This window comes from Catalinimonas locisalis, assembly GCF_038039535.1.
Lineage (GTDB): Bacteria > Bacteroidota > Bacteroidia > Cytophagales > Cyclobacteriaceae > Catalinimonas.
The window spans coordinates 115343-173013 of record NZ_JBBPHP010000008.1 but is presented as its reverse complement, the minus strand read 5'-3'; the positions used below and the strand labels follow the sequence as shown (position 1 = coordinate 173013).

At 42.5% G+C, this 57671-nt stretch carries 58 protein-coding genes and 1 pseudogene (2 of these 59 running past the window's edge); 20 read left to right on the top strand and 39 right to left on the bottom strand.

The window, feature by feature from the left end:
• From WJR50_RS13110 to WJR50_RS13100, 3 genes are all read right to left on the bottom strand, one after another.
• Window positions 1–477, bottom strand: partial view of a hypothetical protein gene (locus tag WJR50_RS13110; RefSeq protein WP_341293738.1) — the 5' portion only. Its footprint begins 21 nt before the window's first position; the window shows 477 of its 498 coding nt (coding positions 1–477); its start codon is at window positions 475–477; its stop codon lies off the left edge, out of view.
• A 69-nt stretch (window positions 478–546) separates the two neighbouring features.
• On the bottom strand, window positions 547–1479 hold the full coding sequence (ctlX, locus tag WJR50_RS13105; protein ID WP_341293737.1) for a citrulline utilization hydrolase CtlX: 933 nt from the start codon (window positions 1477–1479) through the stop codon (window positions 547–549).
• Between the two features lie 160 nt (window positions 1480–1639).
• The gene (locus tag WJR50_RS13100) at window positions 1640–3130 is read right to left on the bottom strand and encodes an arginine deiminase family protein (RefSeq protein WP_341293736.1); all 1491 of its coding nucleotides are present in this window, start codon (window positions 3128–3130) and stop codon (window positions 1640–1642) included.
• Window positions 3131–3382: 252 nt separating this feature from the next.
• On the opposite strand from WJR50_RS13100, the gene trpC reads away from it, so the two are divergent.
• The 6 genes from trpC (at window position 3383) to WJR50_RS13070 (ending at window position 8558) form a co-directional block, all read left to right on the top strand.
• Complete coding sequence (trpC, locus tag WJR50_RS13095; protein WP_341293735.1) at window positions 3383–4177, top strand: indole-3-glycerol phosphate synthase TrpC; 795 nt, start codon at window positions 3383–3385, stop codon at window positions 4175–4177.
• Between the two features lie 78 nt (window positions 4178–4255).
• Window positions 4256–4915, top strand: a complete 660-nt coding sequence (locus tag WJR50_RS13090) for a phosphoribosylanthranilate isomerase (protein ID WP_341293734.1) — start codon at window positions 4256–4258, stop codon at window positions 4913–4915.
• Between the two features lie 96 nt (window positions 4916–5011).
• A complete protein-coding gene (trpB, locus tag WJR50_RS13085) occupies window positions 5012–6217 on the top strand; it encodes a tryptophan synthase subunit beta (protein WP_341293733.1) in 1206 nt (401 codons plus the stop codon).
• A gap of 90 nt (window positions 6218–6307) precedes the next feature.
• The gene (locus WJR50_RS13080) at window positions 6308–7174 is read left to right on the top strand and encodes an ATP-grasp domain-containing protein (RefSeq protein ID WP_341293732.1); all 867 of its coding nucleotides are present in this window, start codon (window positions 6308–6310) and stop codon (window positions 7172–7174) included.
• Window positions 7175–7221: 47 nt separating this feature from the next.
• On the top strand, window positions 7222–8013 hold the full coding sequence (gene trpA, locus WJR50_RS13075) for a tryptophan synthase subunit alpha (RefSeq protein ID WP_341293731.1): 792 nt from the start codon (window positions 7222–7224) through the stop codon (window positions 8011–8013).
• A 101-nt stretch (window positions 8014–8114) separates the two neighbouring features.
• Window positions 8115–8558, top strand: coding sequence for a hypothetical protein (locus WJR50_RS13070; protein WP_341293730.1), 444 nt, complete (start codon window positions 8115–8117; stop codon window positions 8556–8558).
• 86 nt (window positions 8559–8644) lie between these two features.
• On the opposite strand, the gene WJR50_RS13065 is transcribed toward WJR50_RS13070, so the two are convergent.
• Entirely contained in the window at window positions 8645–9496 is an 852-nt protein-coding gene (locus WJR50_RS13065) for a universal stress protein (protein ID WP_341293729.1), read from the bottom strand.
• A gap of 210 nt (window positions 9497–9706) precedes the next feature.
• Between WJR50_RS13065 and WJR50_RS13060 the strand changes: the two genes are divergently transcribed.
• The 4 genes from WJR50_RS13060 to WJR50_RS13045 all read left to right on the top strand — a co-directional run bounded on the left by WJR50_RS13060 (window position 9707) and on the right by WJR50_RS13045 (window position 12894).
• Window positions 9707–10633, top strand: a complete 927-nt coding sequence (locus WJR50_RS13060) for an ABC transporter ATP-binding protein (protein WP_341293728.1) — start codon at window positions 9707–9709, stop codon at window positions 10631–10633.
• Complete coding sequence (locus WJR50_RS13055; RefSeq protein ID WP_341293727.1) at window positions 10620–11390, top strand: ABC transporter permease; 771 nt, start codon at window positions 10620–10622, stop codon at window positions 11388–11390. Before WJR50_RS13060 ends, WJR50_RS13055 begins: the two co-directional genes overlap by 14 nt.
• A gap of 350 nt (window positions 11391–11740) precedes the next feature.
• Entirely contained in the window at window positions 11741–12364 is a 624-nt protein-coding gene (locus WJR50_RS13050; protein WP_341293726.1) for a hypothetical protein, read from the top strand.
• 95 nt (window positions 12365–12459) lie between these two features.
• Window positions 12460–12894, top strand: coding sequence for a septal ring lytic transglycosylase RlpA family protein (locus WJR50_RS13045; RefSeq protein ID WP_341293804.1), 435 nt, complete (start codon window positions 12460–12462; stop codon window positions 12892–12894).
• Window positions 12895–12897: 3 nt separating this feature from the next.
• On the opposite strand, the gene WJR50_RS13040 is transcribed toward WJR50_RS13045, so the two are convergent.
• From WJR50_RS13040 to WJR50_RS13025, 4 genes are all read right to left on the bottom strand, one after another.
• A complete protein-coding gene (locus tag WJR50_RS13040) occupies window positions 12898–13896 on the bottom strand; it encodes a 2-hydroxyacid dehydrogenase (protein ID WP_341293725.1) in 999 nt (332 codons plus the stop codon).
• Between the two features lie 2 nt (window positions 13897–13898).
• Window positions 13899–14483, bottom strand: coding sequence for an acyl carrier protein phosphodiesterase (locus tag WJR50_RS13035; RefSeq protein ID WP_341293724.1), 585 nt, complete (start codon window positions 14481–14483; stop codon window positions 13899–13901).
• 120 nt (window positions 14484–14603) lie between these two features.
• Window positions 14604–14906 carry a putative quinol monooxygenase gene (locus WJR50_RS13030; protein WP_341293723.1) on the bottom strand — a complete coding sequence of 101 codons (303 nt, stop codon included), beginning with the start codon at window positions 14904–14906 and terminating at the stop codon, window positions 14604–14606.
• A gap of 35 nt (window positions 14907–14941) precedes the next feature.
• Window positions 14942–15685 carry a class I SAM-dependent methyltransferase gene (locus tag WJR50_RS13025; protein ID WP_341293722.1) on the bottom strand — a complete coding sequence of 248 codons (744 nt, stop codon included), beginning with the start codon at window positions 15683–15685 and terminating at the stop codon, window positions 14942–14944.
• Between the two features lie 158 nt (window positions 15686–15843).
• On the opposite strand from WJR50_RS13025, the gene WJR50_RS13020 reads away from it, so the two are divergent.
• Entirely contained in the window at window positions 15844–16326 is a 483-nt protein-coding gene (locus WJR50_RS13020) for a DinB family protein (protein WP_341293721.1), read from the top strand.
• Window positions 16327–16382: 56 nt separating this feature from the next.
• Here the strand turns inward: WJR50_RS13020 and WJR50_RS13010 are convergent.
• From WJR50_RS13010 to WJR50_RS12995, 4 genes and pseudogenes are all read right to left on the bottom strand, one after another.
• Window positions 16383–16844: pseudogene (locus WJR50_RS13010) on the bottom strand (PIN domain-containing protein).
• Entirely contained in the window at window positions 16837–17064 is a 228-nt protein-coding gene (locus tag WJR50_RS13005) for a UPF0175 family protein (protein WP_341293719.1), read from the bottom strand. Before WJR50_RS13005 ends, WJR50_RS13010 begins: the two are co-directional and overlap by 8 nt.
• 114 nt (window positions 17065–17178) lie before the next feature.
• Entirely contained in the window at window positions 17179–17766 is a 588-nt protein-coding gene (locus tag WJR50_RS13000; RefSeq protein WP_341293718.1) for a YdeI/OmpD-associated family protein, read from the bottom strand.
• Between the two features lie 15 nt (window positions 17767–17781).
• The gene (locus WJR50_RS12995; RefSeq protein WP_341293717.1) at window positions 17782–18267 is read right to left on the bottom strand and encodes a tryptophan-rich sensory protein; all 486 of its coding nucleotides are present in this window, start codon (window positions 18265–18267) and stop codon (window positions 17782–17784) included.
• Window positions 18268–18477: 210 nt separating this feature from the next.
• Here WJR50_RS12995 and WJR50_RS12990 point away from each other — a divergent pair, with 210 nt between their 5' ends.
• Entirely contained in the window at window positions 18478–19455 is a 978-nt protein-coding gene (locus WJR50_RS12990; protein ID WP_341293716.1) for a hypothetical protein, read from the top strand.
• A gap of 500 nt (window positions 19456–19955) precedes the next feature.
• On the opposite strand, the gene WJR50_RS12985 is transcribed toward WJR50_RS12990, so the two are convergent.
• The 6 genes from WJR50_RS12985 to WJR50_RS12960 form a co-directional block, all read right to left on the bottom strand.
• Window positions 19956–20678: a DUF4386 domain-containing protein gene (locus tag WJR50_RS12985; protein ID WP_341293715.1), complete on the bottom strand. Its 723-nt coding sequence runs from the start codon at window positions 20676–20678 to the stop codon at window positions 19956–19958.
• Window positions 20679–21100: 422 nt separating this feature from the next.
• Window positions 21101–22006 (bottom strand): oxidoreductase, encoded by a 906-nt coding sequence (locus WJR50_RS12980; protein WP_341293714.1) that lies wholly within the window; start codon window positions 22004–22006, stop codon window positions 21101–21103.
• A gap of 734 nt (window positions 22007–22740) precedes the next feature.
• Window positions 22741–23631 carry an IS982 family transposase gene (locus tag WJR50_RS12975; RefSeq protein ID WP_341293713.1) on the bottom strand — a complete coding sequence of 297 codons (891 nt, stop codon included), beginning with the start codon at window positions 23629–23631 and terminating at the stop codon, window positions 22741–22743.
• Between the two features lie 87 nt (window positions 23632–23718).
• Entirely contained in the window at window positions 23719–23934 is a 216-nt protein-coding gene (locus WJR50_RS12970) for a hypothetical protein (protein WP_341293712.1), read from the bottom strand.
• 58 nt (window positions 23935–23992) lie between these two features.
• The gene (locus tag WJR50_RS12965) at window positions 23993–25636 is read right to left on the bottom strand and encodes an amidohydrolase family protein (RefSeq protein ID WP_341293711.1); all 1644 of its coding nucleotides are present in this window, start codon (window positions 25634–25636) and stop codon (window positions 23993–23995) included.
• A 224-nt stretch (window positions 25637–25860) separates the two neighbouring features.
• Complete coding sequence (locus WJR50_RS12960) at window positions 25861–26712, bottom strand: hypothetical protein (RefSeq protein ID WP_341293710.1); 852 nt, start codon at window positions 26710–26712, stop codon at window positions 25861–25863.
• 626 nt (window positions 26713–27338) lie between these two features.
• Here WJR50_RS12960 and WJR50_RS12955 point away from each other — a divergent pair.
• Window positions 27339–27989, top strand: coding sequence for a PQLLE family protein (locus WJR50_RS12955; protein ID WP_341293709.1), 651 nt, complete (start codon window positions 27339–27341; stop codon window positions 27987–27989).
• 95 nt (window positions 27990–28084) lie between these two features.
• Here WJR50_RS12955 and WJR50_RS12950 read toward each other — a convergent pair whose 3' ends face one another.
• The 12 genes from WJR50_RS12950 to WJR50_RS12895 all read right to left on the bottom strand — a co-directional run bounded on the left by WJR50_RS12950 (window position 28085) and on the right by WJR50_RS12895 (window position 35411).
• A complete protein-coding gene (locus WJR50_RS12950; RefSeq protein WP_341293708.1) occupies window positions 28085–29512 on the bottom strand; it encodes an amidohydrolase family protein in 1428 nt (475 codons plus the stop codon).
• Window positions 29513–29549: 37 nt separating this feature from the next.
• Window positions 29550–29888, bottom strand: a complete 339-nt coding sequence (locus WJR50_RS12945; RefSeq protein WP_341293707.1) for a low molecular weight protein tyrosine phosphatase family protein — start codon at window positions 29886–29888, stop codon at window positions 29550–29552.
• Window positions 29889–29900: 12 nt separating this feature from the next.
• The gene (locus WJR50_RS12940; RefSeq protein WP_341293706.1) at window positions 29901–30269 is read right to left on the bottom strand and encodes a nuclear transport factor 2 family protein; all 369 of its coding nucleotides are present in this window, start codon (window positions 30267–30269) and stop codon (window positions 29901–29903) included.
• A gap of 49 nt (window positions 30270–30318) precedes the next feature.
• Window positions 30319–30969 carry a Pr6Pr family membrane protein gene (locus tag WJR50_RS12935; RefSeq protein ID WP_341293705.1) on the bottom strand — a complete coding sequence of 217 codons (651 nt, stop codon included), beginning with the start codon at window positions 30967–30969 and terminating at the stop codon, window positions 30319–30321.
• A 71-nt stretch (window positions 30970–31040) separates the two neighbouring features.
• Window positions 31041–31553: a P-loop nucleotide/nucleoside kinase family protein gene (locus WJR50_RS12930; RefSeq protein WP_341293704.1), complete on the bottom strand. Its 513-nt coding sequence runs from the start codon at window positions 31551–31553 to the stop codon at window positions 31041–31043.
• A 55-nt stretch (window positions 31554–31608) separates the two neighbouring features.
• Entirely contained in the window at window positions 31609–31992 is a 384-nt protein-coding gene (locus tag WJR50_RS12925) for a DoxX family membrane protein (protein WP_341293703.1), read from the bottom strand.
• Window positions 31993–32044: 52 nt separating this feature from the next.
• Window positions 32045–32614, bottom strand: coding sequence for a dihydrofolate reductase family protein (locus WJR50_RS12920; RefSeq protein ID WP_341293702.1), 570 nt, complete (start codon window positions 32612–32614; stop codon window positions 32045–32047).
• Between the two features lie 93 nt (window positions 32615–32707).
• The gene (locus WJR50_RS12915) at window positions 32708–33139 is read right to left on the bottom strand and encodes a VOC family protein (RefSeq protein ID WP_341293701.1); all 432 of its coding nucleotides are present in this window, start codon (window positions 33137–33139) and stop codon (window positions 32708–32710) included.
• 66 nt (window positions 33140–33205) lie between these two features.
• A complete protein-coding gene (locus WJR50_RS12910) occupies window positions 33206–33574 on the bottom strand; it encodes a nuclear transport factor 2 family protein (RefSeq protein WP_341293700.1) in 369 nt (122 codons plus the stop codon).
• A 44-nt stretch (window positions 33575–33618) separates the two neighbouring features.
• Complete coding sequence (locus tag WJR50_RS12905) at window positions 33619–34554, bottom strand: VOC family protein (RefSeq protein ID WP_341293699.1); 936 nt, start codon at window positions 34552–34554, stop codon at window positions 33619–33621.
• 25 nt (window positions 34555–34579) lie between these two features.
• Window positions 34580–34969: a VOC family protein gene (locus WJR50_RS12900; protein ID WP_341293698.1), complete on the bottom strand. Its 390-nt coding sequence runs from the start codon at window positions 34967–34969 to the stop codon at window positions 34580–34582.
• Between the two features lie 37 nt (window positions 34970–35006).
• The gene (locus WJR50_RS12895) at window positions 35007–35411 is read right to left on the bottom strand and encodes a hypothetical protein (RefSeq protein ID WP_341293697.1); all 405 of its coding nucleotides are present in this window, start codon (window positions 35409–35411) and stop codon (window positions 35007–35009) included.
• A gap of 130 nt (window positions 35412–35541) precedes the next feature.
• Between WJR50_RS12895 and WJR50_RS12890 the strand changes: the two genes are divergently transcribed.
• Window positions 35542–36528, top strand: a complete 987-nt coding sequence (locus WJR50_RS12890) for a GlxA family transcriptional regulator (protein ID WP_341293696.1) — start codon at window positions 35542–35544, stop codon at window positions 36526–36528.
• A 61-nt stretch (window positions 36529–36589) separates the two neighbouring features.
• Here the strand turns inward: WJR50_RS12890 and WJR50_RS12885 are convergent, their stop codons facing one another.
• The 5 genes from WJR50_RS12885 to WJR50_RS12865 all read right to left on the bottom strand — a co-directional run bounded on the left by WJR50_RS12885 (window position 36590) and on the right by WJR50_RS12865 (window position 41571).
• Window positions 36590–37351, bottom strand: a complete 762-nt coding sequence (locus tag WJR50_RS12885) for a hypothetical protein (protein ID WP_341293695.1) — start codon at window positions 37349–37351, stop codon at window positions 36590–36592.
• A 111-nt stretch (window positions 37352–37462) separates the two neighbouring features.
• Window positions 37463–38263, bottom strand: a complete 801-nt coding sequence (locus tag WJR50_RS12880) for a M15 family metallopeptidase (protein ID WP_341293694.1) — start codon at window positions 38261–38263, stop codon at window positions 37463–37465.
• A 59-nt stretch (window positions 38264–38322) separates the two neighbouring features.
• Window positions 38323–39132, bottom strand: a complete 810-nt coding sequence (locus tag WJR50_RS12875) for a LytR/AlgR family response regulator transcription factor (protein ID WP_341293693.1) — start codon at window positions 39130–39132, stop codon at window positions 38323–38325.
• A gap of 66 nt (window positions 39133–39198) precedes the next feature.
• On the bottom strand, window positions 39199–40341 hold the full coding sequence (locus WJR50_RS12870; protein WP_341293692.1) for a sensor histidine kinase: 1143 nt from the start codon (window positions 40339–40341) through the stop codon (window positions 39199–39201).
• Between the two features lie 207 nt (window positions 40342–40548).
• Window positions 40549–41571 carry a GntR family transcriptional regulator gene (locus WJR50_RS12865; protein ID WP_341293691.1) on the bottom strand — a complete coding sequence of 341 codons (1023 nt, stop codon included), beginning with the start codon at window positions 41569–41571 and terminating at the stop codon, window positions 40549–40551.
• A gap of 301 nt (window positions 41572–41872) precedes the next feature.
• Here WJR50_RS12865 and WJR50_RS12860 point away from each other — a divergent pair, with 301 nt between their 5' ends.
• The gene (locus WJR50_RS12860; RefSeq protein WP_341293690.1) at window positions 41873–43033 is read left to right on the top strand and encodes an MFS transporter; all 1161 of its coding nucleotides are present in this window, start codon (window positions 41873–41875) and stop codon (window positions 43031–43033) included.
• Between the two features lie 30 nt (window positions 43034–43063).
• The gene (locus WJR50_RS12855; RefSeq protein WP_341293689.1) at window positions 43064–43321 is read left to right on the top strand and encodes a hypothetical protein; all 258 of its coding nucleotides are present in this window, start codon (window positions 43064–43066) and stop codon (window positions 43319–43321) included.
• Window positions 43322–43394: 73 nt separating this feature from the next.
• Here WJR50_RS12855 and WJR50_RS12850 read toward each other — a convergent pair whose 3' ends face one another.
• Window positions 43395–44225, bottom strand: a complete 831-nt coding sequence (locus WJR50_RS12850; RefSeq protein ID WP_341293688.1) for a hypothetical protein — start codon at window positions 44223–44225, stop codon at window positions 43395–43397.
• A 434-nt stretch (window positions 44226–44659) separates the two neighbouring features.
• Between WJR50_RS12850 and WJR50_RS12845 the strand changes: the two genes are divergently transcribed.
• The 4 genes from WJR50_RS12845 to WJR50_RS12830 all read left to right on the top strand — a co-directional run bounded on the left by WJR50_RS12845 (window position 44660) and on the right by WJR50_RS12830 (window position 51555).
• Complete coding sequence (locus tag WJR50_RS12845) at window positions 44660–45244, top strand: RNA polymerase sigma factor (RefSeq protein WP_341293687.1); 585 nt, start codon at window positions 44660–44662, stop codon at window positions 45242–45244.
• A gap of 89 nt (window positions 45245–45333) precedes the next feature.
• Window positions 45334–46353, top strand: coding sequence for a FecR family protein (locus tag WJR50_RS12840; protein ID WP_341293686.1), 1020 nt, complete (start codon window positions 45334–45336; stop codon window positions 46351–46353).
• A 154-nt stretch (window positions 46354–46507) separates the two neighbouring features.
• Window positions 46508–49975 carry a TonB-dependent receptor gene (locus tag WJR50_RS12835; protein WP_341293685.1) on the top strand — a complete coding sequence of 1156 codons (3468 nt, stop codon included), beginning with the start codon at window positions 46508–46510 and terminating at the stop codon, window positions 49973–49975.
• Between the two features lie 29 nt (window positions 49976–50004).
• Complete coding sequence (locus WJR50_RS12830; protein WP_341293684.1) at window positions 50005–51555, top strand: RagB/SusD family nutrient uptake outer membrane protein; 1551 nt, start codon at window positions 50005–50007, stop codon at window positions 51553–51555.
• Window positions 51556–51692: 137 nt separating this feature from the next.
• On the opposite strand, the gene gcvP is transcribed toward WJR50_RS12830, so the two are convergent.
• The 3 genes from gcvP to WJR50_RS12815 form a co-directional block, all read right to left on the bottom strand.
• On the bottom strand, window positions 51693–54605 hold the full coding sequence (gene gcvP, locus WJR50_RS12825; protein ID WP_341293683.1) for an aminomethyl-transferring glycine dehydrogenase: 2913 nt from the start codon (window positions 54603–54605) through the stop codon (window positions 51693–51695).
• Between the two features lie 341 nt (window positions 54606–54946).
• Window positions 54947–55444, bottom strand: coding sequence for a putative molybdenum carrier protein (locus WJR50_RS12820; RefSeq protein WP_341293682.1), 498 nt, complete (start codon window positions 55442–55444; stop codon window positions 54947–54949).
• A gap of 3 nt (window positions 55445–55447) precedes the next feature.
• On the bottom strand, window positions 55448–57671 hold the 3' portion of the coding sequence (locus tag WJR50_RS12815; protein ID WP_341293681.1) for an outer membrane protein assembly factor BamB family protein. Its footprint extends 50 nt past the window's final position; only the last 2224 of its 2274 coding nucleotides appear in the window; its start codon lies off the right edge, out of view; the stop codon is at window positions 55448–55450.

Below are 57671 nucleotides of genomic sequence, written 5' to 3'. Positions count from 1 at the left end.
CTGAAACTCAATATAAGAAGCAAAACCAGGACATGGACCACCGGGACAGTAGTCAAAAGTTAGTTGGTCTGCAGAATTGTTAAAAGAAAGTTCTACCTCCGGTATACCTACGTCCGAACTTTCTAATGTCAATGCTTCACGATTCAGATAATCGCTTTCATCGTCAAGACCGTACTGCTCTGTATTAAATCTTCTGAGGCGGTTGTCTGTCACTTCATATTCTCCAAGCAGGAGGCTACGATAACCCATGATTTGTTCGGGATTAGCAGTTTCCACTACCAGATAGACTTCTTCATCGGTTCCGTTGTTTCTGAAGATTATTTCATTTCTGAAAGACAGGTTTGAGTTCTCCATTTCACCTGCCTCCTGATACCATTCCCCCTGTACAGGTTTCGCAAAATTGATCTCATCCGACTCACAGGAAATAGTGAGAATAAGTACGAGCAGCAATAAAAGGTTTTCGTAGCGCTTTCTCATATACCTTTTGTTGGGTTGAGTATCAGAAAGACACCTAAACGAGCTACTCAGTTGGAAATCATTGCCTCTTTATTTAGGTAGAAAAATCTCGGCCATCATGCAGCGGGCACTACCTCCTCCGCAGGTTTCAATCGTATAGAGTGGACTGTACAGAATATTGGTATGCTTTTCAATCTGCTTAATCTGTTCTTCTGTCAATGAACGATAAGCCTGTTCTGACATCACCAAGATTTTTTGACCTGACTGGTTTCTCACCTGTAGCATATTGCCGGCGAACTGATTGCACTGCTCTTCAGTAATATGGATGATTTCCTTTCCTGTCTCTTTCAGCGTCTGAATCACCACCTCACGTTCTTTAGTATCTCTGATGGCTTCATCGCAGAGGATTGCGATATCCTCTCCCACACTCATCATCACATTGGTATGATAGATTTCAGATAAACTACCTCCCTCCGTAGTTTGAGAGGCATTGAAAATCACTGGCTTGTAACCAAATTTATTACAAAAAGCAGCAAACAGATCTTTGTGGGTCCGGGGCGATACGCAGGCATAAGCGATCTGATGCTTCCGGTCCAGAATCATACTGCCGGTGCCCTCCAGGTATTGCTCCTGGGCTTCAAAGCTGGAATAGTCAAGCCTGCGTGCCACCTGAAAGCCCTGACCCTGCAATGCATCAATGATATCTTCCCGCCTTTCGAGTCTCCGGCTGGCTGCCCACATAGGATAAGTAACCACTGTACCATCTGCATGGGTAGAAATCCAGTTGTTGGGGAAAATAGAGTCAGTTTTGGTAGGTTCTACCGTATCGTCTATGACAATGACGTTCACTCCGGCATTTTTCAGTTTGTCTACAAACTGATTGAATTCTGACAAAGCTTCCTGCTGTATCTCAGCAGGGCTTTGAGTTTCCAGTTTTTTCTGGTAAAGGTTATTCTCAGCCGTTTCGGCATTATAGCCAAATTTAACCGGCCTGATCATGAGAATTGTATCAGTGAGTTGCATATAATTACATATTGGAAGATTGCAGATTGAAAATTAATGCGGTGTTATGGTGTTATGGTGTTATGGTGTTATGGTAGATACTTTTCTATAGTGAGAGTGTTCCATTGAAAATATAATTTATGAACCATAACACTGCGAACTATAACACGATATAACACTCTTACACTATCACAAGTACATCATCTCTGAGCAGAGGCATACTCATGCAGTGCGTACCACCCCGTGCTCGGGAAAGCTCCGCGGAAGGCAAAAGGATCAGCGTATCTCCGGTTACAACCTCGTCTATATCTTTACCGTTTTCTACCTGCTCAATGATTTCTGAAGAGCGCATCACCGCAAAGCCCCGCTTCCTAAATTCTTCTTCGGTTTTCACATTGCGGTCATAACCAATGACAACTCCTTCTCGGATGGCGAGAAAATTACAGGCATCGGTCCATTGCTCACGCTCACTGTAGGGGAATTCGCCTCCGGCACTGGGAATGATTTCGCAGTGCTGTGCTCCGAAATCTTCTTTGCTAATTTGCTCCATCAGATCATCCAGATAATGCAGTTGGTTGATATTTACACTAAACTTCTCATTTCCCTCGTCCACACGAATAAACTGGGTGATTTTAACATTGTAAACCGGCTCACTGTGTTTCCCGCTCAAAGCTCCGCTGAAATCAAACTTACTCTGCTTGGCCAGCATTTCTTTCTTAGAAAAAGGGCTGAACAGTATCCAGGTATCTTTTTTGACCTGCGTAAACACCGTATCAATATGCATATAGGCACGACGACGAGGAATCTTGATCACCGATACTTTTTTAACCAGATTGTCTCGGAAAACTTCATTTACCAAACGGTCTGCCGCGGCTATGGAGGTGCGTTCGCTCAAACCTACCAATACGTGACCTGGACTGATCATCATCACATCGCCACCTTCTATCGTAACCATTTTGTCCTGTATTTCTTCTTCGCTAGACAGGAAAAAAGGATTAGGCTCCTGCAATTCTATCACCTGCTGGGCCAGTTCGTCAGGCTGCTGACTGGTAGTTTGTTTCAGTAATTCAAAGTGAGCGATGTACTTAAAGAGCAAAGCTTCCCGATCGCGGGCATCTTCATAAGGTTTGCTCAGCAGAATATGATCATGGATAGTAATGCCAATATCGCGGGTAAAGATCAGGTTAGGAATAGGCGCAAAGATAAAACCTTCTTTCCCATCTTCATCTTTCAAAATACCGGTGATCAAAGTATTGGCAAGCTCAGCAGGAGGCATTTCCAGCAATCTTTTCTGAGTGCGCAGACCACATTTTTCAATCGCACAAACTGAAGGGATGAGCAGATATTTTACATCCTCATTGTGCAGAATGCGGGTTAGCATTTCTTCTACCTTCAGCACATAATCCGAATCAAAGCTGTTGTTGCGCGACGCTTCCTGATAGGCCGGGTCATTGGCTTTACCTTTGATCTTGTCCTGATCCAGAAAACAGAGTAGTACTTTCAGGTATTCGCCATACTCCTGCTGCATTTTTTCCAGGTACACGATATCGTCGTAAAGCAACTGCTCTTTGATACGAGGCACTATCTTGCCAATACCGGCATCGGGGCTGTGTATCAAAAGACGCCTTAATCTTCCAATCTCAGAAGTAACTTTGATGTTATGGTTTGTCATACTCATGGGGCTTATGTTGTATTCAATTAGCAAGCCCAAAGTTAAAATAATTCCCTGCACTTTGGATGACTTCTGTTGATCTTTTCAGGAAAGCACTTTACTCAATTGTTATATGGTTAAATTATTAAAGCCATTTAGCCATTCAACAATTTAATCATTCATCCCTTTAAAAAATTCAATAAATACCAATATGTATAGCATAGAACAAGCCTGCTGCTTAACTTTGATGCTCTTACAAAAGAAGCAAACCCTATGAATATACTGGATAAGATTGTTGTCCGGAAAAAGGAAGAGATAGCCCAGCGTAAGGCTGAAAAAACTGAAGCAAGTCTGCAAAAAAGTCCGCTCTTTGAGCGACAAACTTTTTCTCTGTCACAGGAATTGCGAAAAAAGCAACCGGCTATCATCGCTGAGTTTAAGCGCAAATCGCCCTCAAAAGGTGTGATTAACGCAGAAGCCGATGTGATGCAAACTACTACTGGCTACGTACAGGCTGGCGCTGCTGCCCTCTCAGTACTCACTGATATTGATTTTTTCAACGGCAGCGACGAAAATCTCAAGATCGCTCGCCAGCATAATGATTGTCCAATCCTGCGCAAAGATTTCACCATTGATCCTTACCAGATCACCGAAGCCAAAGCCATAGGAGCAGATGCCATCCTGTTAATCGCTGCTATTCTCAGTCCTGAAGAGGTAAGACAACTGGCTTCTTTTGCCCGTGAATTAGGTCTGGAAGTGCTGCTGGAAGTGCATAATGCTGAGGAGTTACAGCAAACAGCGCTTAACGATACAATTGCTCCTTTCTTAAACATCGTAGGAGTTAACAATCGTAACCTCAAAACTTTTGAAGTAAGTATTCAGACTTCCATTGATTTAGCTGAGATGATGCCCAAAGAAACGGTCAAAATCTCAGAAAGTGGTATCAGTAATGTGGAGAACATTCGGATACTGACTGAACATGGCTATCAGGGATTTCTGATAGGTGAATATTTTATGAAGCAAAATGATCCGGCAGCGGCCTGTAAAGCTTTGATCCAACAAATCTGACGTGGGCTGAACTATCAAATGTATAAGTAAGGTTGAGAAGTGATGGCAAACCAACGAATAAAACTCAAAGTCTGCGGAATGAAATTTTCGCACAACATGCACAAAGTGGCGCAGATGAAACCTGATTATCTGGGATTTATCTTCTACGAAAAATCTCGCCGCTACATGGCGGACGACCTCAAGCCTGAAGATGTAAGACAGCTTCCCAAACAAATCAGAAAAGTAGGTGTATTCGTCAATGCTACTACGAAAGAAATGCTGAAGCAGGCTAAAAAATATCAGCTAGACTTTCTGCAATTGCATGGACAGGAAAGCCCTGAACAGTGCGAAGAAGTCAAAAAAGCAGGAATCAAAGTGATTAAGGTCTTCAGTATAGGCCAGCAGGATTTTGATTTTGCCCAGTTAGAAGCCTATAAACCTCATGTCAATTTTTTTCTTTTTGATACCGCCGGTAAACATCCGGGTGGCAATGGGGAAACATTTGACTGGGGACAATTACGGTCTTATGATCAGGAAATCCCTTTTTTCCTGAGTGGAGGCATCAGCCTGGATAATGTACCTCAGTTGAGAGAACTCTCTTTCTTTAATATTCACGCCATTGATGTCAACAGTCGCTTTGAAATAGAACCCGGCCTTAAAGATGTGAATCTGGTACAAAAACTTAAAGATAAGCTATACGGCAGAGATGAAAGGAAATCAGAGAAAGTACCGTTTCAATTCCGCCGGAAAAATCAGTAATTTTCAAGCTTAATATAGCAATTAGCTCAAATCGTTTACTGAACAATATTTAATTAAGACCCTGAAATAAATTCAGGGTAAAATTTTAAATTCATAATGGAAGTAAAAGATATTCAGCACAGCCCTTATAATGTTAACGAAAGAGGATATTACGGCCAGTTTGGCGGCGCTTTTATCCCGGAGATGCTGCATCCTAATATTGAAGAATTGCAGCAAAACTACCTGCAAATCATCAACGATGCAGACTTTCAGCAGCAGTTTCGTAAGCTGCTCAGAGATTATGTAGGTCGTCCTACGCCACTTTACTTCGCAGAGCGTTTCTCTGAAAAGTTTGGCGCCAAAATATTCTTCAAAAGAGAAGACCTCTGCCATACGGGAGCGCATAAGGTGAATAACACCATCGGGCAGATTCTTTTGGCCAAAAAGCTGAACAAAAAATTCATTATTGCGGAAACCGGTGCCGGGCAACATGGTGTAGCTACTGCTACCGTATGTGCACTGATGGGCATGCCTTGTAAAGTGTTTATGGGCTCGGTGGACATGCAAAGGCAAAAGCCCAATGTAGAGCGCATGCGCATTCTGGGTGCGGAAGTCATTCCTGCTGAATCAGGAAGTAAAACGTTGAAAGACGCTACTAACGAGGCCATGCGCCACTGGATCAACAATCCTAAAGATAGCCATTACATTATCGGTTCCGTCGTAGGTCCTCACCCCTACCCTGATATGGTGGCCCGCTTTCAGTCGGTGATCAGCGAAGAGATGAAGTGGCAGCTGAAAGAGCAAACCGGCTCGGAAAACCCCGATTATGTGGTTGCCTGTGTGGGTGGCGGAAGCAATGCCGCCGGTGCTTATTACCATTATTTTGACGATAAAGAAGTTAAACTCGTAGCCGTAGAAGCAGCCGGTGAAGGCGTGGCCTCCGGCCGTTCTGCTGCCACCACCGCATTGGGTAAGCCCGGAATACTGCATGGCAGTCGTACTTTGCTGATGCAAACGGATGACGGACAGGTGACTGAACCTCATTCCATCTCTGCCGGACTGGATTATCCGGGCATTGGCCCCATGCATGCCAACCTTTTTGATACAGGACGCGGTACTTTCTACAGTGTCACTGACGATGAATCTATGAAAGCCGGAATACTGCTGAGTCGTTTGGAAGGCATCATTCCTGCCATTGAATCTGCGCATGCCATCGGAGCGCTACACCAGATGAGCCTCAATGCTGAGGATGTAGTAGTCATCAGCCTATCCGGTCGTGGAGATAAAGACCTGGAAACTTATATCAAGTGGGGAAAATACTGAAAAGCTAAATTGTTAAATGATTAAGTGACTTGACTGGTGGATGTTTACTTCCAATCATTTAGCCATTTAACAATTTGATCATTTAAAAATATGAAGAAGTGTGCTTATCTGAGCATGGACAGCCTGGACGGTTTTTTTAGCTATGATCGTTTGACTTTTGAACCTTTGCTGGCATTGGGCTGGCTGGTAGAGGAAGTTTCGTGGAGAAAAGAATCTGCCGACTGGAATCAGTATGATGCTGTAGTCATCCGTACTACCTGGGACTATCAGGATGATCCCCCGGCATTTATGAAAGTACTGGAGGAGATTGAAGGCTCAAAGGCCCAGTTGCAAAACAGTCTTGATCTGGTACGCTGGAACCTTAGCAAAACTTATCTGAAAGCGTTGGAAGAAAAAGGAATCGCCATAGTGCCTACGCTTTGGGGTCAAAGTTTTAGCACCAAGAATTTTAGAAGATGGGCACAGAAATTGGAAACCCACGAACTGATTGTCAAGCCAGTGATCAGTGCCAATGCTGATTTTACGTACCGATTACCTTTTGATACTTCAGAGCTTGAACTGGAGAAGATTGCGCCGGACTTTCAGCAGCGTCCGTTTATGGTGCAGCCTTTTATGAAAAGCATTGTAGAGGAAGGTGAATACTCACTCTTTTTCTTTGGGGGCAACTACAGTCATACTGTACTCAAAAGGCCCAAGGCGCAGGATTTCAGGGTGCAGGAAGAACACGGAGGAAAAATTGTTGCGGTAGAAGCCAATGAAAAGCTACTGAAAACTGCCTACCAGGTGATGGAAGCCATTACCCCTCAGCCTTTATATGCGCGTGTTGACCTCATCAAAGATCAGCAGGATCAGTACGTGCTGATTGAAGTAGAATTGATAGAGCCTTCTTTATATTTTGAATATTGTAAAAAATCTCCGGCACTTTTTGCCCAGGCATTAGATGCCAGCATACATTAATCATTAATCATTAATCATTAATCATTCATCATCACCCATTATTCATCATGATTCAAACCACCAACCGTATAGATCAGGTTTTTCAGGAGAAACAGGGAAAGATACTTTCTGTCTATTATACCGCTGGCTTTCCAGCGTTGAAAGACACTGCCCGAATTGCGCAATATCTGGAAGAAGCGGGTGCCGACCTGATTGAAATAGGCATGCCTTTCTCTGACCCTCTTGCCGATGGCCCCACCATTCAAAACAGCGGTACTCAGGCGCTCAACAATGGCATGACCATTAAAAAGCTGTTTGAGCAAATCAGTGACATACGTTCAACAGTGAATATCCCGATAATCCTGATGGGTTACATGAACCCGGTAATGCAGTTTGGGGTGGAAAATTTTTGTAAGCACTGCCAGCAAGCCGGTATTGATGCTCTCATTCTGCCTGACCTGCCCATGCAGGAGTATCTGGAGGAATACAAAGAATTATTTGAGTCTTATGGGCTTTACAATATTTTTCTGATCTCTCCACAAACCTCAGAAGAGCGCATTCGCCTGATTGATGAAAACACTCACGGCTTCATCTACATGGTTTCTTCAGCCAGCATTACCGGAGCCAAAAGCGGTATTACAGATGAGCAGGTCACCTACTTCAAGCGGGTGCAGGCGATGCAACTTAAGCATCCCACATTGATCGGTTTTGGCATCTCCAATCATGAGACGTTTAGCAAAGCCTGTGAATATTCCAGCGGAGCTATTATTGGCAGCGCTTTTATCAAAGTGCTGGAAAAGAGCCAGAACCTTAAAGAGGATATCGCACAATTTGTAAAAGAAGTAAAAGGAACCGTATAAATATTAAGTGTTTTCCCTTTGAATATTCAGCGTATTTGGTTATTTCACACATGATTTAAATTAAAACATTAATCATAAGTGTAAACAACCAATTTATTTCTATGAAAGCACTCGCTCATACCTCTTTATTGGTAACAATCCTGTTTTTTTTACAACATACTGCTTTTGCTCAATTAGGGGTAAGTTACCATCAATCCGGTTTGTCATTTATAGGGGTACAGTATAACTTTTCGGAAGCACCTATTATGGCGGAGTTTCGCCTAAGCACTGATAATTTTCTGGAAAATGCTACCCCTGAACTCGTAGGCACCTACGGATTTATCAACAAAGAACAGCATCAGGTATATGCTGGTTTGGGCTTGAGAGTAAACAGACTAGAGGGAGTGGTCATACCATTGGGGCTTAAAGTGTATCCTCTAAAAGATTTTGCCGGTTTGGGATTACACATGGAGTTAGCACCGATTATTTATACAGAAGAAGACGGAGGAACAATTCTAAGAGGTTCCTGGGGATTCCATTACATTTTTGGAAGAAACAAAGAATAGCCCCCAATGCATAAATGATGGAGAGGCTATTCTGACCTTTCAACCAAGAAAGGTAAAAGGCATACTTTTATCTGCTTAAGCCTATTTTAAGCATGCGCCGCTTTCTTTTTCTTCACATCTGGTAATGCCAGTAATGGTAACTGGGTTTCCATAATCATTTTACGGGTAATGCTTCTTTTGAGTAAGCGATCCATAAAGGTACCTTTGTGAGGAATCATCACGAGCAAATTAGGTTGATAAGACTTTATTTCATCCACAATGCTGTCAGCTACCTTAGTAGCATTAGTCATTTTGTAAGTATGATGGGTACCATTCAAAACCTGTTCCAGTTCATCTTCCTGCATATCCTCCTTAAGCTCATCGGTACGTTTTACCGGCATTTTTTCTACATGAAATACCTCAACATCTGCTTTGAAGCCCTCAGCTATTTCTTTGAAAAGCTTGATACTTTTGTCTTCCTCATGAATTGCATTTTCATCTCTTGCAAAAAGTATCTTCTCAATATTGCTGAACTCTGCTCCAAAAGGCACTACCAACACAGGGAAATCAGCTTTTCTGATGACGGTAGTGGTGGTGTTACCCAATAATTTATTTTCAGGGAGGTCATTTTGCATACCCATTACTACAAGGTCCACACGATTTTCTTTGACCAGCTTTTTCAACTCTTCTTCTACAAGAGAGACATAAGTAATACCCTTGGCATCAATATTATACTTTTTTGCCAGTTCTTTAGCCAGTTCATCTAGCCTGGTCTCATTGTTGGCAATCATGTGATCAACCGCAGTAGGGGAAATAAATGCATTGGATGTATGTACGGAAAGTTGGAATGCATTGAAAAGCAATAAATTCGCATTAAAACAGGCGGCTAACTTAGCAGCATAATGTACAGCATTTGTGGCATCGCTGCTATAATCGGTAGTGACTAAAATAGTTTTCATGGCTCACTGTTTTTGGTTGATTGAGACCTCAACTTAGCCCTCATTGACAGAAATTACCATGACATTGATCACCCCAAAATATGATTAATATTAGTTTTCGTCTTTTAGCCTGTTGAGACCATATATTACTGCCAAAATTCATCTATTTTGAACATCAGCTTTAACTTTTGAAGTATTCTGTTGTTGATTCATATTTGATATACGTATTCTATGTCAGCAATTCTTAGTACAGAAAACCTAACTTTCAGCTACGGAAAGCAAACCAAAATTCATGGGCTTGCTCTAAACATTCCGGAAGGCAGTTGCTTCGGACTATTAGGGCAGAATGGCGCTGGTAAATCAACAGTAATAAAGCTACTGCTTGGTCTGCTGAAAGCCCAACAGGGTAATGTTTTACTGTTCGGAGAAACCTTAACTAAAGAAAACACAAACATCTTCAAGAAAGTCGGGGCTTTGATAGAAGATCCGCCCTTATACCCTTACTTGACCGCTGAAGTAAATCTTAGAATCAGTGCTCTTTACCACAATGTTTCGGCCAACTGTGTAATGCCAACGCTGGACAAGGTAGGACTTGCTTCAAATGCAAAGCAAAAAGTAAGTACCTTGTCCACTGGTATGAAGCAACGACTGGGTATTGCGCTGGCAATTCTACATGATCCACAACTTCTTATTCTGGATGAACCGGTCAACGGACTGGACCCTGAAGGAATCGTAATGGTGCGTAAGCTTATACAAAAGCTACATAGAGAAGAAGGGAAGACTATTATGCTTTCCAGTCACCTGCTAAATGAAGTAGAGCTAAGTTGCGATCATGTAGGTATACTTCACCAGGGTAAACTACTCTACCAAGGCTCTCTGGACGCACTGCATCAGGAAAAATACGTACGCCAGCAAATTTTAGTTGAAACAGATGAACCTGAAAAGGCTTACAATATCATACAGGCATCTTTTGAGACGGTGGTTAATAATGGAATGTTGAACGTCCACATTCAAAGCAAGGCAGATATTCCCAAGCTCATAGATACACTCAGACGCCAGGAGATCAATATTTTTCAGGTGAAAGTCAAAGAAATGAGACTGGAGGACCTTTACCTTCATTTTACCCAAGCCGAAAATACTATCCATGAAAAAGTTTAAACTTAGCCTTGAAGCAGAAATACTGAAGGCTAAAAACTCATTGGCCTTATGGTTATCCCTTCTGGGTACTACGGGCATTATCGTGGCTTTTTTCTTCATTATCCTCTTTGGCACTGAAAACTTTGTCCCATCAGGGGAAGCGCACCCCTGGCGACACTTCTTTTTGGCATATTATGAGGGCACTGCTTTTATGCTGCTTCCTCTCTTCGCTATAATCATCGCTACCCTTGTCTGCTATGTAGAGTATAGTAATAATATGTGGAAGCATTTACTGATCTCTACTGCCAACCGCTCAGAATTATACCTTTCAAAGCTGCTTCTGACCTACCTGATGATCATCACCGCACATTTTCTTTTCATTATTTTGATGCTTATCTCAGGCGTAATTCTAGGACTGATCAGGCCAGACTTAAAACTTTTCAACACTGCTCCGGATATGATTTTTTTGTTCAAGCTGGCGTTCAAAACGATAATTTCTATTGGTGCTATGCTTAGCATCCAATTCTGGGTAAGCATACGATTCCGAAGTTTTATCGTAGCCTTGGGAGTAGGAGTGATAGGCTTTGTGCTCTCCAGTTTACTGATTGACGGTTGGGACTATGTGATCTTTATTCCTTATACCTATCCCCTGTTATACCTGAGAGAAGTTTACTTAGAGCACTGGTTAAGTAGTGTAGAAATTTACAGCATCATTTATTTCTTACTATGTACTGTATTAGGACTTTTTGATTTTCAGAAAATGACCATGCGGGTTTGAGTATTTATACCTGAAATTACCGAAATGAGATTTTTTTTACTATAATGATAAAACTAAAAGGGTAAAATGCTGCATCTTAAAGAAAATTTTTACAAAATTTGCATTATCGTTGGCAGTATAATATTCTTGGTTTACAACTTGCACGTCAAGGACAAGCAATTTTTCATCAAAAAAGGAATTTTTCTAAGCTTTAGCTTTACATGATTTGACCTTTTTGATGCAATTATTTTAAGATATTGTCAGTTGTAACTAATATAGCCTTATTTTTGATGTTTAAGACAGAATAAATCTTCAGACACAAGGCAGAGAAATAATTAAGAATGCATATAGTAAAAAATTGTAGAGGTGTTATGAGAACTATCAACCGCATGTTATTCTTGGGATTGGCATTTAGCCTAATTTTGAATACGGGCTTTGCGCAGGAGGCATCTAGTACTTTGGATGAGCAGTTCAATGAATTGATTGAGTCATCTAATTCGGTCAAATCCAGTTCAGGCAGAGAGTACAAAGTTGTCAACCTTCAGGATCTCAATGCTATCTGGAGAAATGTGCAGAACAACATGGCTGCTTCTAAGGAAGAACTTTCTGCCACTCAGAATAAAGTGGAGAGTCTGAATCAGGAAGTTGCTAAACTCACCCAAAAAATTGATGAACAGCAGTCTATCGTGGAAGCGAGCGAACACGCGGCTACCCATATCTCAGTTTTAGGACTGGATATTCCTAAGGATAAATTTGTAGCAGCTTTCTGGATCACTACCGCTATCCTTCTGGTCCTGCTTGCCGGAGCTATTTTTCAGTTTAAGCGTAGCCGCAAAGTAACGCAGCGTACCCAGCTTAACTTTGTACAGTTGCAGGAAGAAATGGAAGAACTGCGTCGCACTTCTCTTGAAAAAGAGCGTCGCCTGAGAAGAGAACTGCAGACCGAAAGAAATGCAGTTGAGGAGATGGGCCGCAATACCGGCATTAAGCGTTAAATATTCAGCGCATATAGAATACGACTAAATCCTACAAACCGCCATAGTGCGGTTTTTTTTGTCTTTTTTGCGGATAGGCTTGTCTATATTTGAGAATGTACAAGCCTATTCGCATCTTTCAGCTCATATTACTCTTTGTCATTCTTGCCTGTCACGAGAAGTCAGAGTACAGTTATAATTTTGAACAGGAGGGCATAGCATCCTATTATGCATCATCATTGCGGGGTAACCCTACAGCTAGTGGAGAAGCATACCACCCGGATAGCCTCACAGCAGCTCATCGCTATTTACCTTTAGGAACTGAAATACTGGTGATCAATCCCAAAAACGGACGAGAGGTGATCCTTAAGGTAAATGACCGCGGTCCATTTCATGGAAAACGTATACTGGATGTATCCTTTCGGGCAGCAGATTCATTAGGTATTATTGACAGAGGAGTCGCTAAAGTAGTGATCAAGGCAGCACTCAACCCTGCATTGGCTGAAGAGCTTAGCCGTCAACTCAAATCAACCCAATCTTCTGCCCTTTAAAGGTTATTTGAGTTTAACTTCATTTTTAAGCGCCTTCCCTTCCTCAAAATCCTGGATATTCTGCAATGTAGTTTCTGCGATATTTGTCATGGCATTTTCAGTAAAAAATGCCTGATGTGAAGTAATCAGCACATTGGGAAAGGTCATTAATCGGGCAATGTCATCATCCTGAATGATATGGCCTGACAAATCCTGGAAAAACAGATTCTCTTCCTGCTCATATACATCCAGCCCAAGAGAGCCAATCTTGCCGTATTTCAAAGCTTTGATGATGGCCTTGGTATCAACCAAACCTCCCCGGCTGGTATTGATCAGCATTACCTCATCTTTCATGGTATTGATGGCCTCTTCATCTATCATATAGTAGGAGTCTTCCGTTAGCGGACAGTGAAGGGAAAGAACATCCGAGGCTTCAAACATTTCCGATAGAGATACATATTTCACTTTTCCTTCTTTCTCAAAATCTTCATCAGGATAAGGGTCATAGGCTAGTACCTTACAACCCAGACCGTGCATATTGGAGGCAAAAATCTGCCCTATTTTTCCGGTTCCGACTACGCCTACTGTTTTTCCGTAGAGGTCAAAGCCCATAAGGCGTTCAAGAGAAAAGTTACCATTGCGTACCCGTTCGTAGGCAAGATGAGTTTTGCGGTTAAGCGTCAGAATCATTGCCAGGGCATGCTCAGCTACCGCATAAGGCGAATAAGCAGGCACCCGTACTACTTTTATTCCCAGTTCCTGCGCCTTTTTTAAGTCCACATTATTGAAGCCCGCACAACGCAATGCGATAAGGCGAATACCCTGCTCATGAAGTTTTTCCAGCGTTTCTTCTTTCACTTTATCATTGACAAAAACACAGACAGCTTCATAGTCATTGGCCAGAATAGCGGTAGAAGATTCTAAGCTGGTATCGTAATAAGTAAGTTCATGTTGAAATTGCTGATTAGCCTGGTCCATAAACTCCTTATCGTAAGATTTGGTACTAAAAAAGGCTACTTTCATGTTTAGATAGAGTTTAAAATTTCATCTACATGCTTACATAGATCTGGAAAAAAGTAAGAGAAGTCATTTTTAAATAATGCAAAATTTTCCTCTAAGTCAAGCGCTGCATTTTCCAGATTAGACTGAAACTGTGTTCTTTGGCTAATGCCCGTTAAGGCTCTGCTAATACCCTCCATGTCCTGATAGCTTAAAAGCCAATCATGCTTCACCATATAGGTCAGTACTCGCTCAGCAGAAGGAGTAAGTATCTGGCGGTGTTTTTCCAGCACCTGATAGATAAACGTACTGAAGTCTGACAAAGGTATATCCGCATACTGCGCCCATTGAGTGGCCAGAAGATGATCGTAAAACATGTCAATCGCTACTCCTGCATAGTGTCCATATTTGTCACCCAGGCGGTGCTTGCTCTGTAAATGGCAGGGATGCTGATCAGTGAAAGAATCTATCTCGCGATGTAGTTGAATACCTCTGGCAATCTCAGGAGAGAAGTTTTCATACTTGTTACCTTTCACAAAATCGCCCAGGAAATTTCCCACAATCAGTGATTCGTCTTGATTAGAAAGGTAGAAATGGGCCAGGAAGTTCATGCTAAATTATAACCCCATAAAGCACGGAAGAGTTACAGAAAACACTGACAAATAAATTTCTCTTCCAGTAAATCACTGCAAATAAGCAAGTGCCATACAGCCTTGGCAAGACTTAAATCTTCATATTCCTCCCAGTACTTCTAATACCAAACCTTTCTCCGGCTGACCATCTAGCAAAGGCATGGCTTGGGAAATAAGCGCTCTCACTCCTTCCATTTTCAGAGATTGATCATGGTCTTCCTTGCTATCCCATACTTCTGTTACCCAAACGCTCTCATTTTCCTGAGAGTCTCTGCTTACCATATAAAGGTGACAGCCTTGAGCAGTAGATACGAGAGATGAAGCTCGTACCAGAATTTCTACCAGGGCATCGCCTTCTCCTTTTACAGCTTTTAGCTTGCCGTGTAATCCATATTTTGTCATAGTTGATTGTTAATCTATTTGTTTTAATGATTGAATTAAGCACTTTTCCACCCACCAAAGATAGCATGTCCGGCCATCATCCAGAAGACATCTACATTTTTAAATCCAGCTTTTTCCAGCCATTTGAGTTGATCAAAAATGGTTGAAGGCTGGTCAATAGTATCGGCCTCCGGATGCGCAAAATAATTCCATTTTTCGTCTATGAACTCATGGTAGGCTTTTTTATTTCTCGCTTCCTCAGTCGTACTTTTGACCCACTGTTCCCATAAGCTTGCTGCTATTTCATAGCCGATCTGGCTAGTGGGTTGTATGATATCGGCTATCAGTAATGCACCTCTCTGATTTAATTTCCGATACAAATCCTGAAACAACTGTTGTTTTTGCTGTGCATTCAGATGATGTATTGCCAGAGAAGAGACAAAAGCATCAACCGACGGTAATTTTTTTCGCCAGCTGGTATCTGCCAGGTTGAACTGATGGGTGGTAAAGCGCTGAGCAAAAGCCTGAAGATTTTCTTCTGCTTCCCCTAACATTTCATCAGATAAATCATAGCCCTGTGCTTTTACTTCAGGAAACTTTTCCAGAACATTTTTACACAAAAAACCTGCTCCGCAGCACAAATCTACTACCTGATGCAAAGCTGGCACTGCTTGCAGAAGCTGACAGATAATATCGGCCTGCTGCTGCCGGTAAGGCACAAAAAAGTCACCATAGTTTATAAACTTCTGAGAGTCCTGCTCTGACCATTTGTTTTGTTTGCTTTCTGTTGATTCCATCATTCAAATTATGCTTAATAAGGAAAATTGTGGTGAGTTCAGCGATTAGGCACTTTCAATGTACACATTTGAAAATACTTATGGCCCACAAAAGAAAAATCTTTCAAACTCTATAAAATTATGACTGTTTACAATATAAATACAGAGTAATAGTATCAACTATGAATACTGAAAAAGATCAACAGTTACGGGAGCAACTGATCCAGCATCTGCAAGGCGGACAGGCCTTTATGCCTATAAAAAATATAGTAAAAGAAATTAGTTTTGATCAGTTGGGCATTGTGCCCGAAGGCTTACCTTATTCTTTTTACCAGTTATTTTATCATATCAGGCTAGCCCAGTATGACATTCTGGAGTTTTCCCGTAATCCGGACTATAATTCGCCCGACTGGCCGGAGGGTTATTGGCCTGAAGAGAAAGCTCCCGCTGATGAGCAGACATGGCATCAGTTGGTAGACGCTTATTTTAAGGAAAGGCAGCAGCTTTATGATATCATTGCGAATCCTGATCATGATTTGTTTGCCCCTATTCCTCACGGTTCCGGACAAACTTTGCTAAGGGAAGCCATCCTGGTAGTAGAACACTCTGCTTACCATACCGGTCAACTCCTGCTTATCTTAAGGCTTTTGGGTTTGCATCAATAAGCGCTTATATGAAAAATACGATTTTGTAAACTTACATATTGGATATAACCATTCAACTATTTTTCTCCTACTCTTTTCAGCACCTCCTCAATAAGCTGATCAGAAATTCTAAATCCTACACCTTGCAAGTTTAGTAGTAAAGGTTTTATCTGTAGTATATGCCCCTTATTTTTTGCCTGAATTAATACACCTAGCGTTCCTTATTTTTTAATCCCTAGTCTTGTCGCTACCCTTCTACCTTTACCCTCATCAATAATAAGCAGGCTATTTTTATTTTCAAGGGCCAATGCTATAGCACTAGCTTCACCCTTATCTAACTCTAACTCAAGTATTGATAGTCTAACTGGATCTGTTGCATCTTCAACAGCAATCCATTCCGGCAATGGCTCTCCAAATTCGCTCTTTACTTCAGGAGTTATGATAACTTTATGATAAACTTTTTGAAGCAGCTCTATCTGTTCAATATTTTTTAAACCAATTAAACAACTTGCATCAGCGATAATTATTTGTTCAGACATTTTTCAGATCTTCATCTAGCTCCTCATAGGAATAAGCAAATACTGATACGCCATATTTGCCCAGCAATTCAATAAATGTTCTTTTTGACAAGCCCACAATCTCAGCTGCTTGACCTGAAGATAATTTTCCTTCTTCAAATAATTTTGAGGCTACTATCATTTTCACTTCAAAATCGTCAATCTGAAGGTGATCGGGTATATTTACACTGACTACACTCATAATTTCAATTCATTTCTTCGTACAATATACTGACAATTTTTTATCCGTGTTCAACCTCACCATTAACAAATAGGAGCGAAGTACTTGGTTTTCCTGATGGCTTCAACAAATATCTTACTGCCGATAGTGATTGGCTCTAATATTCTGCCCGGCAAGTCTTACTGTTTCTTCAATGCGTTTGTGTCGGGTTTCTGGTCTTTTGGCATTCTGTATCCACTCCAGTATAGCTCGCTTTGAGGAGGGAGGAAAATTTTCCCAGAAAGCAAAAGCAGCCTGATTCTGCTCAAATGCCTGCTTAAGATCATCAGGAACACTGAGCTTTTCTACCTCATCCAGGGCAGTCCACGAACCGTTTTGCTTAGCGATTTCTATCATTTCCAGTCCTGCCGCTGCCATTAGTCCTTCTGCCTGCAATCCTTCTACCTTGTCTTTGTTGACTTTGCTCCAATTGCTCCCGGGTTTCCTCTTGGCAAAGTACTGATAATAACTTTGTGCATCTCTTTTGTTGGCCTTGCTGTCTATCCAGCCAAAGCAAAGGGCCTCGTCTACCGCTTCAGGATAGTATACACTTGGCACACCACTTTCCTTCTTATAGATAATAAGCCAGACTGATTTCTCTGTCTGATGATGAGTTTCCAACCACTTTCGCCAGTCTTGTTTAGCAGGAGCATGAAAAGTTTTTACTCCGTCTTTGACTTCCATGTGCATGATTCAGTCTTAAATTAACTTTTCAAACCGCATCTCTCCCAAAACGATAGCTGTGGCAAAGAGCGTCCACACAGCCACAGGAAGTACCAGAAAAGCTGTAGTCTGAGATAGAGGAAATAGCTTAAAGGCAACAAAGAGAGCACACACTATCACCAGCAGATTTCCAAACAGTCCGTACCAAAGCGCAGACACACCCGTAAGCTGGGCCAGGCCGAGGGTGTAATAAGCGTAAGTGGCGCATAGTACCGCCAATGCAATAATGAGCAGGTCATATCCCTCTGCGCCATTTTGTAAGAGAATATACCGGCCAATGCCCAGTAAGGTAAAAAGCACAAACCATACGATGGGAATAACAAAGCCCGGAGGCTGATACCACAGTCTGCGTGTAGTATCGGAATCACTTCCAAACTCAAGTCCTAAAAAGGGTGCAGGTACGTTAACCAGCACAAGTATGCCATACATCAGTAGAATATTTAGGATAAGTGACCAGTTCATAGGTATAGTGGTTTTAATGAAAACAAAGCATTCGCAGAAGGATCATGTTCGCTTTTGGCAATAGGTTCTGACAGTACATAATTTAGTATATTTCCTCCTTATTTTTTGCAAGCGTGCTCAGAAACTTAAGCTGATGGTATATATGCTATACTCAGATTTGCAGATGTCTGTAAAACACAGCTAATTTAGAGAGACAACCACCTTATACTCATGAAAGAGCTTTTGTACCTTCCCTGTTTTTTCCTTTTGACCTGCCATACTTTTGCTCAGAACAATCATCCTGAAGCAAGTATCCATCATGAGCACCTTAAACTTGATGTATATCTGCCCGAGGCTGAAAATGGCTATTACCGTGGCACCCGCTTTGACTGGTCCGGTGTAATCAATAGCCTAAATTATAAAGGGCATGAATTTTTTGGACCCTGGCGGGAGCATGATCCGCTGGCCCATGATGCCATTACCGGACCGGTAGAAGCTTTTACGCCCATTGGTTTTGAAGACGCTGAAGCCGGTGATCCTTTCTTGGTCATAGGCGTGGGTATGCTTCGCAAACCTGATACCTCAGCTTATCAGTTTCACAAAACCTATGCGTTTATCAATGGAGGTAAGTGGAAAGTAAATAAACAGGCTGATCATATTGAATTTGTGCATGAACTACGCAGTGAGGAAGGTTATGCTTACGAGTATACCAAAACCCTGAGGTTGGTACCCGGGAAAGCAGAACTATTACTGGAACACCGCCTGAAAAATACCGGAAGGCTGCCCCTTGAGACTTCAGTATACAACCATAATTTCTTTACCATTGACGATGAACCGACCGGGCCTAATATTGTAACCAAATTTCCCTATCCCATTAGCGCTGAAGGTCGGGGCTTTGGAGAACTCATTAGGGTAGAGGGCAATAAATTGATTTATACTCAAAAGCTGCAAAAAGGTGAAAATGTGTATACGCCAGGCATTGAAGGGTTTGGTGAGAGTGCAGCAGATTATCACATTAACATTGAAAACCAGAAGACAGGCGCAGGTGTACAAATCACCTCTGATCAACCACTGTTGAAATTGGTCTACTGGGCTTCCGTCAACACAGCCTGCCCTGAGCCTTATATGACAGTAGAAGCCCAGCCGGGGGAAAGCTTTGAGTGGACAACTACTTATTCCTTCTACACTTTTGAGCCGGGTAAGCAGTAAAAGAGCTACTTTACTATATATCCCGGCATGCTTTTTCCTGTGTACAGCTATTATCTTACCCTATCATTTTCTTTACCTCTTGCTCATCTAGGGGATAAAAACCTCCTTCAATTCTTCTTACGATCAGAAACTGCATAAACCAATATTTTGGATTCAATGGTTTTTAAGAAGCTCAAGAGATAAACTATGCTTTACCCGAAAAGGGATACTATTGTATCGTTCTATGGTCAGTTTTGCTTTTATAAAACCTTCAATTAACGCGATCATAAAAATTAACAGCGCAGTACCATATCCAAAGAGCTCACTTGCAATAAAAACCATCAATGAATCCTCCTCTTTTCATGTTTTTAACTTTACCCCTACAGCAATAGTAGTTGCAATGCCGGTTAATACAACTGAACATATTTTAAAGCATGAAATAGTGGTTTTCTTATTGAGCTTAAAATACTGCCAAGAGCTTAACTGATACATATCAGAAAAAGGAGTTGTTTTAAGGATGACTAACTTACAGTATCCGTTTTGACTTGTGGAAGCTGTTTAACCTTTCTTCCTCTGACCAGCAACCACACCATAAACACCAACTCCCCGAAGAAGGTAATCATCAGATAGGAAGTGTTGAGTTCGGGTAGAAAAAACACTCTGAGATTGTCCAGGAAGTAACCTAAACCGGCAAGGAGCAGCAGGATGCCATAAATTTTGGGCACATAGTCGGCCTTCAGCACCAGATACCCCAGGAGTAGAAGGTAAATACCAAATACCATCAGAGCGAAGCTCCACTCCATCCGGAAAGCATTGACATAAAATGTAATACTCTGATCTAGCTGAGTCGGCATGACCATACCGCTCTGCTCATTCAGCCTTAGATAATTCAGGACCTGGACTAAATTGACCAGCGCCAGCAAGTACATAGCCGTGTAGATTAACCTGAACCAGGCCGTCAGCAGCGACAGACTTTTGTGCGCCGGTTTGAGAAAAATATACAAAGCCCAGGCTACTACTACATCACAAAGCAGGGTAAGAAGGTGGAGAAATATGCCGGTTTTAAACAAACCTTCCTGATCTATGATATTGCTACTCATCTCTGCCGGATTTTCGCTGAAGAGCTTTTGAAAGATGTAGAACTCAGCAACCGGAGCCGCAAACACCATCATGAGCAATCCCATTCCGGCAATCCATGCTGCTGAACCCAATGAGATTTCCTTGTTAAGTATTGTATTCATCATCTGTAGCTGTGAGTTATCATACCGCTTGATTTGCCTGAAGAAACAAGTGTGAAGGGAGGACCTCCACTTTATTAAATATGCAGAAAAAAGCTGAGAAGAATGCAATACCTACTTGGTATTATCAAAAAAGTAAGCAAAAATGCAAAAATAATAGTAGGAAAATAAATATTTTCAGACTAAGCCAGGGGAACTTGACACATTGCGTGTACGTACACCATAATGCGTTTTAGTCGTTGATCGGTAAGCTGAATTGACTATTAACAGACATTAAGTTTATGATTAACGTACTATTCATTAAGTCTCCTTCAGTTTGTTGGAGACTTTCTTAATGTTTTACCTTTTAGTAATCAAATTGCACATCAGCCATTGTATTGACATTGATGGAGCCTCAACGTAGGTCATGATGTTAATAAAAGCATAATCTATAAATACTTTAACCCTACTAGCTTTTCTGATACTTCCCAAAGACGCTTAGCTATGGCTTCATCTTTTGATAGGTCTGTACAAGTCGCTTTACCCGCTTTTCCTTTCATCTCATTAAATCCAGTTGGCCCAAAATAGTCACCTCCCTTGGCATCACCAATGGCTGCTAAAAGCGTTGGCTTCGCGCCTTCACTGGGCGCATGCGTAAGGAATGGTGCAACTGTATATTTTAATAAGGTATACACTACCTTCGGCATGTGTCTACTCAATTCTGTCATGGCCACACCAGGGTGTGCCGCAGTTGAGATCGTTTGATGATGTCCTTCTTTTTCCAACCTTCTTTGCAATTCAAAAGTAAACATCAAACAGGCTAACTTTGACTGGCCATAAGCGTCTGAGGCGGAGTACTTCTTCTCACTCTGGAGGTCATCAAAGTTGATCTTACCATTTTTGTGGGCTATTGAACTCAATGTAACCACCCTGGAATTGGGCGTTTTCAGGATTGTATCCAGCAATAATCCTGTGAGTAGAAAGTGTCCCAGATAATTAGCACCCAACTGTAATTCAAATCCATCTTCCGTTTGGGTGTAAGGCGGCATCATTACTCCGGCATTATTGATCAAAACATCTAACCGATCAAATTTTGACTGGTATACTTTAGCAAAATTGCGCACAGATTGTAAACTACTTAGGTCAATTTCCATGACTTCCAAATCCGCCTTGGGCACCTCTGTTTCTATTTTGGTTTTAGCGGCATTCGCTTTTGACAGGTTACGGCAAGCCATGATGACTTTGCCCCCTTTTTTTGCCAATGCTAAGGCTGTTTCGTAACCTAAGCCGGTATTCGCTCCAGTTACGATGAAGATTCGTCCATCCTGTAGGGGAAGATCATTGCTGTTTTCCATATTTTTTATTGCTTTAATAACATCAGGAACAATGCATATGCGGGCGGATTGTTTAATTTTTCTTTTCCTTGATCAGTGTCGCTACTTAGGGTAATAAGCTTACTAGCTCATTTTCGCCCGGCGCATACAAATCATTTGTCTCATTACTGACCGGAGCACATCCTGATAAACAGAGCAGTGAGATTACAACCGATATAGGCTTAATTTCCAGATGCTGTTTGTTGTTTCGGAAGATAAGCGATCTACTATAAAATGATGATTAATTTTTTAACAACCCCAACGGTTTAGCTATGCGCAGGGCTGGATTGAAATACTGAAGTGTTCAATCTGAAACGAATGGTTTTTATCATTTCATTTTTAGTTTATCCAAAAACCAAAACTAAACTTTGGTCCCCAGTGGGTAACCCATTTGTTGGGCTCTGCATCGTATGAGAAGTAAGACCCTCCTAATTGCAATCCCATTGAAATCGTAAAACGCTTTTTAGTCTCAAACATATACCCAGGCTCTGCACCTATTGTAATGGTGTAATGACTATTCATTAAATTTCTTCCAAAACCAATGACGGGTCCAAGGTAGAATCCGTAAGGCCTGTCAGCTTTAGTATCCTTAGCTTTAAAAAAAAATGGAATAACCACATTGGCTCCCACGTCAGATATTCCATTGCTTGTGCCTCCAAAATGATAATTTACCGTTGGTGAAATTTTAATATTAACGTGAGTTCGATAATTCTACTTTATGAGGGTTTTATAAACACTGAAGGTTTCTGCTCATAAAAGCAGTAGGCTATTAACCCGCTGAAGGCATGAGCGATAGCATTAATTGGACTTCTGTGCCTGGTATGGTCGATATCAAAAACAGTCATCAACAGATCATTCACTGATTCTATGAGTGCCCTTTGCTTTAACTTGATTTTATCAGAGTAAAGCATGAGCTTATTTTTCATGTTCTTCCGGATCTTGGTGATCAGATGAAGTCCTTGCTCATATAACTCTTCAAAGAGCTTAGTCAGATAACCTTTGTCGGCATAATACCTCCCCCGGCATCCTGACAGCAGTATTCGCAAGGCCTGATCATTATTATCAGCGATGTTGCCAGGAGTAATGATAAAATTGATTATTTCTCCGTATTCATTGATGAGCAAGTGTAGTTTTAGCCCATAAAACCAACCAGTAGATGATTTGCCCCGCTGAGCTATACCCTTAAAGACTTTATTGGAATGAATGCGCAGATTATTACATACTGGTAGTTTTTTGCTATCAGCGAAATAAGTACCTGTCCTACGACTGCTAAGCGTGCAAAACTTCAAGAATATATACAGTAGAGCTAACTGATCGGGAATAAGCTCAACAAAGCGGTTGTAGCTTACTGCATTGGGGAAATAACTTTTTAGTGCACCTCCCAAAACCATGTCCTTGTAAAAATAGGCGAAACATTTATAGCCAGAATAGTGGTAGTAGATTAAAATCGTAAGCACTTCACTTGCCGATAGTTTAGAAGGACGTCCCGAACCGTTTGGTAGAATACCTATTTGCTTACTTTCTTGCCATGTGCGAAAAGCTTTGCAAAAATCATCCAACAACATAAACATATGGATCAGTTTTTCTTCGTATTTTGGCTTGTACATAAGACTATTATTTGAGCGTTGATGAACGGGAATTCTCAATTTACTCAAATTTTAGTCTTATTACTCTCTCAAAAGCCTCATTAACAGTTACTTAAATTCCGAACTCACGTTAATATTAGTTCTTAAACCTACAGAAGCTTCAAAGACTATTGGAACTATGTCTAAGTCAAATTCGCCTTCGTCATAGAACGGTTCCACTGTAATATTCGGTTGAATGCCAATGAAAATGGGAGTGTCAGATTGACCATAGCCTTGTTCCCGGATAATCAAAACTAAAATGATCATTAAAGATAATTTCTTCATCTCATTCACTCTTAATTGGCTATAATGGTTAGTATAAGCGGTCGTTTTAATGCCGCTTCTATATTGTCGTATACATCAGCATATCCCAGAAAAGTTTTGCCGACATTAACAATCCATTGTTTCTTGAATGGATTTTTTGTTTTAGATGTCCTATTTCTTCTTTATTCAGATACGTTCCATGACAAATAATACCATATACGCTCTTTAGGTTGGATATTTCCTGAATAGGGTTTTGAGAAAGCAGTATTAAATCAGCATTTTTCCCTGCTTCAATAGTTCCGTGAATTTTATCCAAACCATAATATTCGGAAGGGTTCAAAGTTGCTGTCCTCAGGACTTCATAATTTGAAAGGCCCGTAGCTGACAGTTCTTGCAGTTCGTCAATTAAAGAAGTTCCTGGTAGTTCAGGCACATCTGAGCCGGCTAATATCTTTACTCCAGAGTCACTTGCTGTTTTAGTGATTTCAAGACCCTTGCTATAAAAATCATGGTACACTTCTCTGCCTAAGTCAGTTGTGTCTTCTTGTAGCGTCGCATCCAGATCCTCAAATGATAAAAACCTGAAAATAGGGTTGAGCTGGTCATACCTTGCCCTAAAACGCTCATCATCTGCATAAGCATCAGCCTTTCTGGTCAGGTGTGTAGGGCAGTAGTAGGTATTATTATTTTTTAATGCATCCAAATTTGCTTTCAATAAAAGGGTATCGTGCTCGTCAAGCATTTGCTTTCTGAGTTTGGTATTGTCTTTTCCTTTGGGGTTATCACTATTTCTGAGTTTTTGTGACCCTTTAAAACTATCCCAGATTAAAAATCGGGCATGCTCCATACTCCTCATCCCTGCATTAGCTGCTTCTATCGTGCTCACCCGAACGGGTTTGTGACCTGCCACCTCAATCCCCGCTTTCTTTGCTTCTCTCATCAGTGTGAAGAATGCCTCTCTGGGAATGTTGTTGTATGTTTTGATCAAAGTCACCCCTTGTGCCTGAAAATAGTTTACCAACATTTTAGCTTGTTCACTATTTGCACAATTAAAATATTCAGGTGAGTTGTCAAACATGGGATTGGGCCCTTCAATAGCAAAACTGGGGATACTATGAACGATAGGTCCCAATAATTCCATATCGGTTACTTTATGATTCCACTTTCTAATCCTGTGGGGAGTGGACGCAAAGTGATCCCTGTTGTTATAAGATCCACGCATATCACGTACATGCATTACACCATTGATAACAAATTGGGCATAAGCACTATTGGGTGACCGTTTGGTCAAATGGACATGCATATCCCACAATGCCGGAATCAAATATTTACCTGTTCCATTTATAGTTAATTGGTTGTCATTTTTCTTCTGTAATGGCTCTGCACTTATTTCTTTTATCTGCTTTCCTTCAACCAGGATATGCTGGTTTTGTAAAATAGTATCATTTTTCAGGTCAACGATGTTGACGTTCTTTATCACTAATTCTGAATATCCCTTTACAGGAAAACCAATAGTAGAATAGGGTATGAAGACAGTAGTAACAAATACAACTATGCAGGTAAGAATCCCTGCCAGCGTGTATTTTAAAGTTTTCAACATTGTTCCTTTCATGGTTCGGGCATCAGCATTGGCTACAACTAATGTATAGCTGCTATGAATTGCATATTCACACTTTAATATAGCAGCATGCACGTTATTATCCAATCCCTCATCAGCAGTCACAAATCAACTGCTTTTGTTTTATACCCCCCTCCCCTAATCTGTGCCGCCTCTGCTAAGTCCTCACAGAATTTCAGTCCAGAAATATACCTCCTGCAATGCCATAGGGGAATTTCTGAATTGACTCTCCTGATGTATTATAGCTAAACATAATATTGAATACTATCTCTGTCTAGAAAGGTCTGTGAGGACCCGGCCCGGGCGGCACAGACCACGGAGAGAGTTATTTATTTATTTTCTTCTTCTTCCGTTGTTTTTTCTTCTGCTTGTTCAACTGCCTGTTCAATTGCTTCATTTTTTTGCTCTTCAAGATTCTGAGATTTGTTTTTTAGATATTCAGGACTTGGCCATATTTTATTTAATTCACCTTCAAGTATCTCTGTTACTTGCAAGCAACATTCGTAGGATTGCAAAAAGTATTGAATGTCTACTGGTAAAAAATTTCCAGCCTTTACTCTTGCTAATGTGTCAGCTTTTGACAAATAAATCTCATTTGCAACTCCTTGATTGTGAATATAAATATCTCTTGTTGCTTTAAGCTCTACATATTTATGAAATGCGGGCTTTTCTAAAAGCTTAATTCCAACATATTTTGAAAATTCCTCTGCGAAGTCTTTAGGAGATTTATAAGCCAACTCATTAATAATTGTATTGACCAACGCTATTTTTATTTCTTCGAGGGAATGGGCTTCCAATACTAATTCAGCATCAATTTTTCTTTTATTTGATATTTTTACTGGGAACTCAATTAAAGTTGCCCTTAAAATGTCTCCAAGCAGCGCTTCAATTGTTGTTACTAACTGATAGATTCCATTTATTGGTAATTGGTTTAATCCTAAATATTCGTACCGTCCAACAAGTATATCCTTTGTATATTTGTGAGTAGAATTAATAGCTGTATTGTCTGGTCTGAAACCAACAGGATAGGTGACTTCTATTTCTTCTTCTTCTGATTCATTTATAATTTGCACATATTTGTCAAAAGCTTGATAAGTTAATTGCGCGATTTCTCCTTGTAAAAAGAGAATGTTTCTTGCTTCAACAACTTTTTCGTATAATCTATCTCCGAATACTTTCATTTTTCTTTATTTATAATTGTGCCTGACTACAGTATAGCCACTATGAATAGCATATTCACACATTAATATAGTGGTATACACGCTATTATCCAATCTGTCGCTGTCCACTAATCGGTAGCTCCACAAGCCTTTGCCCTACATACTATCACACCACACACCCTCCTCAATACAGTATAAAGTAACTAAGGCCTCTATGGTAAAGGGTGTTGGCTGATATTCAACCTACTTTACACTGTGCTGCATCGGCTGCAAGCTGACATTTTGTTACTTTCACGTGTACTTACCAGCGTGTAAGTAGTGTGTAAAGTTACTGAATAGTGCCACTTTGTCAGTTAAACAGGGTTTTTTGCCCCTGAAACCTTTACAAACAAGCCTGCAAGTAGTGTATAAAGTAGCTTTAATGTCAACTTACAGTAAGGTTTGTACACATTTAGTTACTAAACAGTGTACTCACTGTAAGGTATGCACACATATTGGTAATTTAATTTTAGGTGTCCAAGGCTATTTTGGCAGTATTTAGCCATTATATGCTCAGTCTTCATAAATATAACAAGCGTAATAATACTTAGTGATATGAAAAGCGCTGCATATTTATTCCTCCTTACCTTTATCATAAAAATACCCTTATGCAAAAGAATATGGTGATGGTATCCCGCCTCTTTGAAGAGGGCGACAGGTACATCAAAAACGGCACAGAACAGCAGGAAATCCAGAAGAAAATGGGACTGCACGGTTTTAATCCCAAGCGTTTTCTGGAAGGTGACGGACTGCTTACCGAGGCCAAAGGCTGGCAAAATCAGATGATCAATTTATATGGTGACAAACAGGAGATTGCCAGTCAGCTAAAATCACAGGAACAAGAGGCGTTTGATACGTTTATGGACCATGTCGCTACCGTGAAGTATGTTTTCAGGAAAGAGCCTTCTACCCTGGCTAAGTTCAATGTGCAGAAGGTGTCCCGTAGCGTTAAAGTATGGGTACAACAGGCCAATTTTTTCTACACCAAAGCTGAGGAGTATGCCGATATATTGTCTGCTCAGGGCTTAAGCGCCGAAGTACTGGCCCAAACCAAAGCCATGGTACAGGCAGTGGCTGATGCCCGTAACCAGCGGATGATGCGCAAAGGGGAAGCGGAAGAAGCTACCCGTATGCGTAACGAATCCATTAAAGCGCTGAAAATATGGATGAGGGATTTTCGTTACATCGCCCGCATTGCCCTTAAAGACAGCCCCCAATTGCTGGAAGCCCTGGGTATCGTAGTGAAGGCGAAGGCATAGTGCTGAATAGGGCACGCGTTTCCGTTGCACTCAAACGCGCGCCAGGATTGTAATTTATTTTGAATGGCTACTTAGCTTTCTTAAGCATTCAGGGCTTATGGCCCTACTTTCCCTTCCACTTCTTTGATCAGTAGCTGAGGATCATAGCCGTAGCCTTCCTTGAATACATACTTCACCTCTTTGATCAGTGAAGCATCGGCAGTAAGATCAGCATTGAGCAGCACGAAGTCAGCCCGCTTTCCCGGTACGATAGCGCCGATACCGGACTCCTCCAATACCCGGGCACCATTGCTACTCATGATCATGATCGCTTCTTCCGGGCTAAAGCCTGCTTCTATGAGCAGTTCATAGTTTCGCTGATCACCATAGCCGGGCAGATTGTGCCTGCCGGCATCCACTCCGGCGGTGAGGGTGCCACCCATCTTAAAAAACTGGTATTCAAAGGCCATGATCCGCTTCAGCCGTGCTTCTCTAAGTATACCATCCTCCTGCTCATTTTCATACTGCTGCCTTCTCTCCTGGTACTGCGACAGCAGATCAGGCGACATGGCTTTGAGGGTACGCTCGTTGGCCAGGGCACGCTTAGGGATGCTGGACTCATAAATAGACAGCGTGGAGGTGAGAAATACATGCTGATCAATCATATGCTGATGCAGGCGACGAACTACCTCACTTCCGATTTCCAGGCTGTCCATATAGCCTCTTGAGCCGTTGCACTGGCCATAGCTCTTGTTCTTTCTGAAATCGCTGGCACTGTTGAGGCCGTGCTCTATACCATCTATACCCATGTTGACCGCTTCCTCAAAAGTAATGGAGCAGAAGTGCCCGGTTACCTTGGCCTCGTGCTGATGCGCTTCATCAATGATGACTTGTAGATCTTCCGGGCGGGTATGGCGGTATACTTTGAACCAGCGTACTCCCAGTTCTACCCAATGTTGAATGGTATCCCTGATATGGGCTTCGCTTCGGGGAATGATCATATTGGGATTACCTCCCGGACCGGTGAAGTAGGGTCCGCTAGTGACGATATCCGGTCCTACAACTTCTCCCTGTTTAATCTGCTCCGCCAGTGCTATTTCTTCATAAGGCGAAGCTGCTCCGCAGGTCTGAATGGTGGTAACACCGGCTGCCAGATACAGTTTACTGGTTGTACTGCCCATGAAGGGCTGCCCCGGCATGTGCAGATGATTGTGTACGCCCACTATGCCGGGGATAATGGTTTTCCCCCTGCCCTCTATGATTTTGGCACCTTCAGGGATAATGATCTTTTCTGATGAACCTATTGCATCAAAGTAGCCATTGCGGATCAGGATAGTTTGATTTTCCTGTACTGGATTGCCCAGTCCATCCAGTAGCTTTACGTGGGTGATGGCGATAAGCGACTCGTCGTGTACAATGTACTGGTGTACTTCCTCAGCAAGCTCAGTGCGCTTATGTGCAGGCATGCTATGGGTAGCTGATTCGTTGCTACTGCGGCAGCTTAGCAGTGAGAGGAGTAGAAAAAATAAGAAAAGGTTTTTCATGCAAGGAATGCTATGCAATGTGGCTGTTTCACTTCTTTTATTCAATGATTTCAAGGTAGGCGTTTACCCCGGATTCAAGTAATTCAATCAATGCCTTATCCATAAATTTGTATTCGTCTTCAATTCCTAACACTTCAATAGGTGGTAAATTGAGGCTTCTATATTCTTTTTTAACTCTTTGTTGGTGCGCATCTTCCATCACAAAAATGATATCGGCCCACTGTTTGTCGTTTATATTGAGCTGATGCGGACTTTTAGGACTAAAACCTGCTGAACGGCTGTTGAAGCGGGGATCGTTTCGGAATATTTGCTCAGCAGTTTTACTTCTTCTCTTATTCCTACCACAGACAAATAGGATATTAGGCTTCTCACGCATACTTTATTTTCTTTAAAACATCCCATTTTCATTGGGCATATTCGGAGGTACGGCCTGCCCAAAGTCCCAGAGTTCGGCGATTTTGCCTTTTTCAAAACGGAAGATATGGATTACTGCCGCGCCTAAGTCATCAGGGTTTTGCCTGATACTAGAATGTACCGCTACCAGATTGCCATCTTCCAATGTCCTGAGTATCTCAAAGACCTTATCAGGGTTTTCTCTGGCATCTTCTTCCATCGCCAGCATCAGTGTTTCCCCATCTCCTTTAAAGTAGGCATTATGATGGATGAAATGCTGCCCTGCATATTTACTGAAAGCCTCCCGGGAAGCTCCCTGAGCAGCCAGTTGCAAGAAGTCCTGTGCGATCTCTTTAATGGTCATGGTACTTTTGTTCAGTATTGATCTGCAATATGTAAAATAAATCAGGTTTTCATGAGTTTCTGAAAGCTTGTGTTGCTGCAGGTCTCGCCAGTAACTTTCCTACGCCAATATATAAAACGCAGAAGCCAATGAAGACCAACATCAGCCCCAGGCTATTCAGCAATACCTGGCTCATCCCCAACTCACTCACATTGACAAAGGGATAAGGATAAAAGCCGGAGAAACTTCCTCTGACCAGTATATACAGCAGATAAATTAATGGATAGAGCAGCCAGACAGGGATGAAGCGCCACTTCAGTTGTGCCTTGTCTTCGTACAGATACCAGTAGAGGATAAAGTAAAGCGGGTTTACCGAATGCAGCAGTTCATCCACCAGCTTCTGCATGCCCGTCGGCTCCCAAATCTGCCTCAGCAGGAGCTGATAGACCAGTCCTACTACCGTGATGTAAACTGTAATGGCGGTGATGACTCCCCTGCGCTGAAACAATTTCCCCAGTCTGGAACTGCTGCCCAGCCACATCGTACAGAAATATAGCGCGACTAAAGTATTGGTCAGAATGGTAAAGAAGCTGAAGAAGCGAACAGTGGTTTCAAGCACAGGAGTCTGACTGTTTTCTATCATCAATACATACTGGGTAATGACGGCAAAACAGGCCAGCAGGACTCCGAAGATGACAAATAATTTTTTAGTCTCAGGCATAGAGCATACGTTATCTTTAGCTGAATTTAACAAAGCGAAGCGGAAGTGGAAAGTGATTATTCATGTACAAGCTAGCACTTCACCACCGGTAGTTCTTCTATAGCGCCTAAGGTTTGCGCTACACTCAGTGTGCCTGTATCTATGAGGTGAACGTAGTCCGGCCATGGATGATTGCGCTGTTCCTGCATCACGATGGCTACCCTTTCATTCATCCGGTTTTCGGGCTTGCGCAACTGGTCTCTCCTCTGGTTTTCTTCTAAAGCACAGTAGAGCCAAACCACTTTGATGCTGCTGACATGAGTTAGTTTTTGCAAGCCATCTACTAACATTTGTATGCCCAGCGGACTCCAGACATTTTCAATGGCTACCGGCATGCCATACTTTAGATATTGCTGAGCCAGTACCAAAGTAGTTTCGGCAACGAACTTCTCTTCTTCTACCGTCCAATGCGGGAAATCTGCTTTGTAGATCCACTCGGTCAGGTAATCACATTCAATGGTAGCCCCATTTTTAAGTTTGGCCCAGGCCTGGGCAAGGGTAGACTTCCCTACCCCACAGGCTCCGGTGATGATCAGTACTTCCATAGCTTGCTGCTTATCCAACCTAAAGATAAACGTATCTCAGGAAATGAAAAGATATTCAGATAGGTCTGGCAAGCAGTAGGGGTGCATAAAGTTGACGATAGTAATAGGCCAATAAAAGATTACCCAGCAATAGGAAGATGGCAATTGCCAAACCTTCGGGAGCCAGAAAGCTGTGGAATAGGAAAATGTTTACTACAATCGGAAAGATCACTATAGTCGCCAAAGGAACGAAGAAACCGCTGATGAAGGCAATGGCGCAAATCAGCTCAATGATTTTGATCATGGGCATCATGTATACGGATGCTTCTACACCTTCATTAAATAGCCTGACACTTCCCTCCAATTCCGGCTGAGGCACTAAATTGAACAGCACCACGATGGAGGAGAACAGAAAGATTAACCCCATCAGTATACGAACGATTTTTACAGTAATTTTCATGATAAGTGAGTTTGGGTTTGGTTAAATAAAAAACGCATGCTATTTCCAGGGCTTATGCTTTATGGGGAGTATAGCGTAGTGCCACAATTCCGCATTCAAAAGCCTGAGCATGGGTAAGCTGAAAGCTTTTCTTCTGCTCCGGACCTGCAAAAATGCTCATCCCACTACCGATAGCGGTAGGATTGACGAACAGATTGTACTCATCTATCAGGTTTTCCTGGATCAGAGAAGACACAAAGTTAGCGCCACCGTAAACGATGATATCCTGTCCTTCCTTACTTTTGAGATGATTCACTACCGCAGCAAGCTCTCCATTTTCTACTTCCGTGTTTTTTCCTTCTATCTTCTGGAGTGATTTAGAGAAAACTATTTTTGGAGTGTGCACAAACTTATGGGCAGCATCATCTGCAGTTTCAGGATCTGCAAGCCGTGATTCCCAGGTAGAAATAAAGCCTTCTGCCAGTTTGCGTCCCAGCAGGATACAGTCTACCGAGGCGGTGATATTATTTACATATTCATTGAGCGCAGCATCCCAGTTCCACTCCATCCAGTCCATTTCTCCATTGGTTCCGGCCACAAAACCATCCAGGGAAGTTTGCATCTGTAGTTTTAGTTTTCGCATAGCTTTTATTGTTTCTAGTATCTGATTTGAAGAAAAGAATAGTAGAACGACAATGTAGCCGTCCTACCAGATGTTGTTTTCTGTGTTTTACTCTTACTGCTGCTTGTAAGCATAGCTGATCATCCACTGTTTACCGAATTTATCGGTACACATTCCGAAATAATCTCCCCAGAACGCTTTCTCCATCGGCATGCTCACCTTACCGCCGGCAGAAAGCTTTTCAAACAACTGATCTGCTTCAGCCTCACTTTCTGCATCTAGCGACAATGAGATATTATCTCCCATATGCAGCTTATGCCCCATGGATTCCAGCGCATCTGTGCCCATCAGTATATTACCTTTTCCTATGGGTAAGGCAATATGCATGATCTTATCCTGATCTTTTTCAGGAACATTTCCGGCTTCAGGCATATCTTTGAAGCGGCTTATACCTCCGATAAACTCTCCGCCAAATACGGATTTGTAAAAATTAAAGGCCTCTTCAGTATTTCCGTTAAAGTTCAGATAGGGATTAAGGATTGGCATGTCTTTTAATGATTAGTGATGATTGAAAAATGATTAATGGGTAATGAAAGATGAAAAATGTAGGGTTTACTGCTCATGATTGGTCTCAACCACATAAGAAGTCATCTCCTTAATCTTCCCATCTTTGTGACTGCTTAAAAGATAAATGTCGCAGAAGGCATAGATTTTTACTTTACCGGATTTGTCCGTCACTTTCATGATCCCATCTACGGCGGCGGTTTTTCCGTGTGTGATCATATGATTGATTTTAAATTCGTGAGTATCCTCACTCTTCATAGCTTGTATTGATTTGGTAAATTCTTCTTTTCCACGGATGATATTTTCTCCTACCATATTCCAGACAATATCGTCGGTCACCTGGGCGATAATATACTCGGTATCAGATCTTGAGAAAGCTTCGTTGAAGCGCTGCAAAAATTCCTGATGATGGGTCATAATGAAAAAAGGTTTGGATTTAATAAAACTGATTTAACACCATACTATGCCTGCTCGTAAGCCTGTTTTAGTGTGGCTATATCCAGCTTTTGCATTTGCAACATTACTTTAGTGACATTTTGTGATTTGCTGGTATTAGAATTACTAAGCAGATCGTTCAATACAGTGGGCACTATCTGCCAGGAAAGGCCGTACTTGTCTTTGAGCCAGCCGCAAACCTGAGCCTCTTCATCTCCTCCTTCAGAAAGTCTATTCCAGTAATAATCTACCTCGTCCTGATCTTTGCAGCGGATGATAAATGACGTGGCTTCGGTGAAGGTAAATCCGTGCTCCAGATAGCTATCCATCGCCTTAAATTCCTGTCCATTCAGCGTAAAGGCAGCATAATTGATTGCCCCTTCCATATTAGGTTCCTGTCCCTTTCCGTAGCGGGAAATCTCTTTAATTTCTGCCTGCTCAAATACTGAGGTATAAAACTGCATAGCTTCTTCCGCCTTGCCTGCCTGATCTCCCACAAACAGTAAGCAGGGCACTATTTTCTGTTTGATCTCAGCCTGCTCTGCCAGGATGACCTGCCAGGAGACACCATACTTATCCTGCACCCAACCGTAGTATTTACTGAAAGGGTACTGCTGCAAAGGCATCATGACAAAGCCTCCATCAGAGAGTTTACCCCACAAGGTGTCCACTTCTTCTCCGGACTCACAGTAGACAAAAAAGGATACTGAAGGGGTGAGTTTGAATTGAGGGCCTCCGTTAAGTGCTACAAATTCCTGACCTTCTATCCGAAAAGATACGGTCATAACTGTTCCTTCGGCTTTGCCATGAATTTCATAGCCTTCTTTTCCAAAGTGGGTAAGCTCCAAAATTTCGGCGTTTTTAAAGGTAGAAGTGTAAAACTTCACGGCTTCTTCCGCCTGATCATCAAACCATAGGTTGGTAGTGATCTTTTGTGCCTGCATTGTTTTTACATCTGTCATAAGTTTGGCTTTTATAAATTTGACATTAATTTTCTTCTATAATGGAAAAGATATTTCCGGCAGGATCTCTGAACCATGCAATGTTGGGCCCTTTTGCCTGCTCAGCCCCGCGGAATACTCCCTTTTCATCCGTTTTGATCTCGCCTTCATACCGTTCAAATGACACTCCTTTCGCCCTTAGGGTATCTACTGCTTCATCAATATCCTCTACCGGAAAATTGAGAAGGGTAAAGGTGGCTGGTTCATGATCGGGTTTGGGATACACCAGAATGTTATTGCTTCCGGCTATATGAATTTCCAGTATTCCCATAGGATTATCTGCTACTTCCAGTCCCAGCACTTCTCCATAAAAGGTTTTTGCTTTTTCTATATCGTCAACTGAAAATCCGCTGAATGCTTTACTGTGTGTCAACATGCGCTTATGTGTTTTAGGTAAAAAATATTTGTTCTGTTCAGGCCTCCAGTTTGAGCATGCACATCACATCCTCTCCCTGATACCACTCTATGCCTGGTGCTACTATATCTGACCGGGATTTGCCCAGTTTCCTGAAAGTCAAGCCTATCTTTTCTTCCTGCCCTCTCCAGTTTTTCACGGTTTCAGTCAGGTACTTTCCTTTGGAGAGCACGAAAGTCTCACAATTGTACTGCGCACTCTCCCCATCAAAAGCCTGAGATACCGCAGCCTTGTAGATCAACCCTCTCTCCTTATTTGGATAAGATATTCCAAAAAAAACTCTTTCCTGACTGTCAGGAAGCATGCGCATCAATGTGTTAAAAGCTTCGCCTATTCCTTCAGGAAAAGACTGTGCAGTAACCGCTATCAGTGCCACATCCTCAGTGAATGTATATTCTTTCATAAACTTATTTTAAGAATAAAAAACTTATTTTAAGTATATTGCAATACTACGGTCTATTTCCGAATTTTAGAGGGTGCGAATGCGACAGTTTGAGGGGTGAATCACGACATTAATCCAAACCAGATTTGCTATGAAACATGTATCAATTCTTATTCCCCGCGGGCACATCAGCGTAGTTAATATTGAGGGCACTTACCAAATATTATCAGAGGTAAATGGCCTGCTCAAAGAGATGGGCAGAAAGCCTGTATTTAAAGTTCATCTGGTAGGTTTGGCCAAAACAGAAGAAAAACATGGCCTGTTTAGCGTGAATCCTGACCTGAGTATAGCAGAGGTAACTAAAACTGATTTGATCATCATTCCTGCTGTACACGGCGATCAGGGAAAAGTGCTGGCGCGTAATCAGGAGTTTATCCCCTGGCTCATCCGGCAATATGATAATGGTGCAGAAATAGCCAGTTTTTGCATTGGTTCTTTTTTCCTGGCAGCTAGCGGTTTACTAAAAGGCAGGCAGTGTACTACCCACTGGAAGTTTATCCATGAATTCAGGCAAATGTATCCGGAAGCCCATGTGGTGGATGATAAGATTATGACGGAACAGGAGGGAATTTATACCAGCGGCGGGGCTTATTCTTATTTAAACTTATTACTTTATCTGATAGAAAAATATGCAGGGCGCGAAATTGCTGTTTTCATTTCTAAAGCCTTTATGATTGACATTGATCGCACCAGCCAGTCTCCCTTTATTATTTTCCAGGGACAGAAGACGCATGAGGATGCGGAAATCAGGCAGGCACAGGAGTTTATTGAGCAAAACTTTCAGGAAAAAATTACCCTGGATACCCTCGCTTCTATGTTTGCCATGGGCAGAAGAAATCTGGAACGCAGATTTAAGAAAGCTACCAGCAACACAGTGACTGAATACATTCAAAGGGTAAAGGTAGAAGCCGCAAAAATGAGCCTGGAATCTTCCCGAGAGAATGTGAATGAAGTGATGTACAAAGTGGGCTATACCGATAACAAAGCTTTTCGTTCTGTTTTCAAAAAAATTACCGGCTTGTCTCCGGTGCAGTACCGCAATAAGTACAATCGTGAAGCAGTCATTTCAGCTTCTTAGTTTTAGGACGTAAAAAAAGCGGAAGAGAACTCATCCGCTTTTAACACTTTAAAACCTAACCTTATCTAATCTTGTCTTTCAGAGTTTCAATCTTGCTCTTAGCATCAGTTCTGCCCAATGCGTAGGCTTTTTCGTAAAGCAATAGAGCCTCCTGATAAGATGCCTGTTTCTTTTTGCGTGCCAACTGCGTACGCCTGGCAATTTCTTCTACGGCTTCGCCCCTTGCGTAATAAGCATCCGCCTGAGAGATTTGCTGTTGAAGAATCATCTCTTTGATACGAGCCTCTGCACTGGCCAGCTCTTCGTTCTGCGCCATGATTTCCTCCGTTTTCTGCACAATCTCTTCCTCCCTGGCAGCTACTGTCATCACCAGCGAAGCATTGTCAGCTTCCAGCCCTTCTACCTGAGCCTGTAGTGCAGTAATTTCCTCGTTTTTGGCAGTAATTTCTTTTTTCAGTTTCTTGATGGTAGCTGCATAAGTCTGGCTTACGGACTGAGAAGTTTGCAGGCTTTTCTCCAGCTCAGCAATTCTTTCCTGAGTCTCCAGTACATACCCTTGTAGGCTTTCCATCCGCTTGATGTAATTATCGGTAGGGCCGGTCTCAAGATTAATGGCAACATACTGACGGGCAGCATCTATTGAATCCATCAGCACGCCTACTTCTTCCAGCATGCGGGCGGCCTGCTGGCTGTGAAGCAGCTCTAACTGCAAGCTATCAAGCTGCGCTTGTAACTGTTCATTTTCCTGCTTTACACCACAACCAAAGAGGGTACTTATTAACAACGTGACACTTATAAGTGCCAGTCTATTTTGTCTGATCATATTATATTTGATAAATATGATGATTAGACGAGACAGTAACTAAAAGTCACTATTCAAAGAAAAAATTATTTCATTTAAAGATAAAAGATGTTTTCCCAGGCTACTTTGAGCTTACCAGTTCATACAGCGGGGTGCTATACCATTGACGTATTTGCGAATGGCTTCTATCTCTTCTGCTACGCTACCTCCGTCAAAACCACCCAGTTCAGCATAACTGATTTTTTCGTTGTATTGCTTCAGAAACTGGCTGGCAAGCGGCATATAGCTCCAGTGCCACCTTTCTTCATTATAGCCATGCGGTCTTTTATCACCTTTCTCAGTATACACCTGACAAAAGCCGTATTCATGGGCATGGGCCAACAGCCAATCGTACACTTTTTTACCCTCACCGGAAGCGAAGTAGGAGTTGCTCAAGGCGTTCAGGTCAATATCAGTACCCCAGTGATGGCGAGAGGTACCGGGCATGGAACTGTACTCCAGTATTTTCAAAGCTCTTTCTTGAGGATCGCTTATTGCCTGACTCAGATCCATACCATCAACCTTTCGCTGACCATTCCACTTTGCTTCCCAGATGCTTTTCTGGACAGCAAAGTTTCGTGTGGCTGAGATAATTTGAAGGCTCACATCATCTTCCCTGGCTGCTTTTGCCATGCGGACAAAATCCTCATAGGTTTGTTTTCTGAGGTAAATCTCATCTTTATTGGTATACTGAGAGGCTATCCGGACAAAACTACTATCCTTTGCAGGTTCAATTTTGCCCAACAAAGCTTCTGTACTTAGCTCAATCTCTATCACACTGTCATCTTCTGGCTGACTTACATTTTGAGATAAGTTCTGCTCCTCCTGGCTTGCTTCCTCAGTGGATGCTACATTTTTTTCCTGCTTCGGGGATTGGCAGGCTATACTAAACATTAACAAAAGTATACAGCTTCTTTTTATCATTTTATTCATTCGTCATTATTCATTAATCACTACTCGTTATTCATTAAACGCTTAATCCGGTCTTTGTAATTTCTGCTGACTTTTAGGGTAAGACCAGTATTCAGTTGTAGCTCCAGCTCACTTACTCCTCCGGTATTGATCTGCTGCACATGACTTACATTGACAATACTGGACTTGTGAATTCTAACAAACTGATCGGCTGGTAAATTCTTTTCCATATTTTTCATGCTATCGCGCAGCAGAAAATAACGTGCTTTGGTATGTACCTTTACATAATAATCATAAGCCTCTATCCACAGTACCTGATGATGGGGGAGCAGATGCACACGGCCTTCTGTTTTCACCGCCAACCTGCCGGTAGTACTTCCTGAGTTTGAGGAAAGCAGACTTCCCTCCCTGCCCCCGACAGCCTGCCGCTGCTGAGCCTGTAACAATTCATTCAGACGCTGCTGTTTCTCATGCAACTGCTGCTGCCTGATTCGGGCTTTGGCAAAATCTAGTGCTTTGAAGAACCTCTCGTCCGTAAAAGGCTTAAGCAGATAATCTACGGCATGTACTTCAAATGCCTGCAAAGTGTATTCATCATAGGCGGTAATAAAAATTACTTCGGGCCGATGTTCAGGAGCCAGGCTGTTGAGCACTTCAAAACCGTTGATACGGGGCATCTGTATATCCAGTAACAGCAAATCTACCTTTTGATCCTGCAAGACTTCCAGCGCTTCCAGGCCATTGGCACAGAGGGCAAGTACATCTACTTCTTTATCTTTCTCCAGCAGATGCTGCACACCTTCCCGGGCTTCTGGTTCGTCATCTACTATAATACATCTAAACTTGTCCATATTTTTAGATTGAAGCAGAAAATTGTAAGTAATTGGTCCGAACTTGTAAGATTAAATTCTTCATGATCATTCGCTTGCTATTTCTTTTTTTACGTTTGGTTTGTCATCCGTATTACTGATCGGCAAGCTGAGTCTGACCAGCACACTATCTTCCTGGGCGGTAAACTGTATGTGCGCTTTGCCCTGATAGAGTTGGCGTAATCTGTCAATGGTATTGCGCAAGCCTATGCCTTTACTTTTGGTCATCACCCAGTCATGAGGCGCTACATCGGTACTATTGTAAACCTCTAAGATCAAACGATTATTTTCATAATAGCTGCTGATGCGAAGTTTTGCCGGTCCCAGGGAGTGGGCTATCCCATGTTTAAAAGCATTTTCCACAATAGGTTGCAGCACCAGATTGGGCACCTGTGCTTGCTTTGTATCCTCGTCAATATGCATTTCTACCTGCAGACGGTCCTGAAAACGAACCTGCTCCACACTCAGATAGTGCTGGATTAAACTTAACTCTTCTTCCAGGCTGATGAACTGTTTTCTTTTCTGGCTGAGGTTATTACGCAGCATCTCACTCAAACCAATGATCATGCTGATGGCTTTGTCCTGATCGTTACGTCTTACCATCATGACGATAGCGTTAAGGGCATTAAAAAGAAAATGGGGCTGCAATTGTATACGCATGCTATTGAGTTGCACGTTACTGAGCTGAGTTTTAAGACCCAGAGCCTGCAATGCCTGATCCTGATAGCGGTGCCGGTAATCCAGTGCTGTCAAAATAAATAGGATAAGCCAATACACGCCTACTCCATTGATGATATCAAACCAGGTATCTCCCCAAAGCTGGAGTAATGCTCTCCAATCCAGACTTTCTTGAAGAAGAAAAAGGCGTTCCAGTAAAAGGCCGCTGATGTAAGCCATACTTTTGTGCAAAACACCGAAAAGTATACTCATCAAAATATGAAAAATGACAAAGGAAGTGCTTTTCCACCGTTTGGTATATAAAAAAAAGTCTATGACAAGATAGCTAAGTGCCCAATAACTGAGATAGGCTGAGAACGGATAGCGTATCATGCTTTGCCATTCAAAACTTTGTCCAAAGCTGATCGCATAGCTATACTGTTTTACCCCTGCCAGGATCCCCAGCAGACACCAGGCCAGAAAATTATAGGTCAGCAGCCTTTTGATCTGTAAAACACGCTCAATGGAATGCATAGGATGATAGCAATATAGGAAACAATCCTATAGGAATAAAAGCGTCTTAAAAAGCTAGAGGAAGTTCAACTACTTAGTAATCTCCTGGCAGTTTTATGAAAAGATGAATAACTATTTTAAAGACTTTAATGGTGGCAAGGTGATAGTTGCCCTCTGTCTGAAATTCAGGAAATAAAAGATATATACATCCGTATATCTAAATCATGTTTACAATGAAGGTCTCCTGATCATATAGAAGGGATTATTAAGCTTCTCGGTACGCTTCTCCAGAAGCATTTTAGCTGCGTTTTCTCCCATTTTCTGGAAGTCGGTAGAGATCACCGCTATGCCATCGTGCAGCACTTCCTTGATAGGAGTATCATTGTAAGAAATGATGCCCACATCTTTGCCTATCTCTAACTGGTTTTGTTTACAATACTTAATGATGTTGACCAGTTGATCTTCCTCAATGACAATGTAAAGACTACGAGGCTTTACCAAATCCGCGTCAAACACATTGGTGATGCAATATTCGTAGTGGTAGGCTGCACAAAACTTCTTAAAGCCCGTCATGATATCGGATACATACTGATTGCCGTCAGGAAAAATGAAATTGATTCTCTGGTACTTACTCAGGCGATCCATAGATGATGCCAGTACATCATAAATATCACTTTCAAAATTTTCGCAAACTGCTTTATAATTTCCTTTCAGCGCTTTTACATCCTTATCAATCAGCAGCAGTTTTTCGCGTGGTACTGAAGAGATTACTTCTACGGTTTTATCAGAAAAATCCTTAAAACAGGGAATAATGGCATAGTAATGATAGTTACCCTGGTTTTCGTCCAATATTCTTTTCAGCATTTCAGTACTGTAATTATGCACACAGGTCTCCACACTAGCCTGCTCTCCCAGGGTTTCCACAAAAGCCTGCACAATTTTTTTCTTATGAGCACTGATCTTGTTGATAATCATCAGTACGCGAATTTTATCTACCGGCTGGTCACAGTTAACGTAGTAACCTTTACCAGGTACAGACTTGATAATGCCCTGCTCTCTTAACTTGGTATAAGCTTTTTCAACAGTGTCTCGTGAAATCAGGAAGTCTTCACTGGTCTCATTAATAGAAGGAATGCGTTCTCCTCTTTTAAAAATCCCGTTTTCTATATCCGATTTGATCAAATTCATCACCTGCTCATACTTGGGAGTATGAGAGTCTTCCTGTATTTGTGTAAAGTTGATAGAAGGCATAAGTAGGTTGTTATAAGCAAGTAAGGCTTCAAGATAAGTTACTATCTTGTTTATTACAAAAATGATAAATTAAAAGCAGCATTTTCTATACAATTGAATATACAATTCTTTTTTTATTCAATTATTGCGCATTTTTAAGTTATCAAAATTTTAAATTTTATTAATAAGCAAAAAAATGTGGCACTTGCTATCTCAGGCTCTTTGAGCGCATTTTTTTCGCTTTAAATAGCCTCGGCTTTTTATAGATTAGTGCCAAAATTATTTTTTCTTTGTGCCTTCTAAAGCCGAACCGAGCTGGTGTATGTCATTAAATGTAGTTAAGAGTTCTCCTTCCGCAAATGTGTCCAGAATGGCCGTGGGCACTTTTTTTGTAATTCTCGGAATAATCTTTTCTAGCTGGGCCAGCCGCATTCCCAATATCCAGGGACACTTACAGCTTAGCGACGGAGCCTGGGGCAGTGTACTTTTTGCGCTTCCTTTTGGCTTACTTACCGGCTTACCTTTCTCTGCCTGGGCAGTAGCGCGTCTGGGAAGCCAGCGCACAATGCTTGCTGCCACCCTTTTTCACATCTTTACCTTGCCTTTTATCGGTCTGGCAGATGAAAGCTGGGTGCTGATGATCATCTTGTTTTTCTTCGGTTTGTCAGGTAATCTGATCAATGTGTCGGTCAATACACAGGCAGTGGCGGTTGAAGCTTTGTACAAACGCTCCATCATGGCATCTTTCCATGGTCTGTGGAGTCTGGCTGGTTTTGCCGGAGCAGCACTAGGAGCCTTATTTATCTCCTGGGGACTTAGTCCCTTCCTACATTTTTGTATCATAGGAGGACTGGTGCTCATTCTTTTAATATTCGCCTATCAGCATACCTTGGCAGATGAAAATGCTGAACAAAAAAAGCAAAAAGTGTTTGTAATGCCTGACCGGCAACTTCTGGTATTGGGCATGATTGCTTTCTGCGGTATGATCTGCGAAGGTACCATGTTTGATTGGAGCGGTATCTACTTTAAAAAAGTAGTAGAAGTACCTGAAGCGTATGTGGCTGTGGGCTATGTAGCTTTTATGTGTAGTATGGCTGCTGCCCGCTTTATAGGAGACCGGCTGGCTGGGAAATTTGGTACTTTCAGAATGATACAGTTAAACGGGCTTTTGATAGCCGCCGGACTGCTGATTTCTGTTGCCTTCCCTAATATCATTAGTGCTACACTTGGTTTTATGCTGGTAGGATTGGGAGTCTCTACCATTGTACCCCTGCTGTATGGAGAAACCGGAAAAACCAAGACCATGTCTCCTGGTTCCGCCATTACTGCGGTCTCTTCAGTAGGCTTTCTGGGTTTTCTTTTTGGCCCGCCGGTAATCGGTTATATTTCCGAGGTCACAGATCTACGCTGGGCATTTGCCCTGGTATCTATACTTGGCATCTGCATCGTACTGATCAGCAGCAGTGTAAAGAAGGTACAGTAATATTTCAGCTTTGTGCTTAACTTAGAGGGCATGGATGAACTTAAAAACCTGTTAATACTGACAGTCACAATCGTGAGTGTGCTGATCATCGCTTCTCTGCCCTGGCTGATCATTCTGGCCTTTGGATTTCAATCACTGGCTGCCGAAATGGAGCAGACAGAACTGACTTTCGGCTTAGGAAATGCTTATGTCAGCTTATTGATAATCGCTATGGTAAGTAGTGCCCTGATCCTCTATTTTTTAGTAAGCTGGATTGTCAAGCATAAGGACAACTTCTTTGAACCATAAAAAAAGCTTCCCAATATCAGGAAGCTTATATTACGTTAAAACGAGCAATTATTAAATAATCACCAATATCAGATTAATAATAAGGCACTTTGACTTTTACATTGTCAAATCCGAAACTGCTGCTGCTGGTACCACCGATGAGGATTTCAGTGATCTCAGTAGAATAAGCCGAAAGATTCCAGGTACCTTCGCCCAAACTTGACCATCTCCACCATCCCCCGCCTTTCTTCTTAAACCACAACTGAATTGGACCATTGGTAACCTTAATGCCCAGCAGGTCAAAAGTTCTTTTAGGACTATCATAATCATAAGCATAGATTTTGATCCATTGAGAACCATGATGGGAATCCACTACACGTGGCTCCAGGACGGGGTTAATGTTTACACATGAGTTGCCGGAAGGCTTACCAAACTCTCCTCCGCCGGTAAAACAAGGGGTAAAATTCTGATAGCTCAGGTGGTAGTGTTGGTAATTGCTAGTAAATGCCGGATTATACCCTGCTCCATTATTTTCCTTTACATGTATCCATGCGTTGCCTACCTGCTGTATGTAGTATGGCCAGGTAGCAAAAGTATTTTTGGCATTGTCTGGAATAATCGTCAGCGCCATCTGGTCATTGAAATCTACATAGTCAGTTACTCCAGCTGCGGTGGTCCTGGCATTGGCAGACTTTTTCTTGCTTTCCGGAAAGCGTAGATTAGAAATATCCTCCTGTACATCCTGAGATGCCGGTGCTTCGGTTATATCCGGTGCCATTGCCATTCTTGACATTTCTTCCTGTGAGTCTTCCTGGATAGTTTCAGGAACGATGTCTTTACTTTCTTCCTGACAGCTTAACAGTAAGCTTAAGGGAAAGGCCAGAGTGAGGGTCTTTATCAGGGTTAATTTGCTTCTCTTTTTCATTACTAATAGTTTAAGGTTGATCTTTATTTATTGGTAAAGAGCCACACAAATTTTGTAACCTGATCAGTTTTTTTATTTGAAAAAGAGGGCAATTACAAAGAAAAAGTTAGTCTTAATTTATCTACTAATAGGCTGACCGACACTTGTTTGAAAAAAACTAAAAGACCTCCATACCAAACTCAGCTTTTTCATTAGCATTAGGTTAAACTGTCGGAATCGTATATTATGTAATTATTAAATCCCAAAACGATAGTATAATAAATGTATATTTTTTGCATATTCATGAAAAAAAGAGCTAACTATCACTTGACTATTAAATAATGGCTCATCAAGACCACAAGCGAGGATAACAGGCCAAACGTATAGATAGCAGGTTAAGCTTTATTTGCTAATCTGAATAATATCAATCTTAAACAAATTTTTTCTCATCTGCGATGGAGCAGGACGCACAATGGATTTCCGAAATTAAAAAGGAAAACAGAGAGGCCTTTAGAGCTGTATACAATCACTATGCAGACAAAATCTTTTATGTCTCCCTCCGTTTTCACCTCACCGAAGAAGAGGCCAAAGAAATGGTGCAAAGTGTATTTCTGAAACTTTGGGAGAAAAGAGAAAGCCTTAAAGAACACCTCTCTCTCAACGCATTTCTGCTCACGATTACCAAAAACAAAATTCTTAACTTACATAAGAGGAAGGCCATTGAACTGGCAGGTATGCAGACCTATGTAAAGTATCAATCCGCTTCGGCAAGCACCACCGAAGATTTCATCACTTTCTCTGAGCTTGAAAAGTGCACCCTTCAGTTTATTGACTCCTTACCTCCCCGACACAAACAGATATTCCTTTTGAGTAGAAAAGAAGGACTGAAGAGTGAAGAAATAGCCAGCCAGCTCAATCTATCTAAGAGAACTATAGAAAATAATATCTACCAGGCAGAGATAGCCATTCGGCAATTTTTGAAAGAAAATAAGATTCTTGAGAGGAGTCTGATTTTTTTCATGGTATGGATCGGTTTATAGTGTTTCAAAAATAGTTTTGGTCATGACAGAGTAAATGGAGTAGGTGGATTGTATATACAGTATACAACCTCCTAAACAGCTCAGTCAGTATGGATCAGAACCTTTTAGAGAAGTTCTTTAACCATGAATGTTCCGCTGAAGAACAAAGAAAAGTGCTTGCCTGGTACCTTTCCGGCGAAGCAGACCAGGAACTTTCAGAAAAGATTAAGGCCTACTGGAATGGAGAAAAACACCAAATCAATGACCAGTGGAGTAAAGAAGAATTGTTTACTGCCATAGAGGAGCAAATAGACGCCAGCCAGCAGAAACATAAACCTACCCACAAAAAACGCGGATCAGCCTCCGGGCAATTTTTGAAAAGCTGGAAATATGCGGCTGTTATTACCCTCTTGCTTATTTCAGCTGCCGCCTGGTATCAACTGAAAGACTCTTTTCTAACTTCTGAACAACTTACCAAAGAGCAGTCAAGGGAAGAAGAATATATCATCAAACAGACTGCTAAAGGTGAGAAATTAACCTTTACCCTTAAAGACAGCACTGTTATTCAGCTAAATTCTGAGAGTACCCTGAAATACAAGCCTTCTTCCGGCAGGGAAGTATTTCTGGAAGGAGAAGCTTTTTTTGACGTAGCCAGGGATACTTTACGCCCTTTCAGAATTTACACGCGGAGCATTACCACCACCGTTTTGGGCACTTCATTCAACATTAAAGCTTTTACGAATGAAGATGATATTGCCGTATCTGTGGTAAGTGGTAAAGTAAAAGTTGAACAGCAAGATACTACGCAGAAAAAAACCCTTCATTTAGCTCCTGGTGAGCAGGCATTATACACCCATCAGGATACTGCATTTACAAAAAAGAAATTTGAGTATCAGGAGGTGATTTCCTGGAAAGATGGCAGATTATACTTTAAAAATGCCCGCTTTGCTGAAGTCATCACTACCCTGGAACGCTGGTACGGAGTAGAAATTGAAGTTCAACGAAAAGGTATTGAAAACGGCTTTAGTGGCTCGTATACCAACCGATCTCTGGAAAGTGTACTGGAAGGTATGAGCTTCGTGCTTGAGTTTGAATACGAAATCAATAATAATCAGATCACCATCAAGTAAACTAAACCATCATGCGAATGGCATAATCCTATCAACTTAATACCCAGTAGCCTCCAGGAGGAATACTGACTACCAAATCTGATGTAAGCACTCCGGTAGTAGTATCAATCATTTGCATCAATAGACATTAAATCAAACCATAACACTTTCATTAATGAAACCTAAACTATTACTACAATCAACTACGTTAGGCAGGTTTCTGCTGCTTGGAGTGCTCGCTCAGTTTTGCTTCTGCAGCCTGCTCCTGGCCGGTAACAGCCCTGATCAAAAGAAAAGTATAGAAGAAATTTTTGTAGAAATAAACCTGAATGAGGCAAGTCTACAGGAAACTCTCAACACGATTGAAAAAGAAACTGAGTTCCATTTTGTATACAATGAAAAAGTACTGAAGAAGAAGCATAATATATCGCTGGAGGGAAATACAAAATCTCTGGGTGATGTATTGAGAAGCATCTCTCAGCAAACTCAACTGGCTTTTAAGCGCATGGGAGATAATATCCATATCAGCGACAAAAAAGCCGCTGATCAGGTAGTAGAAGAAGTACTGGGATATGCACCTCAGATCATCGTATCCGGTACGGTTACTGCTGCTAATGATGGCTCAGGCCTACCCGGCGTAAACGTACTTGTGAAAGGAACAATGGTTGGTACTGTTACCGATATTGATGGTAAATACAGTATTAGTGCGCCTAATGATGATGATATCTTGGTTTTTTCTTCCATTGGATATGTCTCGCAGGAAGTACCGCTCAATGGTAGATCTGAAGTCAATATTTCCATGGATGAAGACATTCAGTCACTGGATGAAATTGTAGTGATTGGATATGGTACCCAAAAAAGATCAGACCTTACTGGTGCCGTGGGTTCAGTAAGCGTAGAAGAGCTTGAATCTCGCCCGGTGCCATCACTGAATCAGGCCATACAAGGAAGGATTCCCGGTGTGCAGGTTAACGTAAACTCTGGTCGTCCGGGAGGAAAATCCAACGTACGTATCCGTGGTTTTAGTTCTATCAACTCCTCTAATAACCCTTTGTATGTGGTGGATGGGGTACAGTTACCAGTAACTAACCAGACTCAGCGTAGTAATGCGATTGATTATATCAATCCTAATGATATTGTATCAGTAGAAGTGCTGAAAGACGCCTCATCTACAGCGATCTATGGTGCCAGAGGTGCCAATGGTGTTATTCTGATTACTACCAAAAAAGGTAAGTCAGGCGAAGGCAAAATCTCTTATGGGGTAGACCTCAGTACGGTTACCTATGGCCCTAACAAACCTGAAGTACTGAATACTGAGCAATATATGGCAGTGGAAGAACTTGCCTGGCGCAATATGGAAAAGTTTGACCCACAAGGCTGGGCAGAAGGAAGATGGGCAAACCTTAACCCTGCTTTACTAAGAACTGACCCTGAGATTTTTGATGCTAACGGCAATCCCTATTTTGATACCAACTGGATAGAAGAAACCACTCAAAGCAAATTGTCTCAAAATCATCAGTTAAGCTTTAGTGGGGGGAGTGACAAGACTACTTACTCACTTTCTCTGGGTTATCTAGATATGAATGGATTGTACAAGACCTCGTTTCTCACTAGATATTCAGGAAGATTGAATGTAGATACGCAGGTCAAAGACTGGCTCACCGTTGGGACTTCACTCAGCTATAATTACCAGACTGAAAATAATGTGGATTATAATGACCAGATTCCAAGACGTATGGTAGAGGATTTCCCTTTCCTTCCAGTGTATTATTCTGATGGCACTTATGCTGATAATAGAGACTACCCCTTTGCGGAAGGTACACGTAGCTCGGTTCACAATTTATTGGAAAGGGAGTTTATCATCAATACGCAAACTATGCTGGGATCCGCCTTTGCCAATATAACATTAGCAGAAGGCTTAGTCTTCAGAACAGTACTGGGTGCTAATGTAGTCACCCGAGGAATAAACCGTTACGAAGGCAGAACAATTCGTGAAGGTGAGCAAGGCTGGGCATGGCTGGATAATGAAAAGGATCAGTTTTGGTCATTTGAGAATTACCTGACCTATAATAAAAATTTTGGTGAAAATCATTCATTCACCGGTATGTTGGGTATATCCTGGCAGGAGTCAGATTATTTCAGCATGGGTAATGAAGCCCGTGGCTTCGCAACAGACTATTTCCGGTTCAACAATATCGGCGCAGGAAGTAACAATCTCCTCGTAGAATCTAACGCCAACCGCCAGGCACTGAACTCTTACTTTGGTAGATTCAATTACAGCCTGATGAACAAGTATTTGTTTACCCTGACCGGACGTATGGATGGATCATCCAAGTTTGGAGATAACAACAAATATGCATTCTTCCCCTCAGCAGCTGTAGCATGGAGAATTTCAGAAGAAGCTTTCTTGCAAGATAATAATCTAATTTCTAATCTGAAGCTACGTACAAGTTATGGCCTTACCGGTAACTCAGAGATACCTCCTTATTCTTCTCTTTCATTGTTGAGCTCTGGTTACGCAGCCGTGATCAATGAGTCAAGAGTGGGTGGTACTGGTTTACTGCGCTTAGCTAACCCTGACCTGAAATGGGAGAAAACTGCGCAATATGATGTAGGATTGGAAGTAGGATTATTCCAGGGTAGAATTGGTTTGGAAGCTGACTACTACTACAGAAAGACAACCGATATGTTACTGGACGCTCCTGTCCCACAGACCAGCGGTTATGCTACCATCCGCAGAAACGTAGGCTCAATGGAGAATAAAGGTTTTGAGTTTGCGATAAATACCGTAAACGTTGACAATGGTACTTTTGAGTGGCGCACCACTTTTAACATTTCATTCAACGAAAATAAAGTGCTTGAGCTTGCCACCCGTGCTCCGATATTTGGCGTTGGTGGTCCTGGCATCACGAACGAGACCAGCATTATCACCGAAGGTGAGTCTGCCAGCTCTTTCTGGGGTCTGGTGCGCCTAGGCGTGTGGGGAACCGATGAAGCTGCTGAAGCTGCTGAGTTTACCAGTTACAGAAACGGCCTGACAATGCTACCAGGAGATATCAAATACCTGGATGTCAATAGTGATAAAGCCATTACTGATGCTGACCGTATGATCATCGGTGACGGTAGCCCCGAAGGCTGGGGTTCATTTATCAACAATTTCCAATTTGGAAATTTTGACCTGATGCTTGATCTGCAATTTATGTATGGCAACGACATCATGGATATGAACCTGCACTCCAGCGAAGACCGTCAGGCCTTGGCTAACAGCTACACTACTGTGCTGAACGCATGGACCCCTGAAAACCAGAATACCATGATTGCTCAGATTCGTAATACACGCGCCGGATATGTAACCAACGTTGACTCTCACTGGGTACAGGATGGCTCATTTATCAGAGGTAGAAACCTTGTATTAGGCTATACTTTCCCCAGAAGCTTTGTGGAAAAAATTGCTCTGAGTAACCTCAGAATCTATACTTCTCTGCAAAATTTCTTCCTGATCGTGGATGATGAAGTCATTGGAGATCCTGAGATAACTCCTATTCGTGGTGGAGATAGCAATAATGTGTTTTCTCAAGGTATGAAATGGCATGAATACCCTAAGCCTACTACCTATACATTGGGCATCAAGGTGGATCTTTAATTATTATTAAATCACGAATACTATTACATATGAAATTCTATTCAATAAAAAATATTGGCAGGATTTTCCTAAGCGGAATAATCCTGGCAGTCACCGGGTGTTCAGATTTTCTTGAGGAAGAAGACCCGTCAAACCTTACTCCTGAAAGCTTTTATACCATACCTGATCATGCTGAGGCTGCCATTGCTGCGGTTTATGATGACACCAGGTTTTATGGAGATGGCGCTGGCATATTTTCGTCTAACTGGCAACTACTTGAAGCACCGACAGGAACTTCCACTACTGAAACTGCCCAGAACTCAGACCTGAACAATCTGTACTCTCTTACCTGGGATGGAAATACTGGTCATATCAGAAACTGGTGGAGAGGCATTTATAAGCTGATTGCAAATGCCAATCTGGTGCTGGCAGAAGTCCCTGATATTACCCCTATGGATGAAGCACAAAAAAGCAGGATATTAGGCGAAGCAAAATTCATTAGAGCCTGGGCTTATTTTTATGCTGTTCGCCTCTGGGGAGATGTTCCTTTGGTTTTGCTTCCTCAATCTGCTTCTTCCGAAGACTTTTTCCCTTCACGTACCCCTACTGCAGAGGTATACGATCAAATAGTGAATGATCTTATTGATGCCGAGAATGCAGGTTTAGCCTGGACGGATATAACCGGGAGAGTTTCTCAATCTGCTGCCAAATCTTTATTATCTAAAGTGTATTTGACGATGGCGGGTCAGCCGCTTAACCTGGGCGCAGAATACTACCAGCTGGCAGCCAATAAGTCTAAGGAAGTTATTGATAATGCCGGCCCAATAGATCTTTTTGATACCTATATGGAAGTGCATGATGAAACCTTAGGCAATCAGGTAGAACATATATTTATGCTACAGTATAATAACCTGGTAGCTAGTAACCCTATGGGTAATATGTTTCCTAACTTCAAACCTGTTTCATACCGCGGACCTTCAGGTACAGGAAGTACAGTGCCTACATTTTCATTCTACGAGTCATATGAAGAGGGTGACCTCAGAACGGTAGATCAGGAAGGCTATTTTTATACAACCTATTATGAAAATGGTAACGGTGTACGTTTTGACCTTGGCGCTCCTTATATTTTCAAGCATTTTAATGTGATTGCCAATGGTATTCAGGGGGTCCCCGGTACTGCGCAGGATAACCTTAATGTACCCATGATCCGCTTTGCTGAAGTGTTATTAATCTACGCAGAAGCACAGAATGAAGTAGGTGGCCCTACTGCTGAGACTGTAAATGCTCTGAAAAGAGTCAGAGACAGAGCTGGTTTGACCACACCTGCTGTTGGAGGCTTTACACAGGATACTTTCAGAGAGGCAGTCTGGAGAGAACGCTGGCATGAGTTCTGTTACGAAGGCATCACCTGGTTTGATATGGTACGCCTGAGACAAGTGTACAATGAAACCACCAATGGATTTGATGATTTTGTAGGTCACGTGAACCTGAGTTCTAACCAGCCCTTACAGGCCAAGCATCTTTTGTTTCCTATTCCTATCCAAGAGATGTTGAATAATCCTAATCTGACTACCCAAAATCCAGGGTATGTTAATCCCTAACTGATCTTTTTGATCAGCACTTTTATAATCACTTCTTTGCTAAGCTCATCAGAGAAGAGAAGTGATTTTTTCACAAATAAAAAAGGCTTCCTCGTCCTAAGGAAGCCTTTTTTGATTTATCAATCCTAATGATTCTCTTAAGCCAAATCCGCAACTTCCTGCTCCTGCCCTTCTGCCTCCTGATAAGCTTCCATCGGAATGCAGCTACACATCAGGTTCCGGTCTCCATAGGCACTGTCAATACGACCTACAGACGGCCAGAACTTATGTGTTCTGACGAAGGGCTGAGGATACACTGCCTTTTCCCTACTATAGCTGAATTTCCACTCATCATTTAAAGCTACTTCAGCTGTATGTGGCGCATTCTTCAGCACATTATCTTCTTTATCAGCTATACCATCTTCCACATCTTTAATTTCCTGTCGGATACTGATCAAAGCTTCACAGAAACGATCCAGTTCGGCTTTGGACTCACTTTCGGTAGGCTCTATCATCATGGTACCAGGTACCGGGAAAGACACCGTAGGTGCGTGGAAGCCATAATCCATCAGTCGCTTGGCGATATCTTCTACCTCAATGCCTGCTTTTTTGAACTCACGGCAGTCAATGATCATCTCGTGCGCACTCCGCCCATTCTTTCCAGTATAAAGCACCGGGTAATGACCATCTAATCGTTGCTTAATATAGTTAGCATTCAATATCGCAGTTTTGGTAGCATTGGTAAGTCCTGAACCACCCATCATGGCGATATAAGCGTAAGAAATAGTCAGAATACTGGCACTGCCATAAGGGGCTGCGGAGATGGCATGAATCGCCTTCTCACCTCCTACTTTATGCACCGGATTTCCGGGTAAAAAAGGCTCCAGATGTGCTGCTACACCAATTGGTCCCATTCCTGGCCCACCTCCACCGTGAGGGATACAAAAGGTTTTGTGCAAATTAAGGTGACAAACATCTGCTCCTACATTGGCCGGACTGGTCAGCCCGACCTGAGCATTCATATTGGCTCCGTCCATATACACCTGACCCCCATGCTGGTGTATGATGTCGCAGATTTCCATGATCTCCTCTTCAAACACACCGTGGGTACTGGGGTAAGTAACCATCAATGATGAAATCTGAGAATGATACTTCTCCGCTTTGGCCTTCAGATCCTCTAGGTCTATGTTTCCTCTTTCATCACAGTTGACCAGAACCACATCACAGCCTGCCATGACTGCACTGGCAAAGTTAGTACCGTGTGCAGAAGTTGGAATAAGTACTTTATTTCTATCACCTTCCCCTCTGCTTTCATGGTAAGCCTGTATCACCATTAGTCCGGCATACTCACCCTGCGCACCGGAGTTGGGTTGAAGAGAGACTTCTGCAAATCCAGTGATTTCACTTAGCCACGCTTTCAGCTCTTTGAAAAGTGTCTGGTAGCCTTCAGCCTGATCAAGGGGAGCAAAAGGGTGCAAGCCTCCGAATTCAGGCCAGCTCAGCGGCATCATCTCGGTGGCAGCATTCAGCTTCATGGTACAAGACCCCAGTGAGATCATAGAATGTACCAGCGAGAGGTCTTTATTTTCCAGACTTTTGATGTAACGTAGCATATCATGCTCCGCATGGTACATATTGAAGACCGGATGTGTCAGGTATTCAGATGTACGTTGTAGATTTTCCGGCCAGTTGATGGTGATTTCGCTGGTTTCAGCGTGTAAATCGTAAGCCAGTTCTTTGTTAGCTACCTGGGCAAATATTTCCAGCAAAGCCTGTATATCATGCAGACGAGTGGTTTCGTCTACTGAGATGCCAACAAAATCATCTTCATAACGAAGATTTACTTCCTGCACCTCTGCTATCTTTTTCAGTAATGCCTGATCTTCTACCTTCACCTTAAGCGTATCAAAGTAAGCACTATTCAACTGCTCAAAACCTAAGCTGTTCAATCCTTTTTCCAGCAGATGAGCCATGGCATGTACCCGTTCCGCTATTTTTCTGATACCTTTAGGACCATGATAAACCGCATACATTCCTGCCATTACAGCTAATAATACCTGCGCAGTACAAATATTGGAGGTGGCCCGATCACGCTTAATATGCTGCTCACGGGTTTGCAAAGCCATGCGGTAGCCTTTCTTTCCATTAGCATCCTGAGATACTCCAATTATTCTGCCCGGAATCTGTCTTTTGTACGCTTCTCGGGTGGCAAAATAAGCCGCATGAGGTCCGCCGTAGCCCATAGGCACGCCTAAACGCTGGCTGGTACCCACTACACAGTCGGCACCGAACTCTCCGGGAGGGGTAAGCATGCTCAAACTCAGCAGGTCAGCAGCTACCGCTACATGTACATCCTGCTGATGGGCTTCTTCCGTCAGCGCACTATAATCACGTACCGCTCCATCGGCATCGGGATACTGCAATAATACTCCGAAAAGGTCTTCATTACTAAGATCAAGCTCGCTCAACTCGCCAATTACCAGATTGATGCCTATAGGCTTGGCCCTGGTTTTCAGCACGTCTAGGGTCTGGGGGAAGGTGCGGCTATCTACAAAAAAGGTATGTGATTTCTTTTTAGCTCCTTTCCGTAAACCTAAAAACATACTCATCGCTTCAGCAGCGGCTGTTCCTTCATCCAACAGGGAAGCATTGGCTAATTCCATAGCGGTCAGGTCCATCACCATGGTCTGAAAGTTGATCAAAGCCTCCAACCTGCCCTGGGCGATCTCAGCCTGATAGGGCGTATAGGCAGTGTACCAACCCGGATTCTCTAATATGTTTCGCTGAATAACTGAGGGCACAATACAATCATAGTAGCCCATGCCAATATAGGACTTGAATACCTTATTCTTGGCAGCAAGCTTTTTGAAAGATTGCAGGAAGTCATACTCTGACTTAGGCTCGGGAAGCTTCAGGGCTTTTTTGAGCTGTATGGCTTTAGGAATGGTTTCGTCAATCAGGTCTTCCAGTGAAGAAGCCTTAATCGTTTGCAACATTTCCTTGATTTCTTCCGGCCGAGGGCCATTATGACGGTGTTCAAAAGTGGTAGGAGACGAAAGATTTATCTTCATGAGCTACAGAAATAATTTTTCATGTCTAAAGAACCAGCTATGAGGACATGCAAATATAAACCACTAACAATCAGCATGATATATTTACACCAGTCCATAAGCGGGCTTTGCCTGGCCTGACTTTTTAGCCAAACCGCAAATATAGAATACAAGTACGGAAAATTAGAGTGCTCCGTCTTTTTTATTCTTTTCTAGCAGATAACCGCACTCGGGGTGGAGTAGTTCATCAAATTTGGACGAAAATTATTTGCAAATCCTTTCTTGCAGAAGCAGTTTTATTTCCTCATAAAACCAACAGAAAGATAAGCAATAGAAATGCATACAGGTAAGCCCCTTTTAGCTCAATATTTCCTGTGATTGTTCAGGACTGCACCACGTAGAAATGCGAAAACTACTTCTCCTATGCCCTTCTCTCTACTTTCAGCAGGGCCGGCCACATTGAGTATCCGGATTTGATGCAGGTCCAGCCAGTTTACAAGTTGAGCTTCCGATAGTTTATGCCTGGGATCAAGCATCATCAGGGGCTTGTCATACATTTCCGCAGCTTTGAGGGTCCAGAGGGTGCTGGCATCTTCAGGTTGTGTATGAAAAGTTAAGATCAGCGTGGCATCGGCATCTCTTACGTTCCATTCGGTACGCTGAGAACGGGGTACATTAGGCGCATGTTCACTTCTCTCCTGAGGGGTTTCCATTAGTGTAAAGCTTTCCGGTATCCTGCCATCCTCGCAAATATGTCCCGGTGGACACCAGCCTCCGTGTTGGAGGCCCAAATCCTGCGCAACACGAAGGGCTGCCTGATCTACACCGGTCTGCCCACCGGAAATAATTTTGACCAGCATCTATTACTCCTGCTCCGGCAGGGCAAAAGCGATATAGGTATCTGAGGTAGGCGTACCACCTCTCCCCCCGCCCCCGGCAGCAATCACTACATATTGCCTACCCTCTACCATGTAGGTAGCCGGAACAGCATACCCTCCGGCGGGCAGCTCAGCCTGCCATAGTTCTTCACCGCTTTCCGCATCAAAAGCTCTTATCTTCTCGTCTGTAGTTGCACCAATGAACACCAATCCTCCCGCTGTACTGATACAGCCGCCAAATGTACGGTTGCCGGTAACGGGGATACCCATCTCGGTTAGCTCTTCAATCTCGCCTAAAGGTATCTTCCACTTGAGTTCTCCAGTGGTAAGGTCAATGGCATTGAGGCTGCCCCAGGGCGGCTTGGATAGCGGATAGCCTTTTTTGTCTAAAAATTTGTTGTAACCGGCTGTCACATAGCGCTGAGGTCGCTGTTCTGAGGAAGATACAGTAGTGTTTTCCATGCTTTCTCCTCCTTCCTCCAGGAACCTAACAATAGAGCCTAGCTCTCTGTCCGGAAATTGGCTGTAGGCAGGCATAGCGCCATTTCCATTCCTGATGATTCCGGCGATTTTATCACTTTCATATCGTTCGCCTACCTCCATCAACGACGGAAAAGAAGGAGGAATACCCTGACGATCTGCTCCATGACAGGCTGAGCAGTTGAGTTCGTACAGATTCTGGCCTAGCTGTATACTGAGCTCTGCATCGGGTTGATCATCCATTACCGCAACCTCATCCCGCACCGTTACCGGACGAATCTTGTTGATGGAGGCCAGTTCGTTGGCATTGATGAACATGACTTCGGTATGAGGATTTACCGAAGCACCACCCCATAAACCACCACCCCAGGTGCTGGGCATCGCCAGGCTTCCCTGTATACTAGGAGGGGTAAATCGTCCTTCGTAGCGGTATTGCCTGTATTCTTCCAATGGATCATCATCGGTGCCGGTGGAAAACTCTCTTAAATCATCTTCGGTCAAAGTCTGGCGGGTATAGAAGCCGGTTTTGGGATAAGGCTGGGTAGGCCAGGCTTCTTCTCCGGGTATGTCAGAGCCGGGCACGGCTTGTTCTTCCATCTCAAAGAGTGGTTCGCCAGTTTCACGGTCCAGTACCACCAGATAACCCATCTTGGTAGGCTGCACCACCGCGTCTTTTTCTTCCCCATCTATGGTAATGCTCACCAGGCTAGGCGCACAGGGCAGATCATAGTCCAGCAGGTCGTGGTGTACTACCTGATAATGCCAGATATACTCCCCGGTAGTTGCATCAACGGCAATCACTGAGTTGCCGTAGAGATTTTTACCCTTGCGATTGGCTCCGTAGAAGTCATAAGAGGGCGAGCCAGTGGCCAGGAAAACCCAGCCTCTCTCTTTGTCCAGGCTCAATCCTCCCCACACATTGACTGCTCCATACCACTCTCCCTCCTGCCAGTCCCAGGTATCGTAACCAGCTTCGCCTTCCTGCGGTATGGTATGGAACACCCAGGCCATCTCTCCGCTACGCACATCATAAGCCCGTACAAAGCCGGGGGATGAATTATAGCCCTCACCCGTAGCCGAGCCCATAATGATCAGGTCTTTATGGATGATACCGGGCGAAGTAGCCGAAAGACTGAGCTCTTCAGCAGGATAAATAAGTCCTTCTCTGAGGTCTACCCTGCCATTATCGCCAAAGTTCGTGATGATTTCACCCGTATTGGCATCCAGCGCAATTAAGTAATAACCGGCAGTGAAAAGGATACGTTTTTCTTCTCCTTCCTGCCAATAAGTTACCCCCCGGTTGACACCTGAAATGGTGTTTTCCGATTCAGGTACAAACTTCCAGAGTTCTTCTCCGCTCTGCGCATCCAGAGCAATTACGGCCAGCTTGGGGGAAGTAATGTACATAACACCATCAATGATGAGCGGATTACACTGTATGGTGGTACGCTCTCCGGCATCTCCACTGTGGTATTCCCAAACCGGCTCCAACTGCTGAACGTTGGTGGTATTGATCTGGTCCAAAGCAGAAAACTGATTGGCAGCGGCAGTGCCGCGGTACACTTCCCAGTCTTCATCAGCGGCAGGAACATCATTTTTGCTGTTTGGCTGGCAGGCGGTGAGGTAAAGTACTGAGTAAAATAGTAAGCACGCATTACAAATATGCGCAAGAATGGGTTTTTTAGTGCTTCTGCACGCCTTGCAAATGCACGCCAGTGTAGAGTAGGCT

Excerpts from the sequence above, each read along its gene's own strand:
- WJR50_RS13025 (WP_341293722.1), bottom strand. The coding sequence starts at position 15,685 with ATGATGGAATCAACAGAAAGCAAACAAAACAAATGGTCAGAGCAGGAC.
- WJR50_RS13060 (WP_341293728.1), top strand. The coding sequence starts at position 9,707 with ATGTCAGCAATTCTTAGTACAGAAAACCTAACTTTCAGCTACGGAAAG.
- WJR50_RS12930 (WP_341293704.1), bottom strand. The coding sequence starts at position 31,553 with ATGGAAGTACTGATCATCACCGGAGCCTGTGGGGTAGGGAAGTCTACC.
- WJR50_RS12860 (WP_341293690.1), top strand. The coding sequence starts at position 41,873 with ATGTCATTAAATGTAGTTAAGAGTTCTCCTTCCGCAAATGTGTCCAGA.
- WJR50_RS12905 (WP_341293699.1), bottom strand. The coding sequence starts at position 34,554 with ATGACAGATGTAAAAACAATGCAGGCACAAAAGATCACTACCAACCTA.
- trpB (WP_341293733.1), top strand. The coding sequence starts at position 5,012 with ATGGAAGTAAAAGATATTCAGCACAGCCCTTATAATGTTAACGAAAGA.
- ctlX (WP_341293737.1), bottom strand. The coding sequence starts at position 1,479 with ATGCAACTCACTGATACAATTCTCATGATCAGGCCGGTTAAATTTGGC.
- WJR50_RS12845 (WP_341293687.1), top strand. The coding sequence starts at position 44,660 with ATGGAGCAGGACGCACAATGGATTTCCGAAATTAAAAAGGAAAACAGA.
- WJR50_RS12830 (WP_341293684.1), top strand. The coding sequence starts at position 50,005 with ATGAAATTCTATTCAATAAAAAATATTGGCAGGATTTTCCTAAGCGGA.
- WJR50_RS12855 (WP_341293689.1), top strand. The coding sequence starts at position 43,064 with ATGGATGAACTTAAAAACCTGTTAATACTGACAGTCACAATCGTGAGT.
- WJR50_RS12920 (WP_341293702.1), bottom strand. The coding sequence starts at position 32,614 with ATGCGAAAACTAAAACTACAGATGCAAACTTCCCTGGATGGTTTTGTG.
- WJR50_RS13045 (WP_341293804.1), top strand. The coding sequence starts at position 12,460 with ATGTACAAGCCTATTCGCATCTTTCAGCTCATATTACTCTTTGTCATT.
- WJR50_RS13090 (WP_341293734.1), top strand. The coding sequence starts at position 4,256 with ATGAAATTTTCGCACAACATGCACAAAGTGGCGCAGATGAAACCTGAT.
- WJR50_RS13030 (WP_341293723.1), bottom strand. The coding sequence starts at position 14,906 with ATGACAAAATATGGATTACACGGCAAGCTAAAAGCTGTAAAAGGAGAA.
- WJR50_RS13020 (WP_341293721.1), top strand. The coding sequence starts at position 15,844 with ATGAATACTGAAAAAGATCAACAGTTACGGGAGCAACTGATCCAGCAT.
- WJR50_RS13070 (WP_341293730.1), top strand. The coding sequence starts at position 8,115 with ATGAAAGCACTCGCTCATACCTCTTTATTGGTAACAATCCTGTTTTTT.
- trpC (WP_341293735.1), top strand. The coding sequence starts at position 3,383 with ATGAATATACTGGATAAGATTGTTGTCCGGAAAAAGGAAGAGATAGCC.
- WJR50_RS12895 (WP_341293697.1), bottom strand. The coding sequence starts at position 35,411 with ATGAAAGAATATACATTCACTGAGGATGTGGCACTGATAGCGGTTACT.
- WJR50_RS12945 (WP_341293707.1), bottom strand. The coding sequence starts at position 29,888 with ATGCGTGAGAAGCCTAATATCCTATTTGTCTGTGGTAGGAATAAGAGA.
- WJR50_RS13005 (WP_341293719.1), bottom strand. The coding sequence starts at position 17,064 with ATGAGTGTAGTCAGTGTAAATATACCCGATCACCTTCAGATTGACGAT.
- WJR50_RS12960 (WP_341293710.1), bottom strand. The coding sequence starts at position 26,712 with ATGAAAGTATTCGGAGATAGATTATACGAAAAAGTTGTTGAAGCAAGA.
- WJR50_RS13040 (WP_341293725.1), bottom strand. The coding sequence starts at position 13,896 with ATGAAAGTAGCCTTTTTTAGTACCAAATCTTACGATAAGGAGTTTATG.
- WJR50_RS12820 (WP_341293682.1), bottom strand. The coding sequence starts at position 55,444 with ATGCTGGTCAAAATTATTTCCGGTGGGCAGACCGGTGTAGATCAGGCA.
- WJR50_RS12875 (WP_341293693.1), bottom strand. The coding sequence starts at position 39,132 with ATGGACAAGTTTAGATGTATTATAGTAGATGACGAACCAGAAGCCCGG.
- WJR50_RS12935 (WP_341293705.1), bottom strand. The coding sequence starts at position 30,969 with ATGCCTGAGACTAAAAAATTATTTGTCATCTTCGGAGTCCTGCTGGCC.
- WJR50_RS12840 (WP_341293686.1), top strand. The coding sequence starts at position 45,334 with ATGGATCAGAACCTTTTAGAGAAGTTCTTTAACCATGAATGTTCCGCT.
- WJR50_RS12835 (WP_341293685.1), top strand. The coding sequence starts at position 46,508 with ATGAAACCTAAACTATTACTACAATCAACTACGTTAGGCAGGTTTCTG.
- WJR50_RS12865 (WP_341293691.1), bottom strand. The coding sequence starts at position 41,571 with ATGCCTTCTATCAACTTTACACAAATACAGGAAGACTCTCATACTCCC.
- WJR50_RS13055 (WP_341293727.1), top strand. The coding sequence starts at position 10,620 with ATGAAAAAGTTTAAACTTAGCCTTGAAGCAGAAATACTGAAGGCTAAA.
- WJR50_RS12970 (WP_341293712.1), bottom strand. The coding sequence starts at position 23,934 with ATGAAGAAATTATCTTTAATGATCATTTTAGTTTTGATTATCCGGGAA.
- WJR50_RS12880 (WP_341293694.1), bottom strand. The coding sequence starts at position 38,263 with ATGTTTAGTATAGCCTGCCAATCCCCGAAGCAGGAAAAAAATGTAGCA.
- WJR50_RS12890 (WP_341293696.1), top strand. The coding sequence starts at position 35,542 with ATGAAACATGTATCAATTCTTATTCCCCGCGGGCACATCAGCGTAGTT.
- WJR50_RS12925 (WP_341293703.1), bottom strand. The coding sequence starts at position 31,992 with ATGAAAATTACTGTAAAAATCGTTCGTATACTGATGGGGTTAATCTTT.
- WJR50_RS13100 (WP_341293736.1), bottom strand. The coding sequence starts at position 3,130 with ATGACAAACCATAACATCAAAGTTACTTCTGAGATTGGAAGATTAAGG.
- WJR50_RS12975 (WP_341293713.1), bottom strand. The coding sequence starts at position 23,631 with ATGTACAAGCCAAAATACGAAGAAAAACTGATCCATATGTTTATGTTG.
- WJR50_RS12915 (WP_341293701.1), bottom strand. The coding sequence starts at position 33,139 with ATGCCAATCCTTAATCCCTATCTGAACTTTAACGGAAATACTGAAGAG.
- WJR50_RS12950 (WP_341293708.1), bottom strand. The coding sequence starts at position 29,512 with ATGAAAAACCTTTTCTTATTTTTTCTACTCCTCTCACTGCTAAGCTGC.
- WJR50_RS12955 (WP_341293709.1), top strand. The coding sequence starts at position 27,339 with ATGCAAAAGAATATGGTGATGGTATCCCGCCTCTTTGAAGAGGGCGAC.
- WJR50_RS12995 (WP_341293717.1), bottom strand. The coding sequence starts at position 18,267 with ATGAACTGGTCACTTATCCTAAATATTCTACTGATGTATGGCATACTT.
- WJR50_RS13035 (WP_341293724.1), bottom strand. The coding sequence starts at position 14,483 with ATGAACTTCCTGGCCCATTTCTACCTTTCTAATCAAGACGAATCACTG.
- gcvP (WP_341293683.1), bottom strand. The coding sequence starts at position 54,605 with ATGAAGATAAATCTTTCGTCTCCTACCACTTTTGAACACCGTCATAAT.
- WJR50_RS13065 (WP_341293729.1), bottom strand. The coding sequence starts at position 9,496 with ATGAAAACTATTTTAGTCACTACCGATTATAGCAGCGATGCCACAAAT.
- WJR50_RS12870 (WP_341293692.1), bottom strand. The coding sequence starts at position 40,341 with ATGCATTCCATTGAGCGTGTTTTACAGATCAAAAGGCTGCTGACCTAT.
- WJR50_RS12940 (WP_341293706.1), bottom strand. The coding sequence starts at position 30,269 with ATGACCATTAAAGAGATCGCACAGGACTTCTTGCAACTGGCTGCTCAG.
- WJR50_RS13080 (WP_341293732.1), top strand. The coding sequence starts at position 6,308 with ATGAAGAAGTGTGCTTATCTGAGCATGGACAGCCTGGACGGTTTTTTT.
- WJR50_RS12910 (WP_341293700.1), bottom strand. The coding sequence starts at position 33,574 with ATGACCCATCATCAGGAATTTTTGCAGCGCTTCAACGAAGCTTTCTCA.
- WJR50_RS13050 (WP_341293726.1), top strand. The coding sequence starts at position 11,741 with ATGAGAACTATCAACCGCATGTTATTCTTGGGATTGGCATTTAGCCTA.
- WJR50_RS12850 (WP_341293688.1), bottom strand. The coding sequence starts at position 44,225 with ATGAAAAAGAGAAGCAAATTAACCCTGATAAAGACCCTCACTCTGGCC.
- WJR50_RS13000 (WP_341293718.1), bottom strand. The coding sequence starts at position 17,766 with ATGGAAGTCAAAGACGGAGTAAAAACTTTTCATGCTCCTGCTAAACAA.
- trpA (WP_341293731.1), top strand. The coding sequence starts at position 7,222 with ATGATTCAAACCACCAACCGTATAGATCAGGTTTTTCAGGAGAAACAG.
- WJR50_RS12900 (WP_341293698.1), bottom strand. The coding sequence starts at position 34,969 with ATGTTGACACACAGTAAAGCATTCAGCGGATTTTCAGTTGACGATATA.
- WJR50_RS12885 (WP_341293695.1), bottom strand. The coding sequence starts at position 37,351 with ATGATCAGACAAAATAGACTGGCACTTATAAGTGTCACGTTGTTAATA.
- WJR50_RS12985 (WP_341293715.1), bottom strand. The coding sequence starts at position 20,678 with ATGATGAATACAATACTTAACAAGGAAATCTCATTGGGTTCAGCAGCA.
- WJR50_RS12990 (WP_341293716.1), top strand. The coding sequence starts at position 18,478 with ATGAAAGAGCTTTTGTACCTTCCCTGTTTTTTCCTTTTGACCTGCCAT.
- WJR50_RS12980 (WP_341293714.1), bottom strand. The coding sequence starts at position 22,006 with ATGGAAAACAGCAATGATCTTCCCCTACAGGATGGACGAATCTTCATC.